General features: G+C 70.4%; 45 protein-coding genes (1 of these 45 cut by a window edge). 23 read left to right on the top strand and 22 right to left on the bottom strand.

Features of this window, described 5'->3' with window-relative positions; genetic code table 11:
- Positions 1-363 precede the first annotated feature (363 nt).
- The gene (locus ACFYWX_RS42745) at positions 364-1,005 is read right to left on the bottom strand and encodes a DNA-3-methyladenine glycosylase (protein ID WP_389430705.1); all 642 of its coding nucleotides are present in this window, start codon (positions 1,003-1,005) and stop codon (positions 364-366) included.
- Positions 1,006-1,157: 152 nt separating this feature from the next.
- On the opposite strand from ACFYWX_RS42745, the gene ACFYWX_RS42740 reads away from it, so the two are divergent.
- From ACFYWX_RS42740 to ACFYWX_RS42730, 3 genes are all read left to right on the top strand, one after another.
- The gene (locus ACFYWX_RS42740; RefSeq protein WP_389430704.1) at positions 1,158-1,940 is read left to right on the top strand and encodes a sporulation protein; all 783 of its coding nucleotides are present in this window, start codon (positions 1,158-1,160) and stop codon (positions 1,938-1,940) included.
- A gap of 43 nt (positions 1,941-1,983) precedes the next feature.
- Complete coding sequence (locus tag ACFYWX_RS42735) at positions 1,984-2,523, top strand: YbhB/YbcL family Raf kinase inhibitor-like protein (protein WP_389430703.1); 540 nt, start codon at positions 1,984-1,986, stop codon at positions 2,521-2,523.
- Positions 2,524-2,742: 219 nt separating this feature from the next.
- Complete coding sequence (locus tag ACFYWX_RS42730; protein ID WP_389430701.1) at positions 2,743-3,249, top strand: HNH endonuclease; 507 nt, start codon at positions 2,743-2,745, stop codon at positions 3,247-3,249.
- Positions 3,250-3,337: 88 nt separating this feature from the next.
- Here ACFYWX_RS42730 and ACFYWX_RS42725 read toward each other — a convergent pair whose 3' ends face one another.
- From ACFYWX_RS42725 to ACFYWX_RS42715, 3 genes are all read right to left on the bottom strand, one after another.
- Positions 3,338-4,288: an SPFH domain-containing protein gene (locus ACFYWX_RS42725; RefSeq protein WP_389430700.1), complete on the bottom strand. Its 951-nt coding sequence runs from the start codon at positions 4,286-4,288 to the stop codon at positions 3,338-3,340.
- A 133-nt stretch (positions 4,289-4,421) separates the two neighbouring features.
- Positions 4,422-4,853: an NfeD family protein gene (locus ACFYWX_RS42720; RefSeq protein WP_389430699.1), complete on the bottom strand. Its 432-nt coding sequence runs from the start codon at positions 4,851-4,853 to the stop codon at positions 4,422-4,424.
- Positions 4,854-4,948: 95 nt separating this feature from the next.
- Positions 4,949-5,746 carry an ABC transporter ATP-binding protein gene (locus ACFYWX_RS42715; RefSeq protein ID WP_389430697.1) on the bottom strand — a complete coding sequence of 266 codons (798 nt, stop codon included), beginning with the start codon at positions 5,744-5,746 and terminating at the stop codon, positions 4,949-4,951.
- 151 nt (positions 5,747-5,897) lie between these two features.
- Here ACFYWX_RS42715 and ACFYWX_RS42710 point away from each other — a divergent pair, with 151 nt between their 5' ends.
- Complete coding sequence (locus ACFYWX_RS42710; RefSeq protein ID WP_389430695.1) at positions 5,898-6,686, top strand: hypothetical protein; 789 nt, start codon at positions 5,898-5,900, stop codon at positions 6,684-6,686.
- A 172-nt stretch (positions 6,687-6,858) separates the two neighbouring features.
- On the opposite strand, the gene ACFYWX_RS42705 is transcribed toward ACFYWX_RS42710, so the two are convergent.
- From ACFYWX_RS42705 to ACFYWX_RS42695, 3 genes are all read right to left on the bottom strand, one after another.
- A complete protein-coding gene (locus ACFYWX_RS42705) occupies positions 6,859-7,107 on the bottom strand; it encodes a chaplin (RefSeq protein ID WP_389430694.1) in 249 nt (82 codons plus the stop codon).
- A gap of 168 nt (positions 7,108-7,275) precedes the next feature.
- Complete coding sequence (locus ACFYWX_RS42700; RefSeq protein WP_389430692.1) at positions 7,276-7,917, bottom strand: response regulator; 642 nt, start codon at positions 7,915-7,917, stop codon at positions 7,276-7,278.
- The gene (locus ACFYWX_RS42695; RefSeq protein ID WP_389430691.1) at positions 7,910-9,055 is read right to left on the bottom strand and encodes a GAF domain-containing sensor histidine kinase; all 1,146 of its coding nucleotides are present in this window, start codon (positions 9,053-9,055) and stop codon (positions 7,910-7,912) included. The genes ACFYWX_RS42700 and ACFYWX_RS42695 overlap by 8 nt, the downstream gene beginning before the upstream one ends.
- A 215-nt stretch (positions 9,056-9,270) precedes the next feature.
- Here ACFYWX_RS42695 and ACFYWX_RS42690 point away from each other — a divergent pair, with 215 nt between their 5' ends.
- From ACFYWX_RS42690 to ACFYWX_RS42680, 3 genes are all read left to right on the top strand, one after another.
- Entirely contained in the window at positions 9,271-9,969 is a 699-nt protein-coding gene (locus tag ACFYWX_RS42690; RefSeq protein WP_389430690.1) for an SDR family NAD(P)-dependent oxidoreductase, read from the top strand.
- Positions 9,966-11,051, top strand: coding sequence for an S-adenosylmethionine:tRNA ribosyltransferase-isomerase (locus ACFYWX_RS42685; RefSeq protein WP_389430688.1), 1,086 nt, complete (start codon positions 9,966-9,968; stop codon positions 11,049-11,051). Before ACFYWX_RS42690 ends, ACFYWX_RS42685 begins: the two co-directional genes overlap by 4 nt.
- Before the next feature lie 299 nt (positions 11,052-11,350).
- A complete protein-coding gene (locus ACFYWX_RS42680) occupies positions 11,351-12,151 on the top strand; it encodes a transglycosylase SLT domain-containing protein (protein ID WP_389430686.1) in 801 nt (266 codons plus the stop codon).
- Positions 12,152-12,270: 119 nt separating this feature from the next.
- On the opposite strand, the gene ACFYWX_RS42675 is transcribed toward ACFYWX_RS42680, so the two are convergent.
- On the bottom strand, positions 12,271-14,823 hold the full coding sequence (locus tag ACFYWX_RS42675; protein WP_389430684.1) for an FHA domain-containing protein: 2,553 nt from the start codon (positions 14,821-14,823) through the stop codon (positions 12,271-12,273).
- A 246-nt stretch (positions 14,824-15,069) separates the two neighbouring features.
- Between ACFYWX_RS42675 and ACFYWX_RS42670 the strand changes: the two genes are divergently transcribed.
- Both ACFYWX_RS42670 and serB read left to right on the top strand, forming a co-directional pair.
- Complete coding sequence (locus ACFYWX_RS42670; protein ID WP_389430683.1) at positions 15,070-17,151, top strand: streptophobe family protein; 2,082 nt, start codon at positions 15,070-15,072, stop codon at positions 17,149-17,151.
- Positions 17,152-17,449: 298 nt separating this feature from the next.
- Entirely contained in the window at positions 17,450-18,688 is a 1,239-nt protein-coding gene (gene serB / locus ACFYWX_RS42665; protein WP_389430681.1) for a phosphoserine phosphatase SerB, read from the top strand.
- A gap of 72 nt (positions 18,689-18,760) precedes the next feature.
- On the opposite strand, the gene ACFYWX_RS42660 is transcribed toward serB, so the two are convergent.
- The 4 genes from ACFYWX_RS42660 to ACFYWX_RS42645 all read right to left on the bottom strand — a co-directional run bounded on the left by ACFYWX_RS42660 (position 18,761) and on the right by ACFYWX_RS42645 (position 21,184).
- Complete coding sequence (locus tag ACFYWX_RS42660) at positions 18,761-19,279, bottom strand: SixA phosphatase family protein (protein WP_389430679.1); 519 nt, start codon at positions 19,277-19,279, stop codon at positions 18,761-18,763.
- A 65-nt stretch (positions 19,280-19,344) separates the two neighbouring features.
- A complete protein-coding gene (locus ACFYWX_RS42655; RefSeq protein ID WP_389430678.1) occupies positions 19,345-19,551 on the bottom strand; it encodes a hypothetical protein in 207 nt (68 codons plus the stop codon).
- Between the two features lie 178 nt (positions 19,552-19,729).
- Positions 19,730-19,846, bottom strand: coding sequence for an SGM_5486 family transporter-associated protein (locus ACFYWX_RS42650; protein WP_389430676.1), 117 nt, complete (start codon positions 19,844-19,846; stop codon positions 19,730-19,732).
- A 48-nt stretch (positions 19,847-19,894) separates the two neighbouring features.
- Positions 19,895-21,184, bottom strand: coding sequence for a CynX/NimT family MFS transporter (locus tag ACFYWX_RS42645; RefSeq protein ID WP_389430675.1), 1,290 nt, complete (start codon positions 21,182-21,184; stop codon positions 19,895-19,897).
- Positions 21,185-21,265: 81 nt separating this feature from the next.
- On the opposite strand from ACFYWX_RS42645, the gene ACFYWX_RS42640 reads away from it, so the two are divergent.
- Entirely contained in the window at positions 21,266-21,955 is a 690-nt protein-coding gene (locus ACFYWX_RS42640) for a FadR/GntR family transcriptional regulator (protein WP_389430674.1), read from the top strand.
- Here ACFYWX_RS42640 and ACFYWX_RS42635 read toward each other — a convergent pair.
- From ACFYWX_RS42635 to fabG, 3 genes are all read right to left on the bottom strand, one after another.
- On the bottom strand, positions 21,936-22,289 hold the full coding sequence (locus ACFYWX_RS42635; protein WP_389430673.1) for a hypothetical protein: 354 nt from the start codon (positions 22,287-22,289) through the stop codon (positions 21,936-21,938). The two genes, ACFYWX_RS42640 and ACFYWX_RS42635, sit on opposite strands and share 20 nt — an antisense overlap.
- A 176-nt stretch (positions 22,290-22,465) precedes the next feature.
- Entirely contained in the window at positions 22,466-23,233 is a 768-nt protein-coding gene (gene fabI / locus ACFYWX_RS42630; protein WP_389430672.1) for an enoyl-ACP reductase FabI, read from the bottom strand.
- 5 nt (positions 23,234-23,238) lie between these two features.
- Positions 23,239-23,943 (bottom strand): 3-oxoacyl-[acyl-carrier-protein] reductase, encoded by a 705-nt coding sequence (gene fabG, locus ACFYWX_RS42625; RefSeq protein WP_389430671.1) that lies wholly within the window; start codon positions 23,941-23,943, stop codon positions 23,239-23,241.
- A 244-nt stretch (positions 23,944-24,187) separates the two neighbouring features.
- Here fabG and ACFYWX_RS42620 point away from each other — a divergent pair, with 244 nt between their 5' ends.
- Genes ACFYWX_RS42620 through tyrS form a run of 3 tightly spaced genes read left to right on the top strand, consistent with a single transcriptional unit; the run spans position 24,188 to position 28,427 of the window.
- The gene (locus tag ACFYWX_RS42620) at positions 24,188-25,711 is read left to right on the top strand and encodes a TldD/PmbA family protein (protein ID WP_389430669.1); all 1,524 of its coding nucleotides are present in this window, start codon (positions 24,188-24,190) and stop codon (positions 25,709-25,711) included.
- A complete protein-coding gene (locus ACFYWX_RS42615; RefSeq protein ID WP_389430668.1) occupies positions 25,708-27,102 on the top strand; it encodes a metallopeptidase TldD-related protein in 1,395 nt (464 codons plus the stop codon). Before ACFYWX_RS42620 ends, ACFYWX_RS42615 begins: the two co-directional genes overlap by 4 nt.
- 56 nt (positions 27,103-27,158) lie before the next feature.
- On the top strand, positions 27,159-28,427 hold the full coding sequence (gene tyrS / locus ACFYWX_RS42610; RefSeq protein ID WP_389430666.1) for a tyrosine--tRNA ligase: 1,269 nt from the start codon (positions 27,159-27,161) through the stop codon (positions 28,425-28,427).
- A gap of 70 nt (positions 28,428-28,497) precedes the next feature.
- Here tyrS and ACFYWX_RS42605 read toward each other — a convergent pair whose 3' ends face one another.
- Positions 28,498-28,782, bottom strand: a complete 285-nt coding sequence (locus ACFYWX_RS42605; protein ID WP_389430665.1) for a GlsB/YeaQ/YmgE family stress response membrane protein — start codon at positions 28,780-28,782, stop codon at positions 28,498-28,500.
- A gap of 210 nt (positions 28,783-28,992) precedes the next feature.
- Between ACFYWX_RS42605 and ACFYWX_RS42600 the strand changes: the two genes are divergently transcribed.
- On the top strand, positions 28,993-29,388 hold the full coding sequence (locus ACFYWX_RS42600; RefSeq protein WP_389430664.1) for a DUF3099 domain-containing protein: 396 nt from the start codon (positions 28,993-28,995) through the stop codon (positions 29,386-29,388).
- Between the two features lie 178 nt (positions 29,389-29,566).
- Positions 29,567-29,806, top strand: coding sequence for a hypothetical protein (locus tag ACFYWX_RS42595; RefSeq protein WP_389430663.1), 240 nt, complete (start codon positions 29,567-29,569; stop codon positions 29,804-29,806).
- Between the two features lie 94 nt (positions 29,807-29,900).
- On the opposite strand, the gene moaA is transcribed toward ACFYWX_RS42595, so the two are convergent.
- The 3 genes from moaA to ACFYWX_RS42580 all read right to left on the bottom strand — a co-directional run bounded on the left by moaA (position 29,901) and on the right by ACFYWX_RS42580 (position 33,032).
- Positions 29,901-30,890, bottom strand: a complete 990-nt coding sequence (gene moaA / locus ACFYWX_RS42590) for a GTP 3',8-cyclase MoaA (protein ID WP_389430662.1) — start codon at positions 30,888-30,890, stop codon at positions 29,901-29,903.
- 166 nt (positions 30,891-31,056) lie between these two features.
- A complete protein-coding gene (locus ACFYWX_RS42585; RefSeq protein ID WP_389430660.1) occupies positions 31,057-32,679 on the bottom strand; it encodes a cation acetate symporter in 1,623 nt (540 codons plus the stop codon).
- Positions 32,676-33,032, bottom strand: coding sequence for a DUF485 domain-containing protein (locus ACFYWX_RS42580; RefSeq protein WP_389430659.1), 357 nt, complete (start codon positions 33,030-33,032; stop codon positions 32,676-32,678). The genes ACFYWX_RS42585 and ACFYWX_RS42580 overlap by 4 nt, the downstream gene beginning before the upstream one ends.
- 248 nt (positions 33,033-33,280) lie before the next feature.
- Here ACFYWX_RS42580 and ACFYWX_RS42575 point away from each other — a divergent pair, with 248 nt between their 5' ends.
- Positions 33,281-34,810: a S8 family serine peptidase gene (locus ACFYWX_RS42575; protein WP_389430658.1), complete on the top strand. Its 1,530-nt coding sequence runs from the start codon at positions 33,281-33,283 to the stop codon at positions 34,808-34,810.
- Positions 34,811-34,876: 66 nt separating this feature from the next.
- On the top strand, positions 34,877-36,403 hold the full coding sequence (locus ACFYWX_RS42570; protein ID WP_389430657.1) for a S8 family serine peptidase: 1,527 nt from the start codon (positions 34,877-34,879) through the stop codon (positions 36,401-36,403).
- Between the two features lie 63 nt (positions 36,404-36,466).
- On the opposite strand, the gene ACFYWX_RS42565 is transcribed toward ACFYWX_RS42570, so the two are convergent.
- A complete protein-coding gene (locus ACFYWX_RS42565) occupies positions 36,467-37,006 on the bottom strand; it encodes a DUF6083 domain-containing protein (protein WP_389430655.1) in 540 nt (179 codons plus the stop codon).
- Positions 37,007-37,634: 628 nt separating this feature from the next.
- Between ACFYWX_RS42565 and ACFYWX_RS42560 the strand changes: the two genes are divergently transcribed.
- A complete protein-coding gene (locus ACFYWX_RS42560) occupies positions 37,635-37,928 on the top strand; it encodes a hypothetical protein (protein WP_389430653.1) in 294 nt (97 codons plus the stop codon).
- Positions 37,929-37,935: 7 nt separating this feature from the next.
- Positions 37,936-38,799 (top strand): helix-turn-helix domain-containing protein, encoded by an 864-nt coding sequence (locus ACFYWX_RS42555; protein ID WP_389430652.1) that lies wholly within the window; start codon positions 37,936-37,938, stop codon positions 38,797-38,799.
- A 6-nt stretch (positions 38,800-38,805) separates the two neighbouring features.
- Here the strand turns inward: ACFYWX_RS42555 and ACFYWX_RS42550 are convergent, their stop codons facing one another.
- Positions 38,806-39,849: a zinc-dependent alcohol dehydrogenase family protein gene (locus ACFYWX_RS42550; RefSeq protein ID WP_389430651.1), complete on the bottom strand. Its 1,044-nt coding sequence runs from the start codon at positions 39,847-39,849 to the stop codon at positions 38,806-38,808.
- 220 nt (positions 39,850-40,069) lie between these two features.
- On the opposite strand from ACFYWX_RS42550, the gene ACFYWX_RS42545 reads away from it, so the two are divergent.
- The 4 genes from ACFYWX_RS42545 (at position 40,070) to ACFYWX_RS42530 (ending at position 44,956) form a co-directional block, all read left to right on the top strand.
- On the top strand, positions 40,070-42,670 hold the full coding sequence (locus tag ACFYWX_RS42545; RefSeq protein WP_389430650.1) for an MXAN_6230/SCO0854 family RING domain-containing protein: 2,601 nt from the start codon (positions 40,070-40,072) through the stop codon (positions 42,668-42,670).
- Positions 42,671-42,802: 132 nt separating this feature from the next.
- The gene (locus ACFYWX_RS42540; RefSeq protein ID WP_389430649.1) at positions 42,803-43,795 is read left to right on the top strand and encodes a DEDDh family exonuclease; all 993 of its coding nucleotides are present in this window, start codon (positions 42,803-42,805) and stop codon (positions 43,793-43,795) included.
- Between the two features lie 80 nt (positions 43,796-43,875).
- Positions 43,876-44,109, top strand: a complete 234-nt coding sequence (locus ACFYWX_RS42535) for a hypothetical protein (RefSeq protein WP_389430648.1) — start codon at positions 43,876-43,878, stop codon at positions 44,107-44,109.
- A 49-nt stretch (positions 44,110-44,158) separates the two neighbouring features.
- Positions 44,159-44,956, top strand: coding sequence for an SURF1 family protein (locus ACFYWX_RS42530; protein WP_389430647.1), 798 nt, complete (start codon positions 44,159-44,161; stop codon positions 44,954-44,956).
- Positions 44,957-45,065: 109 nt separating this feature from the next.
- On the opposite strand, the gene ACFYWX_RS42525 is transcribed toward ACFYWX_RS42530, so the two are convergent.
- Positions 45,066-45,595, bottom strand: partial view of an RNA-guided endonuclease InsQ/TnpB family protein gene (locus ACFYWX_RS42525; protein WP_389430645.1) — the end only. The gene runs 700 nt beyond the window's last position; only the last 530 of its 1,230 coding nucleotides appear in the window; its start codon lies off the right edge, out of view; the stop codon is at positions 45,066-45,068.

Genomic DNA, 45,595 nt, shown 5'->3' with positions numbered 1-45,595 from the left:
TGAGTTCTCAAGGAACGGACGCTTCCTTTGTACTCACCCTCTCGGGCTTTCCTCCGGGCGCTTCCCTTCGGTCTTGCGTTTCCGACTCTATCAGACCGTTTCGCTGTCCGATTCCCTGTCGGCGGGTTTTGTCTGAGACTCAGGACTTTCGCCCCGTCGGCCTTTCGACATTCACTACGTTAGCCGATTCCCTCGGCAACTCATAATCGAGTTCCTGCGAGATTGAATTCGGGCATGCGGGCATGCCGAATTCGCTCCCGCTGAGGGGCGTCGTAGGTAGTGGGTGGCCGCTCTCGGCTGCTGGCGAATCGCCGTAACCGGATCAAGCGGCTTGGGCTACATTACGCACCTTCGAGGGGCGAGTCAACTTCGGCGGCGCCGAGGGACATGGGCCCTGTAGGGGCTCACCGTCGGGTCGTTGGCGATCCAGAAACGCCAGGGGTGGACGCCTCCGTCGCCGGCCACTCCGGTGCGTGGACCGTTGCGTACCTGGTCGGAGGGAACAGCGGTGCCCGTAAGGATGCGTAGCGGGGTCTCGTCGGGGGTACAGGCGTCCGTACCGTCGAGGGACCGGTCGACACCCAGGGCCGTGGCCAGGCGGGCGGGCCCTTTGGCCAGTTCCTTGTCATTTCGGGCCGAGAGTCGACGTTTGCGGGCCAGTTCGGCGCCCTCGACGATCTCGCCGGCGCGGAGCAGGACCGCGCTCGCCGTGCCCTCGGGACCGCACACGAGGTTCATGCAGAACCACATGCCGTAGGTGAAGTAGACGTACACATGGCCCGGCGGACCGAACATCACGTCGTTGCGGGCCGTGCGGCCGCGGTAGGCGTGCGATCCGGGGTCGTTCGGGCCGTCGTAGGCCTCGACCTCCGTGAGGCGCAGGGCGATCGGGCCGTCCGGGGTGGTGCGTACGAGGATGCGGCCGAGGAGATCGGGCGCGACGTCCAGGACAGGCCGGTCGAAGAAGTTCCTGGACAGGGGCGTACGGTCGGGGGTCGCGATCATGCCCTCCGAGCGTAGTGCAGACGAGTGGGTGCGTCGGGGTGGCCAGGGAGCGGGCCGCTTGCCAGGGTGTGAGCGGAACCGGTCACGGCCGGATCGCGTTTGTAGGGAACAGGGATCAGGCACCAGGGATCCACTCGTAACGAGGGAGAGTCATGGCGTTCAAGAAGCTGCTCGCGAGTCTGGGGGCCGGCGGGGCTTCGGTCGAGACCGAGCTGACCGAGGTCAACGTCGTGCCGGGCGGCGTCGTCCAGGGTGAGGTGCGGATCCAGGGCGGGTCCGTCAACCAGCAGATCGAGGGGCTGTCCGTCGGGCTGCAGGCCCAGGTCGAGGTCGAGGGCCAGGACCAGGAGTACAAGCAGAACATCGAGTTCACGAAGCTGCGGCTCGGGGGCGCGTTCGAGCTCCAGGCGAACGCCGTTCACGCGGTGCCGTTCGGGCTGGAGATTCCGTGGGAGACGCCGGTCACCACGATCGACGGTCAGACGCTGCGCGGAATGCACATTGGTGTGACCACGGAGCTGGAGATCGCGCGGGCCGTGGACTCCGGTGACCTGGACCCGATCAACGTGCACCCGCTGCCGGCGCAGAAGGCGATCCTGGACGCGTTCATCCAACTGGGCTTCCGGTTCAAGAGCGCGGACCTGGAGCGGGGGCACATCCGGGGGACGCGGCAGAAGCTGCCGTTCTACCAGGAGATCGAGTTCTTCCCGCCGTCGCAGTACCGGGGCCTCAACCAGGTCGAGCTGAGCTTCGTCGCCGACGACCAGGCCATGGACGTCGTCCTGGAGATGGACAAGAAGCCGGGCCTGTTCGGTGAGGGCAGTGACACGTTCCGGTCGTTCCAGGTCGGTCTGCACGACTACCAGGGGACCGACTGGGCGGCGTACCTCAACCAGTGGCTGTCCGAGGTCGGCAGCAAGCGCAACTGGTTCTAGGCTCGGAACCACTGACTCCAGAACCGATGCAGGAGGTATTGAGGTGACCGAGCTCAAGAGGCGGCCGCTCCCCCACGACTTCCATCCGCCCGTGCCGTCGTTCACGGTCACGAGCGAGGACGTGCGGGAGGGGGCGACGCTCAAGGACGCTCAGGTCCACGCGGCCGGCAACACCTCGCCGCAGCTGCGGTGGGAGGGCTTCCCGCCCGAGACCGAGAGTTTCGCCGTGACCTGCTACGACCCCGACGCCCCCACGGGCAGCGGGTTCTGGCACTGGGTCCTGTTCGACATCCCGGCCTCCGTGACGGAGCTGCCCGCGGGTGCGGGCGGCGGCAAGTTCGAGGGGCTGCCGGAGGGCGTCGTACACGCGCGGAACGACTACGGGACGAAGGAGTTCGGCGGTGCCGCGCCGCCGCCCGGGGACGGGCCGCACCGGTACGTCTTCACGGTGTACGCGGTGGACCAGGAGAAGCTCGGTCCGGATTCCGACGCCTCGCCTGCCGCCGTCGGCTTCAATCTGCGGTTCCACACGATCGCGCGTGCGCAGCTGATCGGTGAGTACGAGATTCCCGCGGAAGGCTGAAACAGGGCTGAAGCCGTGGGCTGAGTAAGCTCATCGTTCATTCAACGTTTGTCCGCCTCTGGTCTTGGAATTGATCAGGGGCGGGCATTTTTGTTGCCGGGGGTCGCGGGGGTCACCCCCCGCGGGAGCAGCAGATATTGCGTTGTCCATCTCGGCGTGCCCGGCCAGAGTTGATCCCAGCCCGCCATGGGGTGGGCCGGTGCACGGGAGGTGGGCTGGATGCGGGACACGCTGGTACTGAACGCGAGCTTTGAGCCGCTGTCGACGGTGACGTTGAACCGAGCCGTCGTGCTGGTGCTCCAGGATAAGGCCGTCGTCGAGCAGGCCCACCCCGAACTGCGGATGCGTGGAGCCGCCGTCGACATACCGGCGCCTCGGGTGATCAGGCTGTGCAGGTACGTACGGGTGCCCTTCCGAAGACAAGCTCCGTGGTCGAGGCGGGGTGTCCTGGTACGTGACCGGCACAGGTGCGCGTACTGCGGGAGGCGGGCGACGACCGTGGACCATGTGGTGCCGCGGTCGCAGGGTGGTCAGGACACCTGGTTGAACACGGTGGCCTCGTGTGCGGAGGACAACCACCGCAAGGCGAACCGGACTCCGGTGGAGGCGGGGATGCCGCTGCTTCGGGAGCCGTTCGAGCCGACACCTGCGGATGCGATGCTCTTGGCTTTGGCGCAGGATGACTTTGCTGCGTTGCCCGCGTGGTTGGCTCGGGAAGCGGCTTAGTTCGTTGGCTGCGGGTTGTGTGTGGCTTGTCGCGCAGTTCCCCGCGCCCCTTTCGGGGCGCGGGAGTTGCCCTGCGTTCCAAGAGCTCTCAGTCGATCTGGGGCTTCTCCCGGCGTTCCGTGCCGTTGTTGCCCGTTGAGCCGTTGCCGCCAGAACCGCCGCCCATGGCGCCGAAGTTGCCCATGGCGCCGGACAGGCCCTTGAGGGCGTCGCCGATTTCGCTGGGGACGATCCAGAGCTTGTTGGCGTCGCCTTCGGCGATCTTCGGAAGCATCTGGAGGTACTGGTAGGAGAGCAGCTTCTGGTCCGGGTCGCCGGCGTGGATCGCCTCGAAGACCGTACGGACGGCCTGGGCCTCACCTTCTGCGCGCAGGGCGGCGGCCTTGGCCTCACCTTCGGCGCGCAGGATCTGGGACTGCTTCTCGCCCTCTGCGGTGAGGATGGCCGCCTGGCGCGTACCTTCGGCGGTGAGGATGGCGGCGCGCTTGTCCCGGTCGGCGCGCATCTGCTTCTCCATCGAGTCCTGGATGGAGGTGGGCGGCTCGATGGCCTTCAACTCGACGCGGTTGACGCGGATGCCCCACTTGCCGGTGGCCTCGTCGAGGACGCCCCGCAGGGCCGCGTTGATCTCCTCGCGGGAGGTCAGGGTCCGCTCCAGGTCCATGCCGCCGATGATGTTGCGGAGGGTGGTGACGGTGAGCTGCTCGATCGCCTGGATGTAGCTGGCGACCTCGTAGGTGGCGGCCCGGGCGTCGGTGACCTGGTAGTAGATGACGGTGTCGATGTTGACGACCAGGTTGTCCTGGGTGATCACCGGCTGCGGCGGGAACGGTACGACCTGTTCGCGCAGGTCGATGCGGTTGCGGATGGTGTCTATGAACGGCACGACGATGTTCAGGCCCGCGTTGAGCGTCCGCGTGTAGCGGCCGAAGCGCTCGACGATGGCCGCGCTGGCCTGCGGAATGACTTGGATCGTCTTGATCAGGGCGATGAAGACCAACACCACCAGAATGATCAAGACGATGATGACCGGTTCCATCGTCGGCTCCCCGTACCCTTCTCCGCCTCGGCGCTTTCGGAAGATCTTATGGTTGTTGAAGATCTTGCTCGGTCGAGTCTGACAGACCGTCGTGCAACTCGTGGCTCGTTCGCTTCAGTTGCGTTGTACGAGGTCACATGATGATCGCCGTGGCCCCCTCGATGTCCACGACGTCGACTTCCTGGCCTACTTCATAGGCGAGGCCGGTGTCGAGTGCGCGGGCCGTCCAGACCTCTCCGGCAAGCTTGATCCGGCCGCCGGAGCCGTCGACCCGTTCCAGTACGACGGCCTGTTTGCCCTTCAACGCGTCGACACCCGTGACGAGTTGGGGCCGCTGTGTGCGATGGCGGGCCGCGACGGGCCGTACCACGGCGATGAGGGCGACCGACACCACGGCGAAGACGAGGACTTGGGGTACGACTCCACCGCCGAACCCGGCGACACCCGCGGCGGCGACGGCGCCCACGGCAAGCATCCCGAACTCCGGCATCGCGGTCACCACGAGCGGGATTCCGAGCGCGGCCGCGCCGACGAGCCACCACACCCATGCGTCGATGTCGTTCACAGGGCAATGGTAGGACCGCGGGTCCTGCCGCCGACAGGGCGCCGATCCGGTTGAAGGAGGCTTCTTACCCGGGTCTTCGCGAGCCCTTCACGCCGTCAGGACAGCGGCAGGCCCTGAGCGGTCCATCGTTCGCCGACCTGCTCGACGACGAGCGGGAGACCGAAGCAGAGGGAGAGGTTGCGGGAGGTGAGTTCGAGCTCCAGAGGACCCGCGGCCAGGACCTTGCCCTGGCGGATCATGAGGACGTGGGTGAAGCCGGGCGCGATCTCCTCGACGTGGTGGGTGACCATGAGCATCGAGGGGGCGATCGGGTCGCGGGCGAGGCGGCCGAGACGGCGTACGAGGTCCTCGCGGCCGCCGAGGTCGAGGCCGGCGGCGGGCTCGTCGAGGAGGAGCAGCTCGGGGTCGGTCATCAGGGCGCGGGCGATGAGGGTGCGCTTGCGCTCGCCCTCGGAGAGGGTGCCGAACTTACGGTCGAGGTAATCGCTCATGCCGAGGCGGTCGAGGAAGGCGCGGGCGCGCTGCTCGTCGATCTCCTCGTAGTCCTCCTGCCAGGTGGCCGTCATGCCGTAGGCGGCCGTGAGGACCGTTTCGAGGACGGTCTGGCGCTTGGGCAGCTTGTCGGCCATGGCGAGGCCTGCCATGCCGATGCGCGGGCGCAGCTCGAAGACGTCGGTGCCGGGCTTGCCGAGGGTCTCGCCGAGGATGGTGGCGGTGCCCTGGCTGGGGTAGAGGTAGCTGGACGCGACGTTCAGGAGGGTGGTCTTGCCTGCGCCGTTCGGGCCGAGGATGACCCAGCGCTCGCCCTCCTTGACCGACCAGGAGACCTGGTCCACCAGAGCCCGGCCCTCGCGGACCACGGATACGTCCTGAAGCTCCAGAACATCGCTCATGAGCGCGTTGTCTCCCCTTGCAGTGTGGCCGGTCTCGGCTGTCGCGTTCGCCTGTGGCTCGGTCCGCCGCGCCGGTGGGCGCAGCCCTCTAGGAAATCTACGCCACCGGTCGCCCGGTCCATTCCATCGGTCCGGTCCTTAGGGTGGGGGCATGCTCACGGAACCGCGCTCTGGACGCCTTGCCGCTTGGGGAAACGCCCTTTTGGCCGGATTTGCCTCACCGGACGACGCCGTGCTCGCCATCGTCGGCGAGGACGCGGTGCACCGGGTGGAGGGGCTGCCCGGTGAGTCGGGGCCCGTCGGGCTCACGCTCGCGCTGGGGCGGCTGCGGGCGCTGGGGGCGACCGGATTGCGGGTGGCTCTCCCCGCGCCGGGGCATCCGCTGGGGTTGAGCGGGCCGCCGGAGTTCAATGCGCGGGCGTTGGAGGCCGAGGAGGCGGTGGTCTGTCACGGGGCGGCGCTGGGGCTGGTGCCGGAGGTGTTCGAGGCCGGGCCCGCGGGTGATGTGCATGTCGAGGTGACCTGGCGGTGCCTGGCGGTGCGGGAGGCTCCGCCTGCAGACGTGCCGTCGTTGGGTGAGGCGGAGCGGGAGCTGGCGGAGGCGCTGCGGGAGGCTACGCAGGTGCTGACGCGGCTGGATGTGGCGGGGTCGGGGCCGGTGGCCGCGGCGGCGCTCGACGCGTATCGGGCGCGGGCCGAGCGGGGGCGGGAGGTGTTGGCGCCGGGGTATCCGCCGCGGGCGGTGCGGGTGCTGGAGTTGGCACAGCGGGTGGGGATGTTGATTTCCCTCGCCCATGAGAACGGGCAAGGGGGTGCGGTGAGCGCGTCGGAGATGGTGGCTCGGGGGGAGGCGTTGCGGCCGGTGGAGCGGACGGCTCGGCGGGCGCAGGTCGCGGCGTACAACTCCGTTGTGGAGGAGCGGGAGCGGGGGGTGCGGTGAGGGACGCTGGTGGCCGGGGTTGGGGTGACCGTCCCTGGGGGCTCTGCCCCCAGACCCCCGTATCGGCCTGAACGGCCTCGTCCTCAAACGCCGGACGGGCTGATTTTGCTTACCTGCGCCGAAAGGCCCCGCGAGCGTGGTGCGTTCGCGGGGCCTTTCAGGGTTCTGGGCCTCAGTGGTTGACGGCGGTGTTGCCGAAGGCCGGGTTCAGGACGCCGATGACGTTGACGCTGTTGCCGGAGACGTTCACCGGGACGTGGACCGGAGCCTGGACGACGTTGCCCGAGCCGACGCCCGGGGAGCCGACGGCCTGGCCGTCGGCCCACGCGCCGCCGGTGGTGGCGGACGCAATGCCGGAGCCGGCGGCGACCAGCCCGCCGGCCACCATCGCCACGGCCGCTGCCTTCTTCAGGTTCTTCACTTCTGAGCCCTCCTGGTGATCGCCGCGACAGTCGCCGCAGCACGCACTGGAGAACGGTGGAGACCCACGAAGGATGCGCCGTCCGGGGGACATTCCCACGACGGTATGAATCTCAGCTCGGAGCGGAACCTTCCGTATTGCCGTCGGTCACGTCCTGCGGAGAGCGTTTCAGCCGGTCACGCCATGGCGTACGGCCCACAGCGCGGCCTGGGTGCGGTCCGCCAAGTCGAGTTTCATGAGGATGTTCGAGACGTGCGTCTTGACGGTCTTCTCGGAGAGGACCAGAGCGCGGGCGATCTCGCGGTTGGAGCGGCCGTCCGCTATCAGGCCGAGCACCTCGCGCTCCCGTTCCGTGAGCGACCCTCCCCTGCCCTGTCCCGAGCCGCTCTCCTCCTGCGCCAACAGGGCGCCCGCGACCTCGGGTTGAAGCAGGATGTGACCGGCGTGGACGGAGCGGATGGCGCCGGCGAGCGCGTCCGGGTCCACGTCCTTGTACACGTACCCGGCGGCGCCCGCGCGCAGGGCCGGGACCACCGTGCGCTGTTCGGTGAAGCTGGTGACGATCAGCACGCGCGCGGGGTTGTCCAGTTCGCGGAGCCTGCGCAGGGCCTCCACGCCGTCCATGCCGGGCATCTTGACGTCCATCAGGACGATGTCGGGCTTCAGTTCCTCGGCGCGGTCGACTCCTTCGGCGCCGTCGGCGGCCTCGCCCACGACCTCGATGTCGTCCTGCACTTCCAGGAAGGTGCGCAGGCCCCGGCGGACCACCTGGTGGTCGTCGACGAGCAGCACCCTGATTGCGTCAGCCACCGGGGACCTCCATCTCGATCGTGGTGCCCTTGCCGGGCGCCGATTCCACCGTCAGGGCGCCGCCGACGCCGCTCGCCCGGTCCCGCATGGAGACCAGGCCCAGGTGGCGTCCTGCCCTGCGTATCGACTGCGGGTCGAAACCGCCGCCGTCGTCCGTGATACGCAGGACGGCGCCGCCGGCGCGCTTCTCCAGGGTCACGTCGACCTGGGACGCCCCAGAGTGACGCAGGGCGTTGTGCAGCGCTTCCTGCGCGACCCGCAGGACGGCCTCCTCCTGCGCGGCGGGCAGAGCGCGGACTCCGCAGCCGGCGAAGGTCACGCGCGCGCTGTGGGCTCGGTCGAGGACCTGGATCTGGGTGCGGAGAGTGGCGACGAGGCCGTCCTCGTCCAGCGCGGCCGGCCTCAATTCGACGACGGCGGCGCGCAGTTCGTCCGCGGCTTCGGCGGCGAGGGCGGCGACCTGGTGCAGCTCACCCTTGGCACGGGAGGGGTCGCGGTCGACGAGGGCGGCGGCGGCCTGGGCCGTCAGGCGCAGGGAGAACAGCTTCTGGCTGACCGCGTCGTGCAGTTCGTGGGCGAGGCGGGAGCGTTCCTCGGCGATGGTCAGTTCGCGGCTGCGTTCGTACAGGCGGGCGTTGGTGAGGGCGATCGCCGCGTGCTGGGCGAGGATGGCGAGGAGGTCCTCGTCGTCCTCGGTGAAGCCGCAGCTGCCCTCCGGTTTAGGACAGTTCTTGTTGGCCAGGAACAGGGCTCCGATGACCTCGTCGCCGTCGCGGATGGGCAGGCCCAGGAAGTCGGACATCTCGGGGTGGGCGGAGGGCCAGCCCTCGAAGCGGGGGTCCTTGCGCACGTCGGCGAGGCGCTCGGCCTTGGCCTCCTGGAGCATGGCCGCGAGGATGCCGTGCTGGCGCGGCAGGGGGCCGATGGCCCGCCACTGCTGCTCGCTGACGCCGTCGACGACGAACTGGGCGAAGCCGCCGTGGTCGTCGGGGACGCCGAGTGCCGCGTACTGCGCATCGAGCAGCTCACGGGCCGAGGCGACGATCGTCTTGAGGACGTCGCGCACCTCGAGGTGCCTGCTCATGGCCAGCAGCGCGGAGCTCACCGCGGCTAGGCCGGACCTGGGGCCTTGACTCATGCCCTCACGGTACCGGCGGGGTCGACAGCCCGGATCGGCCCTGTGTCGGCCGCCGACTAGGGCGGGAGACCTAGGGCGCAGGTCCCCGGAGCGGCGGCTTAGGACGAAGGGCCCCGGCGTTCTGCGGCCCGCGTCCGAGGCGCGGCGGGCGGTCCGGTTCCTACGTTGAGGGCACCGCCGATCGGAGGCGGTCGATGACGAGGGGACGGTTTGTCATGCCGGTAGCGATCATCACGGGTGCCTCGAAGGGGCTGGGGCGGGCGCTCGCCGGGGCGCTGGCCGCGCGGGGCTGGGATCTGGTGCTGGACGCCAGGACGGCGTACGCCCTGAAGGAGACGGAGGCGGCGCTGGCGGCGCACGGGACGCGGGTGACGGCTCTGCCCGGCGATGTCACGGATGCCGCGCACCGGTCGGAGCTGGTGGCGGCGGCCTGGCGGCTGGGCGGCGTCGACCTGCTGGTGAACAACGCGAGCGCGCTGGGTGCTCAGCCGCTGGTACGGCTGGAGGGGCTGCCCCTGGACGGGCTGCGGCGGGCGCTGGAGGTGAACGTGGTGGCCGCGCTGGGCCTGGTCCAGGAGGCGCTGCCGCTGCTGCGGTCGTCGGGGGCCGGCGCGGTGATCGCGGTCAGCTCGGACGCGGCCGCCGAGGCGTACGAGACGTGGGGCGGCTACGGAGCGTCGAAGGCGGCCCTGGACCAGCTGACGGCGGTGCTCGGTGCGGAGGAGCCCGGGCTGCGGGTGTGGGCGGTCGATCCCGGGGACATGGCCACGGACCTGTACGCGGCGGCCGTACCGGACGACGACGATCCGCGGCCGGACCCGGGCAGTGTGGTGCCCGCCTTCCTGCGGCTGCTGGACGAGCGTCCGGCGAGCGGGCGCTATGGGGCGCCGTCGTTGCTGGAGGGGCGGCGATGACGCTGGCGGTGAGGGTGCCGGAGGGGCTGTCCGCGCGGGTGCCGGCCGAGCAATGCGGGCCGGGGCTCGACCGGGGTGCCGTACGGCTGCTGGTGTCGCGGGGGACGGAGGTGTCGCACCACACGTTCGCGGAGCTGCCTCGGCTGCTGCGGGCCGGGGACGTGCTGGTCGTGAACACCTCGCCGACGCTGGCCGCCGCCGTGGACGGCATGGTCGGGCACGCGCGCGTGGTGGTGCACTTCTCCACGCGCGGGGACGACGGACGGTGGGCCCTCGAGCTGCGTGATCCGGACGGGAAGGGCACCACACGCGCGCGTACGGGCGGGCCCGCGGGAACTGAGGTGCGGCTGCCCGGGGGCGTACGGCTGGTACTGGAGGAGGCGCTGAGCGGGCTCAGCGGGCGGCTGTGGTGGGCGCGGGTGTCCGCGGGGGCGGTGGGCGGGCTGCTGCGGGAGCACGGGCGGCCCATTCGCTACTCCTATACGGAGCGGGACCAGTCGCTGTCCGTGTACCAGACGGTGTTCGCGCTGCCGGGCACCGACGGGGAGGGCAGTGCCGAGATGCCGAGCGCCGCGCGGCCCTTCACGACGCGGCTGGTGGCGGAGCTGGTGAGCCGGGGTGTGCAGTTCGCGCCGATCACGCTGCACACGGGGGTGGCCTCGGCGGAGGCGCACGAGCCGCCGTACCCGGAGCGGTTCGCGGTGCCGGAGGCGTCGGCACGGCTGATCAACGCCGTGCGGGCCGGGGACGGGCGGGTCGTCGCGGTCGGGACGACGGCCGTGCGGGCCGTGGAGTCGGCCGCCGGGGCCGACGGGGTAGTCCGGGCGGCCGAGGGGTGGACGGATCTCGTGGTGACGCCCGAGCGGGGCGTACGGGCGGTGGACGGGCTGCTGACGGGGCTGCACGAGCCGGAGGCCTCGCATCTGCTGATGCTGGAGGCGGTCGCGGGGCGGGCGGCGGTCGAGCGCGGTTACGAGGAGGCCGTGCGCGGGCTCTACCTGTGGCACGAGTTCGGGGACGTGCACCTCGTCCTGCCGGAGAAGAGCCCTCACACACAGCATTGCTTCAGCAACTGCTGGTGAGTCCGACGTGCGGCCGATGTGAGGCCGCACATAGGGCGCAGGTCACGTACGAAAGTGCATAGGAGATACAAACCCCCCATATGAACGGGACAGACAGTCTGATCTGTCCCGTTTTGCCCTTCCCTCTCCCACTACCCGGCTTCGTACGTCACACCGTTGCCTCCGGATTTTGCGGCAGCTAAGAATGGCTCTCGTCGCTCAGCGCCGCGGGTTCCCACCGCGGCGTTCGTGCAGCAAGCACCCCTTGTCCCCGACGGACAAAGAGCGACCTCCGCGCTATTCGAAGAGGTCTATCTGCCATGCCCAAGAACTTCCTTACTCGTGTCAACAGTCCCGCGCTGACCATGCACCACAAGATCGCGTTCGCCGGAGTCGCCACCCTCGGTGCCGCCGCCCTCGCCTTCTCGGTGGTACCGGCCGACGCCCGGACGACCACGAGCGAGGCCGTCTCCCAGCAGCAGGTGGCCTACAGCGCCGAGAAGCCGAAGGACGTCAAGGCCGGTATCACCGGCCAGCTCGCGGACGAAGCCGCGAAGGTCAACTCCATCGAGGCGCAGAAGAAGGCCCAGGAGAAGGCCGCGGCGGAGGCCGCCGCGAAGAAGAAGGCCGCCGCCGAGGCCGCCGCCAAGAAGCAGGCCGCCGCCAAGGCCGCCGCGGCCAAGAAGAAGGCGGCCGCCGAGGCCGCCAAGAAGAAGGCCGAGGCCGCGCGCAAGGCCAAGGAGGCCGCGAGCCGCTCCGCCCAGCGCGCCGCTGTCAAGCAGGTCGCCGCGAAGTCCTACTCCAACAACCTCGACGGCTGGATCCGCGAGTCGCTCGACGTCATGAAGAAGCACGGCATCCCGGGTTCCTACGACGGCATCAAGCGCAACATCCTGCGGGAGTCCTCGGGCAACCCGAAGGCCATCAACAACTGGGACATCAACGCCATCAACGGCGTCCCGTCCAAGGGCCTGCTCCAGGTGATCCCGCCCACGTTCACCGCGTACCACGTCGCCGGCACGTCGTGGAACATCTACGACCCGGTCGCCAACATCACCGCCGCCTGCAACTACGCGGCGGACCGGTACGGCTCCATGGACAACGTCAACAGCGCGTACTGAGGCCGGCGCGGACCTCCTCACGCGTAGAGACGCGAAGTTTCGCGCAGAGTCGCGAAGAGATACGCCGAAGGGCGGCACCCTCCTGACGGGGTGCCGCCCTTCGGGACGTACGCGATCGACTACTTGCGCATGACCTCGGGCTCGTGGCGGCGCAGGAAGCGGGCCACGAAGAAGCCGCAGATCACGCCAAGGGCGATCAGGGCGGCCATGTCCATGCCCCAGGCGCCGGCGGTGTGATCCCACAGCGGGTCGTTGTCACCGACCGTCTCGGGCGGGCTGATCTTGTTGAAGTCCAGCGTGGCGCCCGCGGCCGCGACCGCCCAGCGCGACGGCATCAGGTACGAGAACTCGTTGACGCCGATCGAGCCGTGCAGGGTGAACAGGCAGCCGGTGAAGACGACTTGGATGATCGCGAACATGACCAGCAGCGGCATGGTCTTCTCGGCGGTCTTCACCAGCGACGAGATGATCAGACCGAACATCATCGAGGTGAAGCCCAGCGCCATGATCGGAATGGAGAGCTCGATCATGGTGGCGCTGCCGAGCACCAGCCCCTCCTGAGGGATCTCCCGGCTGGCGAAGCCGATCACACCGACCAGCAGGCCCTGGAACACGGTGATCATGCCGAGCACGAACACCTTGGACATCAGGTACGCGGACCGCGACAGGCCGGTCGCGCGCTCCCGCTCGTAGATGACCCGTTCCTTGATCAGCTCACGGACGGAGTTCGCCGCGCCCGCGAAGCAGGCGCCGACGGCGAGGATCAGCAGGACCGTGGTGGCCGTGCCGTTGGGGATGATCCGGCCGGTCTGCGGGTTGGCCGGGTTGGGCAGCAGGCCCTTGTCCGCGTCGATGAGCAGGCTCACCGCGCCGAGGACGGCGGGCAGGATCACCATCAGGGCCAGGAAGCCCTTGTCGGAGGCGATCACCGAGACGTAGCGGCGCACCAGGGTGACGAACTGTGACATCCAGCCCTGGGGCTTCGGCGGCTTCATCGCCTGCATGGGCGGCATCTGTACGGACTGTGGTGCGACGGCGTCGATGTCCGCGGCGTACATCTGGTAGTGCTGCGAGCCCTTCCAGCGGCCCGCCCAGTCGTAGTCGCGGTAGTTCTCGAAGGCGGAGAAGACATCGGCCCAGGTGTCGTAGCCGAAGAAGTTCAGCGCCTCCTCGGGCGGGCCGAAGTAGGCGACGGAACCGCCCGGCGCCATCACGAGCAGCTTGTCGCAGATCGCCAGCTCGGCCACCGAGTGGGTGACCACGAGGACCGTACGGCCGTCGTCGGCGAGGCCGCGCAGCAGTTGCATGACGTCGCGGTCCATGCCCGGGTCAAGGCCGGAGGTCGGCTCGTCCAGGAAGATCAGGGACGGCTTGGTGAGCAGCTCCAGGGCCACGGAGACACGCTTGCGCTGGCCACCCGAGAGGGAGGTGACCTTCTTCTCCTTGTGGATGTCCAGCTTCAGCTCGCGCAGCACCTCGTCGATGCGGGCCTCGCGCTCGGCGGCCGTGGTGTCGGCGGGGAAGCGCAGCTTGGCCGCGTACTTGAGGGCCTTCTTGACGGTCAGCTCCTTGTGCAGGATGTCGTCCTGCGGGACCAGACCGATGCGCTGGCGCAGCTCCGCGAACTGCTTGTACAGGTTGCGGTTGTCGTAGAGGACGTCGCCCTGGTTGGCGGGCCGGTAGCCGGTCAGCGCCTTGAGCAGCGTCGACTTGCCGGAACCGGACGGTCCGATGACCGCGATGAGCGACTTCTCCGGGACGCCGAAGGAGACGTCCTTGAGGATCTGCTTGCCGCCGTCGACCGTGACGGTCAGGTGGCGGGCGGAGAAGGAGACCTCACCGGTGTCGACGAACTCCTCGAGCCGGTCGCCGACGATGCGGAACGTCGAGTGGCCGACGCCCACGATGTCGGCCGGGCCCAGCTGCACCGAGCCACCCTTGGGGATCGGCTGGCCGTTGACGTACGTGCCGTTGTGCGAGCCGAGGTCGCGGATCTCCATGCGGCCGTCGGGCGTGGAGTGGAACTCGGCGTGGTTGCGGGAGACCTGGAGGTCGGAGACGACCAGGTCGTTCTCCAGGGCACGGCCGATGCGCATCACGCGGCCGAGGGAGAACTGGTGGAAGGTCGTGGGGCTGCGGTCGCCGCCGTAGACCGGCGGCGCCCCCGCGCCACCACCGGGCACCTTCTGCGCGTACTGCTCGCCCGGCCCCTGCTGCTGCGGGACGTGCGGCGCTGCCTGCTGCGGCTGCTGCCAGCCGGCCTGCGGCGCCTGCTGGGGCGGCACCTGCTGGGGCGGCGCCTGCTGCGCCCAGCCGACGTTCGCGCCCTGTGCGGCGTACGGCTGTTGGGGCTGGGCCTGGGGCGTGGCGACGGCGGCCGCGGCGCCGGAGAGGTTCAGTCGCGGTCCGTCGGTCGCGTTGCCCAGGTTCACCGCCGAGCCCGGGCCGATCTCCAACTGCTGGATCCGTTGGCCCTGCGCGAACGTGCCGTTGGTGCTGCCGTGGTCCTCGATGACCCAACTACGGCCGTTGAAGCTGACCGTGGCGTGGCGCCAGGACACCCTGGCGTCGTCGAGCACGATGTCGCCCTGCGGATCACGTCCGAGGGTGTATGGCCTGGACGGATCGAGCGTCCAGGTCCGTCCATTCAATTCCAGTACGAGTTCCGGCACTCCATGCCCCACTGAGTAGTCCCCCGAGTTACCCCCATCACAGGGAGTCTAGGGATGTCGAACATCGTCGGGAACTATTTCAGGCGCGGCCCCCTGACCGAAAGTCGGGCCTTGTGAAGAGCGCCCACGGGCGCATCGACTGATTCCGTTGACGGGGTTGAAACCGGACCGGAGAGTGGTAAAGGCACGCGAGGGGGACATGCGCGGCAACCGCGTCGTGTCGGGCTGCGGATCGGGGGGTCTGCCATGGGCTCGTCCAGAGGTGTGGAGAGCGGCGGGTACGAGGTGCGGGGCACAGGGGTGCCGTGGGGGGACGTACTGCTGTCCGGGATCGCCGCCGTGAGCTGGGCGTTGATCGGGATGGCGGGGACCGCGGCCCTCGGTCTGCATCTGCTGGAGGCCGACTCGGCGGGCTCGCTCGGGCCGATGACCGCGGCGGTGGTGGCTCTTGGGGCGGGAGGTTCGGTCACGCCGTCCGGTGATGTGTCCGCTTTCGGGTTGAAAGGCGCGGCGGCCGACACGGCCATCGAGATCACGCCACTGGGCGTGAGCCTGGTCGGGGCGCTGCTTTTGTCATGGTTCTTCCTACGGTCCCTGCGGGCGGCGGGAGTTGCGATCGCGCCCGCCGAACTCCTGGCGCGGGCGGGTGCGGTGGTCGCGCTGTTCGTCGCGACGCTGGGCGGGCTGGCCTGGGCGGGACACGACGTCATCACGATCGACGGAGGCTCGCTGGGGCTGGACGATCTGATCGGGGGCGGAGGGGGTGGGCCCGGGGGCGGATCAGGAAGCGGATCAGGAGGCGGGTCCGGAGGCCTCGAGATTCCCGGGCTCGGCGACGTCGGGGACATCGGGGGGTTGTTGCCGGACCGGCTCGGGGATCTCGTGGACGCGAAGGCGGCGGTGGGGTTCACCGTCGACACCGTGCCGACGCTGCTCGGCGGGCTGGCGTGGTCGGCCGGGATCCTGCTGATCGCCCTGCTGGCCTCGCGCCGCACGCCGTTGCCGCGCGGCTGGGAGGCCGTACACCGGGTCGTACGGCCGGCCGCGTCCGCCCTTGTCACGGTGCTGCTGATGTCGGTGGCCGCGGGTTTCGCCGCGGCGGGCTTCGCCGCGATCAGCGACGACCACCCCAAGCGCATCGCGGGCGCGGCCTTGCTCGGCGCCCCAAACGGCACCTGGCTCGGCATCCCGATCGGCCTCCTCGTCCCCTGGGACGGCCGGGCCACGGGCCAACTCGTGCAGTTCCTGCCGGATCCCCTGGACGACTTGCTGAGCGTGCAGTCCGAGCAGTCCGTGACGCTGGGGAGGCTGGCCGAGCTGGACGGGCGGGTGTGGCTGCTGGGGGTTGCGGCAGCGCTGATGATGTTGCTGGCGGGGGTGTTGGTGGGGGTGCGGACGCCGGTGGGGGTGGCTGTCGGGGGGCCGGTGAGGGGTGGGGGTGTGCCCCGGGTGAGCGGTGGGGCTGCGCAAGGGGGCGGCGTACCGGAGCGGGGGGCGGCGACCGGGTTGGGTGCAGGGCGGCCGGGGGGCACGGAGGGCAGGTGGGGGCCGGGGGCCGGGCAGCCGGGGGCCGCGGAGACCGAACGGGGGCCAGGGAGAGGGCGGCCAGGGGCCGCGGCAGCCGGGCGAGGGCCGGGTGTACGTGGCGGTGGGTCGGCAGCGGGTGTGCTGGGGTTCGCCGGGCGGTGTGGCCTGCGGCTGGGCATCGCGACCGCGCTGACGCTGCCGTTGCTCGCGTGGCTGACGGAGGTGTCCGTGAACGCCTCACTGTCCGTGCTCGGCTTCGACGCGTTCGGCGCCGGGATCGAACTGTGCGGGCACCTCGGCGTGGCGCTGTTCCTCGGTGCCCTGTGGGGCGCGGTGGCGGGGGCCGCCGGTGCATCGCTGGCGTACGCGAGCGGGGCGGCGGGGCGGCGGGCGGCGCCGTTGGCACTGCGGGGCGTTTCGGCGGGGGCGTCGGCCCAGGCCGCGGGGGCGGTGCAGCACGCTGAGGACTGGTCCGGCCCGTACGCGCAGGGCACGCCGTACCGGCCACCCAACCGGGACACCAACCCGTACCTGCGGGTGCCTGCGGAGCTGCGCGAGCCGGAGGACGCGCGACCGCCGGGGTACTCCTGGGATCCGCCCGCGCCACCTCCCGACGGTTCGCCACCGGACGACGTCTACGGCGCCCCCACGGTCGTCCGCCCGATCGGACCACCGCCGCCGCGCTCCCCCGGACGGGCCCCCGCTCCACGCCCCGACAACCGGCCGACACCACCACCGGACGAGGGCCCTCCTCCACCACCGCCCCTCCCACCCCGAGGGAAGCCGAAGAACCCCCGGTGACCTGCGCGGCTTCCAGCCGGTCCAGGCGTGACCGCCGACCGGCTCAGGGCTGGCCACTGGTCGGTTCAAGGTGGCCACCGGGCCCGCCGGTCAGGGCGAGGCGGCCTCAGGCCAGCCCGGGGCAACCCCGACCCGCTCAAGGCCCCCCGGCCCGGGGCGACCACCGGTCGCCCCGGAAGTGGGCTGGTGGGTGGGGGTGCGTAACGTTCGCTTCATCTGTTCGTCGGGCAGTGTTCCGTGTCCGCCAGACGGACCTCACGGGCGGAGTGCGCGGGGGGCCGGATACGGTGGATACACCATGAGCGCTTCGCAGACCCCGCCCTCTGACGTGACCTCTGACGTGACCCCTGACGTCCCCACTCTCCTGGTCAAGATCTTCGGCAAGGACAGGCCGGGCATCACGGCCGGCCTCTTCGACACCCTTGCCGCCTACTCCGTCGCCGTGGTCGACATCGAGCAGGTCGTCACGCGTGGCCGCATCGTGCTGTGCGCGCTGGTGACCGAGCCGCCGCGCGGCATGGAGGGGGATCTGCGGGCGACCGTCCACAGCTGGGCGGAGTCGATGAAGCTTCAGGCGGAGATCATCTCCGGCCTGGGCGACAACCGGCCGCGCGGTCTGGGCCGCTCCCTCGTCACCGTGCTGGGGCATCCGCTCACCGCGGAGGCGACCGCCTCCATCGCCGCGAAGATCACCAAGGCGGGCGGCAACATCGACCGTATCTTCCGGTTGGCCAAGTACCCGGTGACCGCGGTCGAGTTCGCCGTGTCCGGCGTGGAGACCGAGCCCCTGCGCACCGCCCTCGTGACCGACGCCGCCGCGCTCGGCGTCGACATCGCGGTCGTCGCGGCGGGCCTGCACCGGCGGGCCCAGCGGCTCGTGGTCATGGACGTGGACTCCACGCTCATCCAGGACGAGGTGATCGAGCTCTTCGCCGCGCACGCCGGCTGCGAGGACAAGGTCGCCGAGGTCACCGCGGCCGCGATGCGCGGGGAGCTGGACTTCGAGCAGTCGCTGCACGCGCGCGTGGCCCTGCTGGAGGGGCTGGACGCGTCGGTCGTGGACAAGGTGCGCAGCGAGGTACGGCTGACGCCGGGCGCGCGCACGCTGATCCGGACGCTGAAGCGGCTCGGGTACCAAGTGGGTGTCGTCTCGGGTGGCTTCACCCAGGTGACCGATGATCTGAAGGAGCGGCTGGGGCTGGACTTCGCCCAGGCCAACACGCTGGAGATCGTCGACGGCAGGCTGACGGGCAGGGTCACCGGCGAGATCGTCGACCGGGCGGGCAAGGCGCGGCTGCTGCGCCGGTTCGCCGCCGAGGCGGGCGTACCGCTGTCGCAGACCGTGGCGATCGGTGACGGCGCGAACGACCTGGACATGCTGAACGCGGCCGGTCTCGGTGTCGCCTTCAACGCGAAGCCGGTGGTACGGGAGGCGGCGCACACCGCGGTGAACGTGCCGTTCCTGGACACGGTCCTGTATCTGCTGGGTGTCACCCGCGAAGAGGTCGAGGCGGCGGACACGGTCGTCGAGCACTGAGCCGCCGCCCCGCCGAAGGGCCAGGGGGGACGGCCCGGCATCCCCCGCGATGCCGAACCGTCCCCCGTCACGTCACTCGGTCGGCGCCCAGTAGTCCAGCAGCGTGGCCACGCCCGGTTCCAGGCTCTTCCACGTGCCGTCGAAGGACAGCACGGCGACCGCGGCGGCGGGGAAGCCGTGGTGGTTCATCCGCTCGCGGGCGTCTCCCTCGGCGGAGCCGGACAGGATCTCGGCCACGCCCTGGATTCCGGGGTTGTGGCCGATCAGCAGGACGTTCTGCGCGTCGTCGGGGACTTCGTTGAGCAGCGCGATCAGCTCGCCGGGCGAGGCCTCGTAGACGCGCTCCTCGTAGACGGTTTTCGGCCGGTGCGAGAACTCATGGACGGCGAGCTTCCAGGTCTCACGGGTGCGGGTCGCGGTGGAGCACAGGGCCAGATCGAAGGGGATACCGGTGTCGGCCAGCTTGCGTCCGGCGACAGCGGCCTCCATTCGGCCCCGCTCAGCGAGCGGGCGCTCGTGGTCGGTCACCTGTGGCCAGTCGGCTTTCGCATGCCGGAAAAGGACAATCCTGCGGGGTTCTGCGACGCTCATGTCACCCAGCTTCGCATGAAACAGGCCATGGGGCGCTGGGAGTTGACGAGCGGCTTTTCCGGTGTTCAGCCCGCCATCAGCTGCTGTACGCGCTCGACGAGGTGAGTGATCGCGGGGTCGCCGGTGGCCGCGTGCGCGTCCGACGGGTTCAGTATCAGCAGCAGAAGGGTGATGAAGGCGAGCAGCGGCAGGGCGAGCGCCCACCAGGGCAGCCGGATGTCGACGCGGCCGCTGGTCGCCGGGCGGGGGCGGGTGTGCGTAGGGGCCGACATCTGTGCCTCCGCTGGTCTTCGAGTGGTCCGTGGTCCGCCTTTCGCGGCCACATCTCGAAGTTACGGAACGCGCGGCCCCCAACCCATCCGGTGATCCACCCAGTTGACCCTGACACTCGCCCCCTAGGGGATGGTGGTGCTAGCCCCACCATCCCCTAGGGGCGGGGGCGCCGGTCCGTCACGGGGAGGCGATCGTCGCGACGATGGCGATGATCACGAAGATGGCGAGGAACGAGCCGAAGACCATCAGCATCTTCTTCTGGCCGTTCTGGGGGTTCGGATCGAGCACTGGCATACGGCCAGTCTCGCACCCCTCCCCCAGGGCCGGCGCTCTGGGGTGAGGTCAGCGCCGCGCCTCGTCCTCGACCGTGCGGTCACGTCCCGCCAGGACGCCCACGACCATCTGCGGCACCATCAGGGCGCTCATGAGCGCGATCGGCAGGCCCCAGCCGCCGCTGTGCTGGTAGAGCACGCCCACGAGGAGCGGTCCCGGGATGGAGATCAGATAGCCGGCGCTCTGTGCGAAGGCCGACAGCTGGGCGACGCCGACGCCGGTCCTGGCGCGCATCCCGACCATGGTGAGGGCGAGCGGGAAGGCGCAGTTGGCGACGCCGAGGAGCACGGCCCAGACCCAGGCGCCGCCCGCCGGGGCGAGGTAGAGGCCGGCGTATCCGGCGAGGCCGCAGACGCCGAGCACGAGCACGATGGGGCCCTGGCGGGGCAGGCGGGCAGCCACGCGCGGGATGACGAAGGCCAGGGGCACGCCCATCACCATGGTGACGGCCAGGAGCAGCCCTGCCGTGCCGGCGGACACACCGGCGTCGCGGAAGATCTGCGCCATCCAGCCCATGGTGATGTAGGCGGCGGTGGCCTGAAGGCCGAAGAAGACGGCCAGCGCCCAGGCGGTACGGCTACGGGTGACGCGCAGGGCTCCCGACGGTTCCTCGCGCGCGGGGGCCCGCGTCGCGGGCTCGGCCTGCCGCTGCCGTACGAACGGGATCCACGGCACCACGGCCAGCGCCGCCAAGGCGGCCCACACCGCGAGTCCCGGCTGCCAGCCGCCGCCGAGTGCCTCGGTGACGGGCACGGTGATCGCGGCGGCGGCCGAGGTCCCGAGGGCCAGGGCCATCGAGTACAGGCCGGTCATGGAGCCGACCCGGTCCGGGAACCAGCGCTTGACGATGACCGGCATCAGGACGTTGCTCACCGCGATGCCCATGAGGGCGAGGGCGCTGGCGGCGAGGAAGCCGGCCGTGCCGCCGGCGTAGGGGCGTATGAGCAGGCCCGCGGTGATGGCGACCATGCCGGCGCACACCACCGTCCCCGGGCCGAAGCGGCGGGCGAGGCGGGGTGCCGTGACGCCGAAGACGGCGAAGCAGAGCGGGGGTACCGAGGTCAGGAGTCCAGCCACGCTGCCGCTCATGCCGAGGCCGTCGCGGACCTCTTCGAGGAGGGCGCCGAGGCTGGTGATGGCGGGTCGGAGGTTGAGAGCGGACAGCACGATGCCGACGACGAGCAGACGCGTCCGCCACGCGCGCGTGGCGGATGTGGCGTCTGCTGGGAGCGAGACGGTCGCGGGGGTCGTGCTGCGTGCGGTCGGGGATGTCGTCGTCCAGGTTTCCTCACGTGCCATACCCCCATCATAGAATCATAGGATGATTGGTTGTCCATTTCCGGGTGGCCCTCCCCGGACCGTTCCGTGCGAAGGTGTGCCATGCCCTTGAGCCATCCACGTCGCTCGGCGCTGTCCGAGCAGGTCATCGCCGCGTTGCGCACCCAGATCACCTCGGGCGAGTGGCCGGTGGGCTCGCGCATCCCGACCGAGCCCGAGCTGGTCGAACAGCTGGGCGTGGCCCGCAACACGGTCCGTGAGGCGGTCCGCGCCCTCGCGCACAACGGCCTGCTCGACATCCGGCAGGGCTCGGGAACGTACGTCGTGGCCACGAGTGAGCTGGCCGGGGTGATGCACCGCCGTTTCGCGGACGCGGACTTCGAGCACGTCGCCGAGCTGCGCTCCACGCTGGAGTCGGGCGCCGCGAAGCTGGCCGCCGAGCGGCGCACCGAGAAGGACCTCAAGCAGCTCGACGCGCTGCTGCTGCGCCGCGAGGAGGCGTGGGAGTCGGGCGACACGGAGGCGTTCGTGACGGCGGACGCGACCTTCCACATGGCGGTGGTGGCCGCGTCCCACAACGACGTCATGACGGCGATGTACGCCGACCTGGGCGAGGTGCTGCGCGACTGGCTGCGCGAGGACGTCGGCGAGGAGCTGTCGCCGGAGTCGTACATGGGCCACACGCGGCTGGTGGACGCGATCCGCGCGGGCGACGCGGAGACGGCCGCGGCCGAGGCGGCGGGCTACCCGTTCCAGTGCCGGCCCGGCCGGTTCACCCCTTCTGGTGGCTGATCCACGCCGAGCCCACTTCCTTCCAGCAGCGGCCGGTGAGCCGTACGGTCATCGCGGGCTCGACCTCGGCGGGGGCGCTGTCGGTGTCGAGGTCCCACCACCGGTCGCACTCGATGTGCAGGCGCACGCGGTCGATGCCGACATAGGGGTTGTGGCAGTAGGCGACCACGTGGGAGCCGCGGACGCTCGTCCGGCACTCCGCGCCGAACGGCTCCGGGTCCGCGGCCTGCCGTGCCTCCACGCGCGCGTGAGGCCTCGCCGGGTACGGCAGGCACACGACGAGGGCGACGGCGACGGCGACGGTCACTGGGGCCAGGCTGCTGGACAGGCGCACAAGGGGACCTCCTCGGCCGGGCTGGGGAGGGAGAACGCGAGCTGAACGCGTAATCCAGAGTGCCCGGTGGTCCCCGGTCCCCGCCCGGCCGGTCAGCCGAACAGGTGACAGCCCACGTGCAGAGGGCCCCCACCCGAACGGGTGAGGGCCCTCTGCTGCCGCTCAGGCGGCGACGGTCACGCGCCGATGGCGTGCAGCCCGCCGTCCACGTGGACGATCTCGCCCGTGGTCTTCGGGAACCAGTCGCTCAGCAGCGCGACGACACCCTTGCCCGCCGGCTCGGGGTCCTTGAGGTCCCACTCCAGCGGCGCGCGGGTGTCCCACACGGAGGCCAGCTCGGCGAAGCCCGGGATGGACTTGGCGGCCATGGAGCCGATGGGGCCCGCGGAGACGAGGTTGCAGCGGATGTTCTGCTTGCCCAGGTCACGCGCCATGTAGCGGCTGGTGGCCTCCAGTGCTGCCTTGGCCGGGCCCATCCAGTCGTACTGCGGCCAGGCGTACTGCGCGTCGAAGGTGAGGCCGACGACCGAGCCGCCGTTCTGCATCAGCGGCAGGCAGGCCATCGTGAGCGACTTCAGGGAGTACGCCGAGACGTGCATGGCCGTGGCGACCGACTCGAACGGCGTGTTGAGGAAGTTGCCGCCGAGGGCGTCCTGCGGCGCGAAGCCGATGGAGTGCACGACACCGTCGAGGCCGCCGAGCTCCTCGCCGACGATGTCGGCCAGGCGGCCGAGGTGCTCGTCGTTGGTGACGTCGAGCTCGATCACCTTGGTGGGCTTCGGCAGCTTCTTGGCGATGCGCTCGGTCAGGGTGGGCCGCGGGAACGCGGTCAGGATGATCTCCGCGCCCTGCTCCTGGGCCAGCTTGGCGGTGTGGAAGGCGATGGAGGACTCCATCAGCACACCGGTGATCAGGACGCGCTTGCCCTCGAGAATTCCACTCATGGTGTTCAGTGACCCATTCCCAGTCCGCCGTCAACGGGAATGACGGCTCCAGTGATGTACGCGGCGTCGTCCGAGGCGAGGAACCGCACCGTCGCGGCGATCTCCTCCGGCTGCGCGTACCGGCCGAGCGGCACCTGGGACACGATGCCCGCGCGCTGCTCGTCGGTGAGCACCTTGGTCATGTCGGTGTCGACGAAGCCAGGCGCGACGACGTTGAAGGTGATGTTGCGGGAGCCGAGCTCACGGGCGAGGGAGCGCGCGAAGCCGACGAGGGCGGCCTTGGACGCGGCGTAGTTCGCCTGGCCGGGCGAGCCGTACAGGCCGACCACCGACGAGATGAGGACGACGCGGCCCTTCTTGGCGCGCAGCATGGCGCGGTTGGCGCGCTTGACCACGCGGAAGGTGCCGGTGAGGTTGGTGTCGATGACCGAGGTGAAGTCCTCCTCGGACATGCGCATCAGGAGCTGGTCCTTGGTGATGCCGGCGTTGGCGATCAGCACCTCGACCGGGCCGTGCTGGGCCTCGATCTCCTTGTAGGCCTGCTCCACCTGCTCGGGGTCGGTGATGTCGCACCTGACGGCGAGGAAGCCGGCCGGCGGCTCACCCGAGCGGTACGTGATCGCGACCTTGTCGCCGGCGTCGGCGAAAGCGCGGGCGATGGCGAGGCCGATGCCCCGGTTGCCTCCGGTGACGAGAACCGAGCGGCTCAACGGATCACCCTTTCGATTGGGGTCTGACACTCCCGCCCGAACACCCTGGACGGCAGGCGGCTACCCGCAAAACCTATCGGTCCGGCCCCCTCGGGGGACATTCGGGCACCGACAGTGGCTTACGGGACTCGCTGTGGGCTTCCTACAGAAAGTTTGCGGACAGCGGACGGAAACGTGTGGTCCGCGGGCCCGCTCGCGCGACATGATCGGAGCCCACAGGTCACGACTCCAGGGAGAGACCTCCGTGCCTCATACGATCGACGAAGCCTTCACGGCGCTTCCCCTACGCGCCCTCGCCGACGCCGCGCTCGCACGCGCGCGTGCGCTGGGCGCCGAGCACGCGGACTTCCGGTTCGAGCGGGTGCGCAGCGCCTCGTGGCGGCTGCGGGACGCCAAGCCGTCCGGCTCGTCGGACACCACAGACCTCGGGTACGCGGTACGGGTCGTGCACGGCGGTACGTGGGGCTTCGCGTCGGGGGTGGACCTCAGTCTGGACGCCGCCGCGAAGGTCGCCTCGCAGGCGGTGGCGATGGCGAAGCTCTCCGCACAGGTGATCAAGGCCGCCGGGTCCCAGGAGCGAGTGGAGCTCGCAGACGAGCCCGTGCACGCCGAGCGGACGTGGATCTCGTCGTACGAGATCGACCCGTTCACCGTGCCCGACGAGGAGAAGTCGGCGCTGCTCGGGGAGTGGAGCGCGCGGCTGCTCGCGGCCGACGGGATCAACCATGTCGACGCCTCGCTGCTCACCGTCCACGAGAACAAGTTCTACGCCGATACGGCCGGGACCGTGACCACGCAGCAGCGGGTCCGGCTGCACCCGCAGCTGACCGCGGTGTCGGTGGACGAGTCGAGCGGCGAGTTCGACTCGATGCGGACGATCGCGCCGCCGGTCGGGCGGGGCTGGGAGTACCTCACGGGCACCGGCTGGGACTGGGAGAGCGAACTGGCGCAGATCCCGGAGCTGCTCGCCGAGAAGATGCGGGCACCCAGCGTCGAGGGGGGCCTGTACGACCTCGTCGTCGACCCCTCCAACCTGTGGCTGACCATCCACGAGTCGATCGGCCACGCGACCGAGCTGGACCGCGCGCTCGGCTACGAGGCCGCCTACGCCGGTACCTCCTTCGCCACCTTCGACCAGCTCGGCAAGCTGAAGTACGGCTCCGAGCTGATGAACGTCACCGGCGACCGCACCGCCGAGCACGGTCTGGCGACCATCGGGTACGACGACGAGGGTGTCGAGGGACAGTCCTGGGACCTGGTGCGGGACGGCACGCTCGTCGGCTACCAGCTCGACCGGCGGATCGCGAAGCTGACCGGCTTCGAGCGTTCCAACGGGTGCGCGTTCGCCGACTCCCCCGGCCATGTGCCGGTGCAGCGCATGGCCAACGTGTCGCTCCGGCCCGACCCGGCCGGGATGGCCACGGAGGATCTGATCGGGAGCGTGGACCGGGGGATCTACGTCGTCGGGGACCGCTCCTGGTCCATCGACATGCAGCGCTACAACTTCCAGTTCACCGGTCAGCGGTTCTTCAGGATCGAGAACGGGCGGATCACCGGGCAGCTGCGGGACGTGGCCTACCAGGCGACGACGACCGACTTCTGGGGCTCGATGGCCGCGGTGGGCGGCCCGCAGACGTACGTCCTCGGGGGCGCCTTCAACTGCGGCAAGGCCCAGCCGGGCCAGGTGGCGGCGGTCTCGCACGGCTGCCCGTCAGCCCTGTTCAAGGGCGTCAACATCCTCAACACGACGCAGGAGGCCGGTCGATGAGCGCCCGTACGAACAAGCCGCACGAGGTCGTCGAGCGCGCCCTCGAGCTGTCCCGGGCCGACGGGTGCGTGGTCATCGCCGACGAGCAGTCCACCGCCAACCTGCGCTGGGCGGGCAACGCGCTCACCACGAACGGTGTCACGCGCGGGCGCACGCTCACCGTCATCGCGACGGTCGACGGCAAGGAGGGCACCGCCTCCGGGGTCGTCTCGCGGTCCGCGGTGACCGTGGACGAGCTGGAGTCCCTGGTCCGGGCCGCCGAGGCTGCCGCGCGGGGCGCCGGACCCTCCGAGGACGCGCAGCCGCTGATCACGGGCGTTGCCGACTCGCCCGACTTCAAGGACGCACCCGCCGAGACCTCGTCCGCGGTGTTCGCCGACTTCGCCCCGGCCCTCGGGGAATCCTTCGCACGCGCGCGTGCGGGCGGCCGCGAGCTGTACGGCTTCGCCAACCACGAGCTGGTCTCCAGCTATCTCGGCACGTCGACGGGACTGCGTCTGCGGCACGACCAGCCGAACGGGACGCTGGAGCTGAACGCCAAGTCGCCGGACCGTACGCGCTCGGCGTGGGCGGGCCGCTCCACCCGGGACTTCAAGGACGTCGACCCGGCGGCGCTGGACGCGGAGCTGGCCGTACGCCTCGGCTGGGCGGAGCGGCGGATCGAGCTGCCCGCCGGGAGGTACGAGACGCTGCTGCCGCCGACGGCGGTCGCGGATCTGCTGATCTACCAGATGTGGTCGTCGTCGGGCCGGGACGCGGTCGAGGGCCGCACGGTGTTCTCCAAGCCGGGCGGCGGCACACGCGTCGGCGAGAAGCTGAGCGAGCTGCCGCTGACGCTGCGCAGCGACCCCTACGAGCCGGGCCTGGAGTCGGCTCCGTTCGTGCTGGCGCACTCCTCCGGGGGCGACCAGTCGGTGTTCGACAACGGGCTGCCGATGACCGCCACCGAGTGGATCCGGGAGGGCCGGCTGCAGCGCCTGCTGACCAGCCGGCACAGCGCGGCCCTGACCGGGCTGCCCCTGGCGCCGGGGATCGACAACCTGATCCTCGACGGGGGTGAGGACCGCTCCCTGGAGGAGATGGTCGCGAGCACCGAGCGCGGGCTGCTGCTGACCTGCCTGTGGTACATCCGCGAGGTCGACCCGGCCACGCTTCTGCTGACCGGCCTGACCCGGGACGGCGTCTACCTCGTGGAGAACGGCGAGGTGGCCGGCGAGGTGAACAACTTCCGGTTCAACGAGTCGCCGGTGAACCTGCTGGGGCGGGCCGTGGAGGCCGGGCGCACGGAGAAGACGCTGCCGCGGGAGTGGAGCGACTGGTTCACCCGGGCCGCGATGCCCGCGCTGCGCATCCCCGATTTCAATATGAGCTCTGTCAGTCAGGGCGTATAACCTCGTAGGCGGCTGTCACTCGACCGCCCGAAGATCATCCAAGGAGTACGAGAACCGTGACGGACATCGTCGACGAGCTGAAGTGGCGCGGGCTGTTCGCCCTGTCCACTGACGAGGACGCTTTGCGCAAGGCGCTCGCGGACGGTCCCGTCACGTTCTATTGCGGCTTCGACCCGACCGCGCCGTCGCTGCACGTGGGGCACCTGGTGCAGGTGCTCACCGTGCGCCGGCTCCAGCAGGCCGGGCACCGGCCGCTGGCGCTGGTCGGCGGCGCCACGGGTCTGATCGGCGACCCGCGCCCGACCGCGGAGCGCACGCTGAACGACCCGGAGACGGTCCGCGGCTGGGTCGACAAGCTGCGCGGCCAGATCGAGCCGTTCCTCGACTTCGAGGGTGAGAACGCGGCCCTGATGGTCAACAACCTCGACTGGACCGAGGGCCTGTCCGCGATCGAGTTCCTCCGCGACATCGGCAAGCACTTCCGCGTCAACAAGATGCTTACGAAAGACTCGGTCGCCCGCCGCCTGGAGTCCTCCGAGGGCATCAGCTACACGGAGTTCAGCTACCAACTCCTGCAGGGTATGGACTTCCTCCAGCTCTTGCGGAGGTACGGCTGCACGCTCCAGCAGGGCGGCAGCGACCAGTGGGGCAACCTCACGGCCGGCCTGGACCTGATCCACCGGCTGGAGCCGCACGCCGACGTCCACGCGATCGCCACCCCGCTGATGACGAAGGCGGACGGCACCAAGTTCGGCAAGACCGAGGGCGGCGCCGTCTGGCTCGACCCGGAGATGACGACGCCGTACGCGTTCTACCAGTTCTGGCTGAACGTGGACGACCGGGACGTCTCCACGTACCTGCGGATCCTGTCCTTCAAGTCCCGCGAGGAGTTGGAGGAGCTGGAGAAGCAGACCGAGGAGCGGCCGCAGGCCCGGGCGGCTCAGCGGGCGCTGGCGGAGGAGCTGACGACGCTGGTGCACGGCGCCGACCAGACGGCCGCGGTGATCGCCGCGTCCAAGGCCCTCTTCGGCCAGGGCGAGCTGACGGACCTCGACGACCGGACGCTGGCCGCGGCCCTGTCCGAGGTGCCGCACATCCAGGTCGCCGAGCTCGGTGCGGTCGTGGACCTGTTCGCCGAGGTCGGTCTGGTGGCCAGCAAGTCCGCCGCGCGGCGGACGGTCAAGGAGGGCGGTGCCTACGTGAACAACGCGAAGGTCACCGCCGAGGACGCGGTCCCCGTCAAGGAGGACCTGCTGCACGGCCGCTGGCTGGTGCTGCGCCGGGGCAAGAAGAACCTGGCGGCGGTCGAGGTCACGGGCGGCTGAGCGGACGTGAGCACGGTGGAGGGGGCGGCGCCGCTTCGGCACCGCCCCCTTCGGCGTTCGGGACGTGCGTTCAGGCCCGTCGCTGCATCTTTTTGTTGCCCCACATCGCCATGTACAACGCGTCGCCGGCCGCGACGATGACGATCGCGGCGATCAGCTGGAAGATGTGGCGGCTCCAGTCGATGCCGGAGGTCTCCTCCACACCGAAGCCGCGGGCCATCGCGTTGCCGACGACGGCGCCGAGCATGCCGAAGATGGTGGTCAGCCAGAGGGGGCTGTGCTGCTTGCCCGGGATGATCGCCTTGGCGATCAGACCCAGTACGAATCCCACGATGATGGCCCAGAACCAGCCCATGGCTGCCTCCTCGTACGGCTCGACGCGAGCACTGCTCCCAGTCTCGGCCCGTGCGGCGTACGGCGCATGTCGGGTGCGGCTCTACGCGGTATGGCGCAGGCCGCGCGCGCCGGCGGGAGGCGACCCGGTCTCGAACGCGGCCCAGGCGCGGCGTACCGTGGGACGCAGGGTTTTCCATGCGGGCGGCGTGCGGGCGGATGGTGGAATGTGATGCGGAAGCAGCATGGCGGCAGCGGCCAGGTGTTCCGGATCACCGGAGCCCGGCAGGGTCTCCAGGACGATGTGCGTGGCAGGCAGCGGCGGTACGTCATCTCGATGTCGGTCCGTACGGTGGCGGTGATCCTCGCGGCGCTGCTCTGGAACGTGGAACGGCACGTCGCGATCGTGGCGCTGGTACTGGGCGCGGCGCTCCCCTATATCGCGGTGGTGATCGCCAACGCCGGACGGGAGAACGCGCCGGGGCTTCCGTCGACGTTCGTGACGACGCCGACGCGACCGATGATCACGCCGGGGCCTGAGACGGAGGGGTCTGCGGAATCCACCGCGGAAGACGCGGGGGCCGTTCCGGGAGACCCCGTCGGTGAGAGGGCTGAGCGTCGGCCTTGAGTGAGCTGTGCGCCAAGCTCAAGAAAAGCTCAGATCAATCATGTTGTTCCGGTGCCCGGGGACGGGTGACGCATGACATACTTCGTACGCGCTCCGCATCCCCCGTCGGAGCGACGGACCGACGCCGGGCAGCTCCCCCCGTGGCTGCTCGGCGTCGCCTTTTTGTGAGACTTAGTTCGTGAGCGCTGAAGCCAATACTGAAGCTAATACTGAGACGCCTGTTTGTTCCGCCAAGGGGTGCCGTGCCGATGCGGTGTGGGTGCTGGCGTGGAACAACCCGAAGATTCATACGCCGGAGCGGCGGAAGACGTGGCTCGCGTGCGAGTCGCATCGTGAGCATCTTTCGCAATTTCTTGGGGTTCGGGGGTTTTTGAAGGATGTTGTGTTGTTGAGGGAATGGGAAGAGACCAGCGGCTGAGGTGGTCCGCCGGGTACGGGACGTCATGGGTTGATCGCGCCCACGCGGCGGAGCCGCTGCTCGATACAGCCCCGCGCCCCGGAGCGGCGTTTCTCTAACCCCCGATAGCAGACATCGGGCGGTCCGGCTGGACGAACGACGGGTCGTCCAGGCCCGCGCCTGCCTTCTTGCCCCACATCGCCAGGCGCCAGATGCGGGCTATGTCCTCGTCCGGGGCGCCGCTGCGCAGCGCTGCCCTGAGGTCTGTTTCCTCGGTGGCGAAGAGGCAGGTGCGTATCTGGCCGTCGGCGGTGAGGCGGGTGCGGTCGCAGGCCGAGCAGAAGGGGCGGGTGACGGAGGCGATGACGCCGACGCGGTGGGGGCCGCCGTCGACCAGCCAGCGTTCCGCCGGGGCGGAGCCGCGTTCGTCCTGGCCCTCGGGGGTGAGGTCGAAGCGGGTGCGCAGGGAGGTGAGGATGTCGCCCGCGGTCACCATGCCCTCGCGCTTCCAGCCGTGCTGGGCGTCCAGGGGCATCTGCTCGATGAAGCGCAGTTCGTAGTCGTGCTCGACGGCCCAGGCCAGGAGGTCGGGGGCCTCGTCCTCGTTGAGGCCGGGCATGAGGACGGTGTTGACCTTGACGGGGGTCAGGTCGGCGTCGCGGGCGGCCTGGAGGCCTTCGAGGACGTCCTTGTGGCGGTCGCGGCGGGTGAGGGTCTTGAAGACGTCCGGGCGGAGGGTGTCCAGGGAGACGTTCACGCGGTCCAGGCCCGCCGCCTTCAGGGCGGTCGCGGTGCGCCTGAGACCTATGCCGTTGGTCGTCAGCGACATCTGGGGGCGGGGGGCGAGGGCCGCGACGCGCTCGACGATGCCGACCAGGCCGGGGCGCAGCAGGGGCTCGCCGCCGGTGAAGCGGACCTCGCGGATGCCGAGGGAGGTGACCGCGATGTCGATCAGGCGGACGATCTCGTCGTCCGTGAGGAGGTCGGGCTTGGCCAGCCACTGCAGGCCCTCCTCGGGCATGCAGTACGTACAGCGCAGGTTGCACCGGTCGGTCAGCGAGACCCTCAGGTCGGTGGCTACTCGGCCGTAGGTGTCGATGAGCACGTGGGCCCCCTCCCTCGTCGCGGATTCAATCTTCTTCCGACTCCTGCGAGCCTACGTGACGCCACTGACAACAACAGCGACGCGGTGGCACAAGGTACGACTCGACCGCGTCGTAGGTCTCTACGATCCCCACGACACAGCCGTCGAGTCGGTGGTGCTCAGCCGGTCAGTGCGCTCCGGTGCCGGTCAGCGACCGTACCTCCAGCTCCGCGTACTTGCCCTCGTCGGGCTTCTCCTTGGACAGCAGGGTGCCGAGGATGCCGAGCAGGAAGCCGACCGGGATCGAGATGATGCCCGGGTTCTCCAGCGGGAACCAGTAAAAGTCGACGTCCGGGAACATCGAGGTGGGCTTGCCGGAGACGACCGGCGAGAACAGCACCAGGCCGACCGCCGTGACCAGACCGCCGTAGATCGACCACAGGGCTCCGGAGGTGGTGAACCGCTTCCAGAAGAGGCTGTAGATGATCGTCGGCAGGTTGGCGGAGGCGGCGACCGCGAAGGCGAGGGCGACCAGGCCGGCCACGTTCAGGTCGCGGGCGAGGGCGCCCAGCACGATGGAGACGGCTCCGATGCCGACGGTCGCCCAGCGGGCCGCGCGCATCTCCTCCTTCTCGGTGGCCGCGCCCTTCTTGATGACGTTGGCGTAGATGTCGTGGGCGAACGACGAGGACGAGGCCAGGGTCAGGCCCGCGACGACCGCGAGGATCGTGGCGAAGGCGACCGCGGAGATGGTGGCGAGGAGGATGGCGCCCCAGTTGGAGTCGATCCCGCCGAGGTGGAGCGCGAGCAGGGGTGCTGCCGTGTTGCCCGCCTTGTTGGAGGCGATGATCTCGTCCGGCTTGATGAGCGCGGCGGCGCCGAAGCCGAGGGCGAGGGTCATCAGGTAGAAGGCGCCGATCAGGCCGATGGCCCAGATGACCGACTTACGGGCGGCCTTGGCGGTGGGCACCGTGTAGAAGCGGATCAGAATGTGCGGCAGGCCGGCGGTGCCGAGGACCAGGGCGATGCCGAGGGAGATGAAGTCCAGCTTGGTGGTGCCGGTGGCGCCGTACTTCAGGCCGGGCTCCAGGAAGGCGGCGCCCTTGCCGCTGTTGTCGGCGGCGGAGCCGAGCAGGTCGGAGACGTTGAAGTCGAACTTCAGCAGCACCAGGAAGGTCAGCAGGAGGGCGCCGGCGATGAGCAGCACCGCCTTGACCATCTGGACCCAGGTGGTGCCCTTCATGCCGCCGATGGTGACGTACACGATCATCAGGACGCCGACCAGGGCCACGATGCCGATCTTGCCGCCGTCGCTGGTGATGCCCAGCAGGAGGGAGACCAGGACGCCGGCGCCGGCCATCTGGGCCAGCAGGTAGAAGATCGAGACCACGATCGTGGACGTGCCGGCCGCCGTACGCACGGGCCGCTGGCGCATGCGGTACGCCAGTACGTCGCCCATGGTGTAGCGGCCGGAGTTGCGCAGCGGCTCGGCGACCAGGAGGAGGGCGACGAGCCAGGCGACCAGGAAGCCGATGGAGTACAGGAAGCCGTCGTAGCCGAAGAGGGCGATGGCGCCGGCGATGCCGAGGAAGGACGCGGCGGACATGTAGTCGCCGGAGACGGCGAGGCCGTTCTGGAAGCCGGTGAACTGCCGTCCGCCCGCGTAGAAGTCGGCGGCGTCCTTGGTCTGGCGGCCGGCCCAGACGGTGATGACGAGGGTCGCGACGACGAAGACCGCGAACAGGGTGATGATCAGGGTCCGGTGCTCGCTGGCCTCGCCGGCCGCGAGCGTGGTGATCGCGGGGCTCATGCGTCGCCCTCCATCCGGGACTTGATCGCCTCGGCCTTGGGGTCGAACTTGGCGGAGGCGACCCGCGCGTACCACCAGGCGATGAGGAACGTGGTCAGGAACTGGGCGAGACCGAGGACGAGGGCCACGTTGATGTTGCCGACGACCTTGGTGCCCATGAAGTCGCCCGCGTAGTTGGACAGCAGGACGTACAGCAGGTACCAGGCGATGAAGGCGACGGTCAGCGGGAAGGCGAAGGAGCGGTAGGAGCGGCGCAGTTCACCGAACTCCGCGCTCTCGTGGACCGCGACGAACTCCTCGGTGGAAGGGAGTTGGGCTGGGGTTTTCGAGGGGGGCGATGTCTCGGTGGCCACGGAGTCTCCTCGGTCGGGGGTGGTGTGACAACAGACGGGGGCGAGTGTCCCCGCGCCTCCTGTTCAACGTCACGGCGGCGCGCAAGGCGCGGTTCAACTCCCCTGGTCTCTTTCCGAAGTCGCCTCGATCAAGCATTGCTGGCCAGGGACCTCGGGAGATAACTTCGCCCTGCACTACCCGTCATGTACCTGCCCGAGCACCACCTGTGTCTCGGGCCGGTTTCGTTTCCGGATGATGTGGAGATCCCATGGCTCATCTGCGCTCCAGACACCGTCTCGCCCTCGCGGTGCCCGTCGTGCTGTCGCTGACCGCCTCGCTCGGGTTCCTGCCGGCGGCGGCCTCGGCCGCGCCGCTCGCCCAGTCCTCCGCGCAGACCGCGGACGCGCCGAACCTGGCGTACGTCGTCAACACCAGGGCGGACCACCGCACGATCGCGTCGGTGAAGAAGGCCGTCGCCAAGGCCGGCGGCACCGTCGTCATCGCGTACGAGAAGATCGGCGTGATCGTCGTCCACTCGGCGAACCCCGACTTCGGCAAGGAGATACGCGCCGTGCGCGGGGTGCAGTCGGCTGGTGCCACACGCACCACGCCGCTGGTCGCGGCGGGCACGACGGACGAGGGCGCCGCCGACTACCTGACGGCCGCGGAAGCCGCCAAGGTGAAGGCCGCCTCGGCGGACACCCCGGGCAGCGAGCCCCTCGAGGCCGACCAGTGGGACCTGCGGGCGATCGGCGCCGACAAGGCCGCGCAGATCAACCCGGGCAGCAAGAAGGTCACCGTCGGCGTCATCGACACGGGCGTCGACGACACCCACCCCGACCTCGCCCCGAACTTCTCCGCGTCCCAGTCGGCCAACTGTGTGGGCGGCGTCGCGGACACCAGCGAGGGCGCCTGGCGCCCGTACACCGCCGAGGACTACCACGGCACGCACGTCGCCGGTGAGATCGCCGCCGCCCGCAACGGCATCGGTGTGGCCGGTGTCGCGCCGGGCGTGAAGGTCTCCGGCATCAAGGTGAGCGACCCGAACAACGGCCTCTTCTACCCCGAGAGCGTCGTCTGCGCCTTCGTGTTCGCCGCCGACCACGGTGTCGAGATCACGAACAACAGCTACTACGTGGACCCGTGGCTCTACAACTGCATGGACGACCCCGACCAGAGGGCGATCGTCGACGCGGTCAACCGGGCCCAGCTGTACGCCCAGAAGAAGGGCACGCTGAACCTGGCCTCGGCGGGCAACTCCAGCGACGACCTCGACTCGGACGCCCTCGTCGACGAGTCCAGCCCCGATGACTCGACCCCCGTCCCTCGGACGGTCGACCCGCACAAGTGCTTCGACGTGCCGACCCAGCTGCCGGGCGTGGTCACCGTGAGCGCGACGGGCGTGCAGAACCTGAAGTCGTACTACTCCTCGTACGGCAAGAGCGTCATCGACATCGCGGCGCCGGGCGGCGACCGGAAGTACCAGCTGCCGGACACCCCGTCGAAGGACGGCCGCATCCTGTCGACCATGCCGAACAACGAGTACGCCTTCCTGCAGGGCACGTCGATGGCCTCGCCGCACGCCGCGGGCGTCGCCGCGCTGTTGAAGTCCACGCACCCGTGGGCGGGCCCGGCCCAGCTGCAGGCGCTGCTCAAGGCGCAGGCCGACAAGACCGCCTGCCCCGAGTCCTACGACCAGGACGGTGACGGTACGCAGGACGCCACCTGTGTGGGCGGAAAGCGCGTCAACGGCTTCTACGGCTTCGGCATCGTCAACGCGCTGCGCGCGGTCAAGTAACCCGCGATCATGGTGACTTCCCGCACGGTCCGCTCGTACCGCGAACGAAACTGGAGAGACTGACACATGACAGCGCCTCACCCGCGCTACCGCCGCGCCCTGGCGATCCCGGTCGGGACGGCTCTGGCGACGGCACTCGCGTTCCTGCCGAACGTCTCGGCCTCGGCGGCTCCGCAGGCGGCTCCGCAGGCCGCGTCGGCCGCGGACGCGACCTCGCTCAGCTACGTCGTCAACGTCCGCCCCGGACACGGCGTTCCCCGGCACGTGACGAAGGCGATAGCCGAGGCCGGCGGCACGATCGTGACGTCGTACGACCGGATCGGCGTGATCGTCGTCCACTCGGCGAACCCCGACTTCGCGAAGACCGTCCGCGCGGTGCGCGGGGTCGACTCGGCCGGCAACACGCGCAACGCGCCGCTGCCCGCGCAGTCGACCGGGGACCTGGGCGCGCCGAAGGTGCTCAGCGCCGCGGAGGTGGCCGCCGCCGAGGCGGCCGACGGCAAGGATCCGCTGGAGCCGTTGCAGTGGGACCTGCCCGCCATCAAGGCGGACAAGGCGCACGAGAAGACGCTGGGCAGCTCGAAGGTCACGGTCGCCGTGATCGACACCGGCGTCGACGACACCCACCCGGACATCGCGCCGAACTTCGACCGGGCCGCGTCGGTCAACTGCGTGACCGGCAAGCCGGACACCGCCGACGGGGCGTGGCGGCCGAGCGCGGCGGAGAGCCCGCACGGCACGCACGTGGCCGGTGAGATCGCGGCCGCGAAGAACGGCGTCGGCATGACGGGTGTGGCGCCCGGTGTGAAGGTCGCCGGCATCAAGGTGTCGACGACCGCCGGCTACTTCTACACGGAGGCCGTGGTCTGCGGCTTCGTGTGGGCGGCCGAGCACGGCGTCGACGTGACGAACAACAGCTATTACACCGACCCCTGGTACTTCAACTGCAAGAACGACCCGGACCAGAAGGCGCTCGTGGACGCCGTCACCCGGGCCTCGCGGTACGCGGAGAAGAAGGGCGCGGTCAACGTCGCGGCGGCCGGCAACGAGAGCTACGACCTCGCGGCCGACGAGATCACGGACCCGGTCTCGCCGAACGACGGCACGCCGTCGGATCGGGTCGTCGACCCGTCCGAGTGCCTCGACATCCCGACCCAGTTGCCGGGTGTCGTCACGGTCGCGTCGACCGGGGCGAAGGGCCTCAAGTCGTCCTTCTCCAACTACGGTCTCGGTGTCATCGACATCGCTGCCCCCGGCGGCGACTCGACCAGCTACCAGACCCCGGCCCCGCCGGCCACCAGCGGTCTGATCCTGGGCACGCTGCCGGGCGGCAAGTGGGGCTACATGGCCGGTACGTCGATGGCGACCCCGCACGTCGCGGGCGTGGCCGCGCTGATCAAGTCGACGCACCCGCACGCCTCGCCGGCCCTGGTGAAGGGGCTGCTGTACGCCGAGGCGGACCGCACGGCGTGCACGGACCCGTACGACATCGACGGCGACGGCAAGGTCGACGCGGTGTGCGAGGGCCCGAGGAACTACAACGGCTTCTACGGCTGGGGCACTGCGGACGCGCTGGACGCGGTCACCAGGTAGGGCTTTCGTGAAGGCGGTCCGGGCCGGACGGGGCGACCCGTCCGGCACCGGTTCAGGAGCGGTTCAGCCGACGTCCGGCAGGTCGCCCGGGATCATGCCCGCGTCGGCCTGGTGCCGGGCGCGCCGCTCGTTCGCGGCGCGTACCCCGTCCAGCCACGGCCCGAGTCCGATCTCCTCCGGCGTCAGCCCCGGGCAGGCCGGCCGGTGCGGGACCCGGCACACCGCGCCCGGTTCCGGCTCGTCGCAGCCGCTGTTCCACGCCCGCCCGCCGGCGTCCACGTACCAGCGGTGGCCGGCCGGCACCAAGTGCGCGGGAGCCGACAGCCCGGGTTCGAGGAGGATGTGCCGCCCGTAGTACGTGGGCCGTCGTTCGCCGGCGAGCCCACACTGCGGGCACAGCGGTGGAGCGGGGGGCTCGGGCCCGTCGGCGTGCTCCACGGCTGCCTGGGCCTGGTCGGTGTTCTCCCACGCCTGCGCGGTGCCCGGTGGGCGCTGGCGGTGCCCGTCGGGTCCCGGCACAGCGACCAGGTGCTGCCCCGTCGGCTCGTCCGGTGGATCGGGTTCGGCCCACCTGCGCAGGTCTGACTCATCGCTCGCCCCCATGATGTCGAGCGTGTGGCCGGTGTTCGGGTACGGGTAGGGCGCGATCCGGGCGCAACAGGAGCACGCGGACGGGCAGGGTGAGCCCGGGCGCCCCCGGGCCGGCGAAGGAGAGCGGTGGCGCCGCGGCCAAGCGGCGGCCACCGGTCCTCTGTTTTCGATCACGCGCCAACGTGACCGTCGTTCCCCGGATTGTTGGAGTCAGCAGCAATTACGGGGCGGCTGCGCGAGAGTCATGGAGTCATCGCCCGCGAGCCGTGGACCTCACTATGAACTCCGCTCCTTGATCGTTTCCGCCGTGGAAGCAGGATCTGCCCTGAGCCAACCAGGTACGGCCCGGCAAAGGCGCAGCTCAGTCGGTCAAATCGCGAAGTCGTCCCAAGTTGGACAGGATGTGAGCCAACGTCACCAGCGGGCCAACGGCCCTTCTGCTGCTGCAATCCTTTTGCTTCACGGGCCCCCAGGTCGCTTACGGACTGCTCGCCAAGCAGCCCGTGGCCTCGTGGGCCCGCACGAGCCAAAGATCGCGCCCGAGGCGGGCCGCCAACCCGTCGCGATCCTCGGTTCGAGGAGTCAGCAGCAGGGTGGCGGCCGCCGATGCCGCTGCCCCCGGACAAGGGGCACCTTCCTCATGAGTCAGAACAACGAGGCCGGCGAGACCAGCGCCTCTCCTTCGAGTCTTCCCTCCGTGCCGCGTTTCGCCATGCCGCAGGCCTTCGTCATCCTCGGCTTCGTGGCCGCGACCGTCGTTCTCGCCCTCGTCGCCCGCATGACGGTCCCCGACATCGTCACTCTCCTGACCGCCGCCGGAGGCATCAGCGTTGTCGTCCTGCTCGCCGCGAACGTCAGGAACGGCGGTGGAGGGGGCGCCCGTCTGCTGCGGCGCCTCGTGCGGGCCGCCGTGGGCCCCGGCTCCGGAAACTGAGGCCGCCGTGGGACGCCGGGAAGCACCGATCGACCACACCGTGCCCGAGCTCGGCGCGCTCGCCGCGCATCTGCGGGCCATGCGCGAGACGGCGGGCTGGACCTACGAGCAGCTCGCCGAACGTGCCGAGTGCTCGGCCGCGAGCCTGAAACGGGCGGCGAGCGGCAAGCGCCTCCCCGACCGTTACGTCGTCCAGGCCTACGCCCGCGCCTGCCTCGTGGACGACAGGAAGTTCCAGGGATGGGTCGTCGCCTGCAAGCTCCACGACACGGCGGCCAAGGCCATCGCCAGAGCCAAGCTGAGGGAACGCCGGTCGACCGTCGTGCCGAAGCCCGAGTTGGTCCGCGACGTCGCCGACCTCAGCGGCGCCATGCGGGACGCGTGGGCCCGCGCGGCTCGGCCGACCGCGCGGTGGATGGAGGACGTGTCGAAGGGGGTGCTCCCCCGCAGCACGGCGAACGCCATCACCAACGGCCGTACCGTTCCCAGGCACTTGAGGCAGTACCTCGTGTTCCTGCAGGCCTGTGGAGTCCGCGGGCGCGCGCTCGGCACCTGGCTCCGAGCGTGGACCAAACTCCGCGGACTGCCCACGGAGGGCGAGGTGAACAGCGCCCTCAGGTGGATGGAACCCCTCGTCGCGGCCATCTACCTCGACGTGGTCAGGGGACGGCTCACCGAGACGCGGGAGGAGGGCACCGCACGGAAGATCCACGGGCTGGACGCCACGGTCACGAAGCGGTTCACCGCGATGGAGGACACCCTGCGCGACAGGACGACGGAATTGCGCGCGGCCGAGCAGAGAGTGCGGGCGCTGGAGACCGTCGTCTTCCTCCGGGGATACAAGGTGACGGGCTCCGCCGCCGGCGGGTGAGGAGTCTCAGGTGGTGACCATGACCTTGAGGGCGGTGCGCTCGTCCATGGCCCGGTAGCCGTGGGGGACGTCCTCAAGGCCGACGGTCATGTCGAAGACGGGCGACGGGTCGACGGTGCCGGCCAGGATGTCGGGCAGCAGCTGCGGGATGTACGCGCGGACCGGCGCGACCCCGCCGCGCAGCGCGATGTTCCGGTCGAACATGACGCCGAGGTCGAGACCGGTGCCGCTGCCGTGCGGCACGCCCACGAACCCGATGGCGCCGCCGTCCCGTGCGATGTCGACGGCGGTCCGCATCGACTGCTCGGTGCCGACCGCCTCGACCACGGCGTGCGCGCCCTGCCCGCGGGTGAGCTCACGCACGGCGTCGACGGCGGCTTCACCGCGCTCGGCGACGACGTCGGTGGCACCGAAGCGGCGCGCGATGTCGGTGCGGGCCTGGTGGCGGCCCAGCGCGATGATCCGCTCGGCGCCCAGCCGCCTGGCCGCGAGCACCGCGCACAGGCCGACGGCTCCGTCCCCGACGACGGCGACGGTGGCGCCCGGGCGGGCACCCGCGCCGAGGGCGGCGTGGTGGCCGGTGCCCATGACGTCGGACAGCGTCAGCAGCGCGGTCAGCAGGTGGTCGTCGGAGGCGGCGTCCTTGGGCAGCTGGACGAGGGTGCCGTCGGCGAAGGGCACGCGCACGGCCTCGCCCTGGCCGCCGTCGTAACCGACCGTGCCCCAGAAGCCGCCGTGCTCGCAGGAGGTCGTCAGCCCCTCGCGGCAGTAGTCGCAGACGCCGTCGGACCACATGAAGGGCGCCACGACGAGGTCACCGCGCCGCACACCGGTCACCCTGGAGCCGGTCCCCTCGACGACTCCCAGGAACTCGTGCCCGATCCGCTGCCCCGGCTTCCGGGCCGCCTCGCCACGGTAGGCCCACAGGTCACTGCCGCATATACAGGCACGCAGCACCCGCACCACGGCATCGGTGGGCAGCTGCACCACGGGCTCGGGGACGTCCTCGACGCGCATGTCGTAGGGGGCGTGGATGGTGGTGGCGCGCATGGCGGGGGTCCTTGTCGTGTCTTTCGTGCGGGCGTGGCCACGGTACGCGGAAACGTGTACGGGAAAAGCAGTGGCCCCCGGGTCGGCCCCCGCCTAGAGTCGTGATCGCGGGGGCGGCTCCGCAAGCGTGCTTCCTTCTCTTTCTTCCTATGAATCCGCAGCGTGCTCACTCTCCGCCCCCGCCTCATCCGACTTCCTTCCTTTTCCCGGGGGACTCCGCTTGTCCGTACTGTCGTCCGTGCTGCTCCGTCGTCTCCGTACCGTCTACGTCGACCAGGCAGGGCCACGGCCGGGCGACGCGTCGACGGACGAAGGGCTCGTCGCGCTCGAAGCCGAGCTGCTGGACCGGGGGTTCGCGCCCACGGCCGCGTTGCGGGCGGCGCTGGCGTGGCTGGGGCCGCGGGGGCTCGCGGACGCGGGGCGGCAGCTGATCTGGAGCATCGACGCCGAACTGGGCGCCGACCGCACGCACATGCCGCTGTTCCGCAGCTTCCCGGCCTCGGTGCCGGACGGCACGTTCCAGCTGTTCGTCGACCGGGTCTTCACCCTGCTGCTGCAGTGGCCGGCCCAGCCGTGCGTGCTGTGCGGCACCGTGGGCAGCGTCCAGCCGGTGCGGCCGTGCGCGCATCTGGTGTGCCGGGAGTGCTGGGACGGCGCCGACTACTCGGGCTGCCCGATCTGCCACCGCCGGATCGACCCGGCCGACCCCTTCCTGAAGCCGGCGCCGCCGCGCCACGAGCGTGAGGTGTCCGTCGGCCCGCTGAAGCTGCTGGCGCTCGGCACGGACCGGAAGGCCGACGCCGTGACCGCGCTGCGGGCGCTGCTGGCCCGTCGTACGCCGCTGCCGCCGCAGGACCGCGACGACGTGAAGATCCTGCTGGGCAACGCCCCTGCCGACCTCGGCTGGTTCCCGGACGACATCCCCGTCCGCGCGACCAAGGCGCTGGTCCTCGGCAACCTTCTGCTCGGCCGGAACACGCGCGTCACCGTCGTCGAGCTGCTGACCACGCATCTGACGACGGCCACGGACGTACTGCGGCTGCTGTGCGTGCGGTCCGGTGGTGAGGCCGACCTGATCGAGCCGCCCCGGATGCGGTCGCTCCCGCGCGGGCTGCGCCGACAGCTGCTCGCGGTGCTGGACGGGCTGGCCGTGCCGTCGCTCGTCGAGGACATGCTGCGCCACCCGGTCACCTGGAAGCGCGCCGCCGAGGTCCTGCATCCCTTCGAGCAGCACGCCCGTCACCCGAGGGCGGCGCTCGCCTTCGCGGTGCTGCGCGCCACGGACACCTCGGCGACCGGGCTGGGCGAGGCCCTGCTGCGTACGGCGGCCGCGCACGCGGACGCCGTACGGGTCGACGGCAACCGCATCAAGGGGGCCACCTGGGGCGCCCGCGTGGAGCAGGCGCTGCACGAGAGGGACGCACAGGCCGCGCTCGCGCTGCTGGCCCAGCGTCCCGGCGAGCTGCTGCGGCGGCTCGACCACGTGCTGCGCCTGCGCGAACTCGACGCGCTGCCCGGCGACTTCGCGGACGTGCTGCGGCGTGTCCTGCCCAAGGCGGGCCCCGGGCCGCTGCTCGCCGCGCTCGGCCGCATGAGGGTCCGTCATCTTCCGGGAGAGCGGCGGGTGTTCTTCCCCCGCGGCCAGATCACGCAAGCGTACGCGGCCGACGACGACCGGCCCCCGCTGGCGTCCGGGGTGACGAGCGAGGTCTGCGACCTGCTGGAGGCCGAGGTCGTGCGTCGCCTCGCCGCCGCCCCGCGCGTCGAACTGGCCGTGCTGGACTCGGCGCTCGGCGGCCTCGCGGTGCCGGCCACCGAACGCGCCGACACCAAGGCACTGGTCTCGGTGCCCCGGGGCAGCACCCAGCCACTGCCCGACGGCGAGGTCCTGCGGCTGTTCCTGCACTGGACGGAGCCCGCCAAGACCCGCGTCGACCTCGACCTGTCGGTGGCCCTGTACGACGAGGAGTGGAACTTCGTCGGCCTGTGCGACTACACCAACCTCGTGTACGGCGAACGATGGGCCGTCCACTCCGGCGACCTCACCTCGGCACCCGCGCCCGAAGGGGCCACCGAGTACGTCGACCTGAACCTCACCTCGCTCGGCGACCTCGGCGTGCGCTACGCGATACCCGTCGTCTTCAGCTTCAACAACATCGCCTTCGAACGGCTCCTCGACGCCTTCGCCGGCTTCATGACGCTGCCGTCGGCGGCCGAGGAGGCGCGCGACGCGTCGTACGACCCGCGCACGGTGCGTCAGCGCTACGACCTGGTGGGCGACTCGCGCATCCACGTCCCGATGCTGGTCGACCTGCGCGACCGCACGTTCCTGTGGGCGGACCTCCACCTGCCGAGCTCGGACGGCGACCACGACCTGGACCGGCACGGCGCCGACCTGGGCCGCGCCGGGCGGAACCTGTACCAGTACTTCGCCTCCGGCCGTACGACGCTGTGGGAGCTGGCGGTGTGGCACGCCGCCGCCCGCGCCGACGAGGTCGCGGTGCTGCGGCGCGCGCCGCGCCCGGGCGCCCCCGACGAGCTGTGGCACTACCGCCGGCGCGACGGGGAACCGGACACGGCGTTCGCGACACGGATACGGCTGCTTCAGCCGCCCGAGCGCCAGGAGCGCGCCGAGGGTTCGACGGCGGAGGCACTCGCGGGTGAAGCCGCCGCGAAGAAGCACGTGTTGCTGGCCCTGGTGGACGGCGGCGTGGCACCGGAGGGTGCGAGCGGGGCGGTGTACCGGCTGCTGCCGGGCCCGGTCGACGGCTGTGGTCTGGAGCCCCTGGCGGCGGGTGACCTGGTGGCGGCGCTGGGCTGAGCACCGGTCAGGCAACGGTCGCGCATCAGCCGCGCAACTCGGACCAACCGGACGAACTGTCGTACGCCCCCTCACCCTTGTGCGTACCACGGGTGCCTGGCCTGTCAGTCGTGGCCCGTATCCTCAGGGACCATGCTCGATGACCTCACGACCGCAGCCTCCCCCGCCACGCAGTGGCCGGCCGCGTATCCCCACGGATACGCGGTCGTTGACGTGGAGACCACCGGCCTGGCCCGCGACGACCGCATCATCTCCGCGGCCGTCTACCGCCTGGACGCGCGCGGCGAGGTCAAGGACCACTGGTACACGCTGGTCAATCCGGAGCGGGACCCGGGGCCCGTGTGGATACACGGCCTGACGAGCGAGGTGCTGGAAGGCGCACCTCTTTTCAGTGACGTCGCCGAGGAGTTCGCGAGCCGTCTCGACGGCCGGGTGCTCGTCGCGCACAACGCGGTCTTCGACTGGCAGATGATCGCGCGGGAGTACGCGCGCGCGGAGCGCGAGGCGCCGGTGCGGCAGCGGCTGTGCACCATCGCACTCTCCAAGGAGCTGGGTCTGCCGCTGCCCAACCACAAGCTGGAGTCGCTGGCCGCGCACTTCGGTGTCGTCCAGCGGCGGGCGCACCACGCCCTCGACGACGCGCGCGTCCTGGCGGAGGCGTTCCGGCCGAGCCTGCGCGCCGCGGCGGCGGGCGGGGTGCGACTGCCGCTGCACGAGTGCCGGCCGCTGACCGAGTGGAGCGACCGGCCCGCGCCCCACATCGGCCGGCAGGCGGGCGGCAGCCATGACGGCTACCGGCCCACCAGTTGGCGCCCGTCCCGCAAGCGGCCCGCCTGCCCCTACCCCAACCCGGGCCGTTACGAGGACGGCAAACCGCTCAAGCAGGGCATGCGGGTCGCCTTCTCGGGCGACACGTCGGTGGAGCGCGAGTTGCTGGAGGACCGCGCCACCGAGGCCGGGCTGCACGTGGCGACGAGCCTGTCCCGGGTGACCAGCCTGCTGGTCACCAACGACCCCGAATCGGGGACGTCCAAGGTGGTCAAGGCCCGGCAGTTCGGGACGCCGGTCGTCGACGAGGCGGCGTTCGGGCAGTTGCTGCGCGATGTGGAGCCGGCCGACGAGTGACCCGTACGTACGGGTGATTGCCGCGCGACTCGCCCGGGGGTCGCTCGCCCGCGCGACGGTGACGGCTCACCCTGTGGCGCATGGCGAGATGCGAAGTTTGCGGCAATGACTACGGGATGACCTTCGAGGTTCACGCTCAGGGTGCTGTGCATGTGTTCGACTGCTTCTCCTGTGCGATCCACCGTATGGCCCCCATCTGTGAGCACTGTCGTGTCCAGATCATCGGCCAGGGCGTCGATGTCGAGGGCCACTGGTACTGCGGCGCCCACTGCGCGCGGGCCGAAGGGGAGGCGGGCATCGTCGACAAGGTGTGAGCCCGTACCCCGCTGAGAGCACCCCACGACCGAGATGTACGGTCGTGGGGTGTACCGCTTCCTGTTGACCCGGCAGTGGGTGATCATCACACTGGTCGCCCTCCTCCTCATCCCCACGATGATCAGGCTGGGTATCTGGCAGATGCACCGCTACGAGGAGCGCAGCGCCCGCAACCAGCTGGTCTCCGACGCGCTCGGCGCCAAGCCGGTGCCCGTGGAGAAGCTCACCTCGCCGGGGCACGCCGTCACCACCGACGAGCGGTATCACAACGTGAGCGCCGTGGGTCACTTCGACACCGACCGGGAAGTCGTCGTCAGGCGGCGCGTCAACGCCGACGAAGAGGTCGGTTTCCACGTCCTCACCCCGTTCGTCCTGACGGACGGCAAGGTGCTGCTGGTCAATCGCGGCTGGATCCCCGCCGACGGCCCGAGCCAGACCGCGTTCCCCAAGATCCCCGCACCGCCCAGCGGTCGGATCACCGTCACCGGGCGTCTGATGCCCGACGAGACGACCGAGGCGAGCGGCATCAAGGACCTCAAGGGGCTGCCGGACCGGCAGATCATGCTGATCAACAGTGAGCAGGAGGCACGGCGCCTCGACGCCCAGGTGCTCGGCGGCTACATCGCGCAGACGACGCCCGCCCCCAAGGGCGACACTCCCGAACTGCTCGGCAAGCCGGGCAGCGAGAACGCCCCGCTGAACTACGCGTACGCCATCCAGTGGTGGCTGTTCGCCGCGGGTGTCCCCCTCGGCTGGGTGGTCCTGGTGCGCCGCGAGATCCGCGACCGGGCGGAGGCGGAGGAGAAGGAGTCCGCGGCGGAGGCGGAGGAGCCCGCGGCGGTCTGACCTGACCGGTCGGGTCGAGGGTCAGTGGGCCGTCAGGTGGTCTCGCCATTGACATGCTCCTCGGGTTGTAGCCCGAGGATTCTGGCCGTCCCTACCCGTCGCTGTGCCGCTACGCGGCACCGCTTCGGTAGGTGATTCCATGGCTTCCTGTTTCTTCGCGCTGTGCCAGAACGGGTTCTGGTCCTACCGGCGCTCCGCAGGCCGATGCCGCCAGTCCAGCGGCCGCTTTCACGTTCTGCGCGGCGTTGACATCGCGGTCATGCCGGGTACCGCAGGCGGGACAGGTCCACTCCCGCACGTCCAGGGGCTTGGGCCCGTCCCGGTGGCCGCAGGCAGAGCACACCTGGCTGGTGGGCTCGAACCGGCCGACCTGGATGAAGGTGCGCCCATACCGCTGTGCCTTGTAGGCGAGCATGGCCACGAACCGGGACCAGCCCGCATCGTGCACGCTCTTGGACAGCCTGCTGCGCGCGAGTCCGGACACCGCCAGGTCCTCCACCGCGACCGCCTGGTTCTCGCGGATCAGCTTCGTGGAGAGCTGGTGGTGGAACTCCTTGCGCGCATCAGCGACCTTGGCATGGGTACGGGCTACCCTCAGGCGGGCCTTGGCCCGGTTCTTCGACCCCTTCTGCTGACGCG

The sequence above is a fragment of the Streptomyces sp. NPDC002888 genome (assembly GCF_042888465.1).
Taxonomy (GTDB): Bacteria; Actinomycetota; Actinomycetes; order Streptomycetales; family Streptomycetaceae; genus Streptomyces.
The sequence above is the reverse complement of the archived record's forward strand: the minus strand, read 5'-3'. Positions and strand labels throughout refer to the sequence as shown.

Bases quoted from the DNA above. Each gene is read 5' to 3' on its own strand.
- ACFYWX_RS42745 (WP_389430705.1), bottom strand. From the start codon at position 1,005: ATGATCGCGACCCCCGACCGTACGCCCCTGTCCAGGAACTTCTTCGAC.
- ACFYWX_RS42740 (WP_389430704.1), top strand. From the start codon at position 1,158: ATGGCGTTCAAGAAGCTGCTCGCGAGTCTGGGGGCCGGCGGGGCTTCG.
- ACFYWX_RS42730 (WP_389430701.1), top strand. From the start codon at position 2,743: ATGCGGGACACGCTGGTACTGAACGCGAGCTTTGAGCCGCTGTCGACG.
- ACFYWX_RS42725 (WP_389430700.1), bottom strand. From the start codon at position 4,288: ATGGAACCGGTCATCATCGTCTTGATCATTCTGGTGGTGTTGGTCTTC.
- ACFYWX_RS42715 (WP_389430697.1), bottom strand. From the start codon at position 5,746: ATGAGCGATGTTCTGGAGCTTCAGGACGTATCCGTGGTCCGCGAGGGC.
- ACFYWX_RS42710 (WP_389430695.1), top strand. From the start codon at position 5,898: ATGCTCACGGAACCGCGCTCTGGACGCCTTGCCGCTTGGGGAAACGCC.
- ACFYWX_RS42695 (WP_389430691.1), bottom strand. From the start codon at position 9,055: ATGAGTCAAGGCCCCAGGTCCGGCCTAGCCGCGGTGAGCTCCGCGCTG.
- ACFYWX_RS42690 (WP_389430690.1), top strand. From the start codon at position 9,271: ATGCCGGTAGCGATCATCACGGGTGCCTCGAAGGGGCTGGGGCGGGCG.
- ACFYWX_RS42685 (WP_389430688.1), top strand. From the start codon at position 9,966: ATGACGCTGGCGGTGAGGGTGCCGGAGGGGCTGTCCGCGCGGGTGCCG.
- ACFYWX_RS42680 (WP_389430686.1), top strand. From the start codon at position 11,351: ATGCCCAAGAACTTCCTTACTCGTGTCAACAGTCCCGCGCTGACCATG.
- ACFYWX_RS42670 (WP_389430683.1), top strand. From the start codon at position 15,070: ATGGGCTCGTCCAGAGGTGTGGAGAGCGGCGGGTACGAGGTGCGGGGC.
- serB (WP_389430681.1), top strand. From the start codon at position 17,450: ATGAGCGCTTCGCAGACCCCGCCCTCTGACGTGACCTCTGACGTGACC.
- ACFYWX_RS42660 (WP_389430679.1), bottom strand. From the start codon at position 19,279: ATGAGCGTCGCAGAACCCCGCAGGATTGTCCTTTTCCGGCATGCGAAA.
- ACFYWX_RS42655 (WP_389430678.1), bottom strand. From the start codon at position 19,551: ATGTCGGCCCCTACGCACACCCGCCCCCGCCCGGCGACCAGCGGCCGC.
- ACFYWX_RS42650 (WP_389430676.1), bottom strand. From the start codon at position 19,846: ATGCCAGTGCTCGATCCGAACCCCCAGAACGGCCAGAAGAAGATGCTG.
- ACFYWX_RS42645 (WP_389430675.1), bottom strand. From the start codon at position 21,184: ATGGCACGTGAGGAAACCTGGACGACGACATCCCCGACCGCACGCAGC.
- ACFYWX_RS42640 (WP_389430674.1), top strand. From the start codon at position 21,266: ATGCCCTTGAGCCATCCACGTCGCTCGGCGCTGTCCGAGCAGGTCATC.
- fabI (WP_389430672.1), bottom strand. From the start codon at position 23,233: ATGAGTGGAATTCTCGAGGGCAAGCGCGTCCTGATCACCGGTGTGCTG.
- ACFYWX_RS42615 (WP_389430668.1), top strand. From the start codon at position 25,708: ATGAGCGCCCGTACGAACAAGCCGCACGAGGTCGTCGAGCGCGCCCTC.
- ACFYWX_RS42605 (WP_389430665.1), bottom strand. From the start codon at position 28,782: ATGGGCTGGTTCTGGGCCATCATCGTGGGATTCGTACTGGGTCTGATC.
- ACFYWX_RS42600 (WP_389430664.1), top strand. From the start codon at position 28,993: ATGCGGAAGCAGCATGGCGGCAGCGGCCAGGTGTTCCGGATCACCGGA.
- ACFYWX_RS42585 (WP_389430660.1), bottom strand. From the start codon at position 32,679: ATGAGCCCCGCGATCACCACGCTCGCGGCCGGCGAGGCCAGCGAGCAC.
- ACFYWX_RS42575 (WP_389430658.1), top strand. From the start codon at position 33,281: ATGGCTCATCTGCGCTCCAGACACCGTCTCGCCCTCGCGGTGCCCGTC.
- ACFYWX_RS42570 (WP_389430657.1), top strand. From the start codon at position 34,877: ATGACAGCGCCTCACCCGCGCTACCGCCGCGCCCTGGCGATCCCGGTC.
- ACFYWX_RS42565 (WP_389430655.1), bottom strand. From the start codon at position 37,006: ATGGGGGCGAGCGATGAGTCAGACCTGCGCAGGTGGGCCGAACCCGAT.
- ACFYWX_RS42560 (WP_389430653.1), top strand. From the start codon at position 37,635: ATGAGTCAGAACAACGAGGCCGGCGAGACCAGCGCCTCTCCTTCGAGT.
- ACFYWX_RS42550 (WP_389430651.1), bottom strand. From the start codon at position 39,849: ATGCGCGCCACCACCATCCACGCCCCCTACGACATGCGCGTCGAGGAC.
- ACFYWX_RS42540 (WP_389430649.1), top strand. From the start codon at position 42,803: ATGCTCGATGACCTCACGACCGCAGCCTCCCCCGCCACGCAGTGGCCG.
- ACFYWX_RS42535 (WP_389430648.1), top strand. From the start codon at position 43,876: ATGGCGAGATGCGAAGTTTGCGGCAATGACTACGGGATGACCTTCGAG.